The organism is Prevotella sp. HJM029 (genome assembly GCF_000599605.1).
Classification (GTDB): domain Bacteria; phylum Bacteroidota; class Bacteroidia; order Bacteroidales; family Bacteroidaceae; genus Prevotella.
On the sequence record NZ_KK082679.1, the window covers coordinates 58,592 to 116,262 of the forward strand.

The 57,671-nt window shown below is 47.8% G+C and carries 49 protein-coding genes and 1 tRNA gene (2 of these 50 running past the window's edge); 5 read left to right on the top strand and 45 right to left on the bottom strand.

The genetic code is table 11. The features are described 5' to 3' along the window. From X919_RS0114050 to X919_RS0114155, 21 genes are all read right to left on the bottom strand, one after another. Window positions 1-1,812 carry the 5' portion of an FAD-dependent oxidoreductase gene (locus tag X919_RS0114050; RefSeq protein ID WP_028900655.1) on the bottom strand. Its footprint begins 108 nt before the window's first position, so only the first 1,812 of its 1,920 coding nucleotides appear in the window; the start codon lies at window positions 1,810-1,812; its stop codon lies off the left edge, out of view. A 452-nt stretch (window positions 1,813-2,264) separates the two neighbouring features. Continuing rightward, on the bottom strand, window positions 2,265-3,848 hold the full coding sequence (locus X919_RS0114055; protein WP_028900656.1) for a RagB/SusD family nutrient uptake outer membrane protein: 1,584 nt from the start codon (window positions 3,846-3,848) through the stop codon (window positions 2,265-2,267). 17 nt (window positions 3,849-3,865) lie between these two features. Continuing rightward, window positions 3,866-7,126, bottom strand: coding sequence for a SusC/RagA family TonB-linked outer membrane protein (locus X919_RS0114060; RefSeq protein ID WP_028900657.1), 3,261 nt, complete (start codon window positions 7,124-7,126; stop codon window positions 3,866-3,868). Window positions 7,127-7,259: 133 nt separating this feature from the next. After that, window positions 7,260-8,228, bottom strand: coding sequence for a FecR domain-containing protein (locus tag X919_RS0114065; RefSeq protein WP_028900658.1), 969 nt, complete (start codon window positions 8,226-8,228; stop codon window positions 7,260-7,262). A gap of 97 nt (window positions 8,229-8,325) precedes the next feature. Then, complete coding sequence (locus X919_RS0114070) at window positions 8,326-8,898, bottom strand: RNA polymerase sigma-70 factor (RefSeq protein ID WP_051502559.1); 573 nt, start codon at window positions 8,896-8,898, stop codon at window positions 8,326-8,328. A 212-nt stretch (window positions 8,899-9,110) separates the two neighbouring features. Next, window positions 9,111-9,719: a DUF3843 family protein gene (locus tag X919_RS0114075; protein ID WP_155949745.1), complete on the bottom strand. Its 609-nt coding sequence runs from the start codon at window positions 9,717-9,719 to the stop codon at window positions 9,111-9,113. 203 nt (window positions 9,720-9,922) lie between these two features. Continuing rightward, the gene (locus tag X919_RS0114080) at window positions 9,923-10,498 is read right to left on the bottom strand and encodes a DUF3828 domain-containing protein (RefSeq protein ID WP_028900661.1); all 576 of its coding nucleotides are present in this window, start codon (window positions 10,496-10,498) and stop codon (window positions 9,923-9,925) included. Between the two features lie 96 nt (window positions 10,499-10,594). Further along, complete coding sequence (locus X919_RS0114085; protein WP_028900662.1) at window positions 10,595-11,248, bottom strand: carbohydrate-binding family 9-like protein; 654 nt, start codon at window positions 11,246-11,248, stop codon at window positions 10,595-10,597. Next, window positions 11,245-12,345, bottom strand: a complete 1,101-nt coding sequence (locus X919_RS0114090; protein ID WP_028900663.1) for a phosphotransferase enzyme family protein — start codon at window positions 12,343-12,345, stop codon at window positions 11,245-11,247. Before X919_RS0114090 ends, X919_RS0114085 begins: the two co-directional genes overlap by 4 nt. A 34-nt stretch (window positions 12,346-12,379) precedes the next feature. Next, window positions 12,380-14,548 (bottom strand): GH92 family glycosyl hydrolase, encoded by a 2,169-nt coding sequence (locus tag X919_RS0114095; RefSeq protein WP_028900664.1) that lies wholly within the window; start codon window positions 14,546-14,548, stop codon window positions 12,380-12,382. Between the two features lie 205 nt (window positions 14,549-14,753). Next, window positions 14,754-16,439, bottom strand: coding sequence for a sialidase family protein (locus tag X919_RS0114105; RefSeq protein ID WP_028900666.1), 1,686 nt, complete (start codon window positions 16,437-16,439; stop codon window positions 14,754-14,756). 7 nt (window positions 16,440-16,446) lie between these two features. Next, window positions 16,447-18,531: a glycoside hydrolase family 20 protein gene (locus X919_RS0114110; RefSeq protein WP_028900667.1), complete on the bottom strand. Its 2,085-nt coding sequence runs from the start codon at window positions 18,529-18,531 to the stop codon at window positions 16,447-16,449. A 57-nt stretch (window positions 18,532-18,588) separates the two neighbouring features. After that, complete coding sequence (locus X919_RS0114115) at window positions 18,589-20,844, bottom strand: GH92 family glycosyl hydrolase (protein WP_028900668.1); 2,256 nt, start codon at window positions 20,842-20,844, stop codon at window positions 18,589-18,591. A 165-nt stretch (window positions 20,845-21,009) separates the two neighbouring features. Then, window positions 21,010-21,990, bottom strand: a complete 981-nt coding sequence (locus tag X919_RS0114120) for a glycoside hydrolase family 130 protein (RefSeq protein WP_028900669.1) — start codon at window positions 21,988-21,990, stop codon at window positions 21,010-21,012. A gap of 66 nt (window positions 21,991-22,056) precedes the next feature. Next, window positions 22,057-22,509 (bottom strand): nucleoside deaminase, encoded by a 453-nt coding sequence (locus tag X919_RS0114125; protein WP_172642749.1) that lies wholly within the window; start codon window positions 22,507-22,509, stop codon window positions 22,057-22,059. Next, window positions 22,510-23,358: a hypothetical protein gene (locus X919_RS0114130; protein ID WP_028900671.1), complete on the bottom strand. Its 849-nt coding sequence runs from the start codon at window positions 23,356-23,358 to the stop codon at window positions 22,510-22,512. It lies immediately after the preceding gene. A gap of 15 nt (window positions 23,359-23,373) precedes the next feature. Further along, on the bottom strand, window positions 23,374-24,087 hold the full coding sequence (locus X919_RS0114135) for a hypothetical protein (protein ID WP_155949746.1): 714 nt from the start codon (window positions 24,085-24,087) through the stop codon (window positions 23,374-23,376). 49 nt (window positions 24,088-24,136) lie between these two features. Continuing rightward, entirely contained in the window at window positions 24,137-24,838 is a 702-nt protein-coding gene (locus tag X919_RS0114140) for an ABC transporter ATP-binding protein (protein WP_028900673.1), read from the bottom strand. A gap of 203 nt (window positions 24,839-25,041) precedes the next feature. Next, window positions 25,042-28,035, bottom strand: a complete 2,994-nt coding sequence (gene secDF / locus X919_RS0114145; protein ID WP_028900674.1) for a protein translocase subunit SecDF — start codon at window positions 28,033-28,035, stop codon at window positions 25,042-25,044. A 126-nt stretch (window positions 28,036-28,161) separates the two neighbouring features. Further along, window positions 28,162-29,253: an endonuclease/exonuclease/phosphatase family protein gene (locus tag X919_RS0114150; protein ID WP_028900675.1), complete on the bottom strand. Its 1,092-nt coding sequence runs from the start codon at window positions 29,251-29,253 to the stop codon at window positions 28,162-28,164. A gap of 11 nt (window positions 29,254-29,264) precedes the next feature. Then, window positions 29,265-30,227, bottom strand: a complete 963-nt coding sequence (locus X919_RS0114155; protein ID WP_028900676.1) for a rhomboid family intramembrane serine protease — start codon at window positions 30,225-30,227, stop codon at window positions 29,265-29,267. A gap of 216 nt (window positions 30,228-30,443) precedes the next feature. Between X919_RS0114155 and X919_RS0114160 the strand changes: the two genes are divergently transcribed. Continuing rightward, window positions 30,444-30,722, top strand: coding sequence for an HU family DNA-binding protein (locus X919_RS0114160; RefSeq protein ID WP_256380407.1), 279 nt, complete (start codon window positions 30,444-30,446; stop codon window positions 30,720-30,722). A gap of 256 nt (window positions 30,723-30,978) precedes the next feature. On the opposite strand, the gene X919_RS0114165 is transcribed toward X919_RS0114160, so the two are convergent. Then, window positions 30,979-31,158: a helix-turn-helix domain-containing protein gene (locus X919_RS0114165; RefSeq protein ID WP_028900677.1), complete on the bottom strand. Its 180-nt coding sequence runs from the start codon at window positions 31,156-31,158 to the stop codon at window positions 30,979-30,981. A 498-nt stretch (window positions 31,159-31,656) separates the two neighbouring features. On the opposite strand from X919_RS0114165, the gene X919_RS0114175 reads away from it, so the two are divergent. Both X919_RS0114175 and X919_RS0114180 read left to right on the top strand, forming a co-directional pair. Beyond that, complete coding sequence (locus tag X919_RS0114175) at window positions 31,657-32,814, top strand: PCMD domain-containing protein (protein ID WP_028900678.1); 1,158 nt, start codon at window positions 31,657-31,659, stop codon at window positions 32,812-32,814. Then, window positions 32,811-33,566 (top strand): porin family protein, encoded by a 756-nt coding sequence (locus X919_RS0114180; protein WP_155949747.1) that lies wholly within the window; start codon window positions 32,811-32,813, stop codon window positions 33,564-33,566. Before X919_RS0114175 ends, X919_RS0114180 begins: the two co-directional genes overlap by 4 nt. A 172-nt stretch (window positions 33,567-33,738) precedes the next feature. On the opposite strand, the gene X919_RS0114185 is transcribed toward X919_RS0114180, so the two are convergent. From X919_RS0114185 to X919_RS0114275, 18 genes are all read right to left on the bottom strand, one after another. Continuing rightward, window positions 33,739-34,740: a type I phosphomannose isomerase catalytic subunit gene (locus tag X919_RS0114185; RefSeq protein WP_028900680.1), complete on the bottom strand. Its 1,002-nt coding sequence runs from the start codon at window positions 34,738-34,740 to the stop codon at window positions 33,739-33,741. 35 nt (window positions 34,741-34,775) lie between these two features. After that, on the bottom strand, window positions 34,776-35,993 hold the full coding sequence (locus X919_RS0114190; protein WP_028900681.1) for a GDP-L-fucose synthase family protein: 1,218 nt from the start codon (window positions 35,991-35,993) through the stop codon (window positions 34,776-34,778). Window positions 35,994-36,019: 26 nt separating this feature from the next. Beyond that, the gene (locus X919_RS0114195; RefSeq protein WP_028900682.1) at window positions 36,020-36,829 is read right to left on the bottom strand and encodes a glycosyltransferase family 2 protein; all 810 of its coding nucleotides are present in this window, start codon (window positions 36,827-36,829) and stop codon (window positions 36,020-36,022) included. Window positions 36,830-36,842: 13 nt separating this feature from the next. Then, entirely contained in the window at window positions 36,843-38,054 is a 1,212-nt protein-coding gene (locus tag X919_RS0114200; protein ID WP_028900683.1) for a glycosyltransferase family 4 protein, read from the bottom strand. Between the two features lie 12 nt (window positions 38,055-38,066). Further along, entirely contained in the window at window positions 38,067-38,801 is a 735-nt protein-coding gene (locus X919_RS0114205; RefSeq protein ID WP_028900684.1) for a glycosyltransferase family 2 protein, read from the bottom strand. Further along, complete coding sequence (locus X919_RS0114210; RefSeq protein ID WP_028900685.1) at window positions 38,798-40,030, bottom strand: hypothetical protein; 1,233 nt, start codon at window positions 40,028-40,030, stop codon at window positions 38,798-38,800. The genes X919_RS0114205 and X919_RS0114210 overlap by 4 nt, the downstream gene beginning before the upstream one ends. Window positions 40,031-40,508: 478 nt before the next feature. After that, window positions 40,509-41,171: a CatB-related O-acetyltransferase gene (locus tag X919_RS0114215; RefSeq protein ID WP_028900686.1), complete on the bottom strand. Its 663-nt coding sequence runs from the start codon at window positions 41,169-41,171 to the stop codon at window positions 40,509-40,511. Window positions 41,172-41,182: 11 nt separating this feature from the next. Further along, window positions 41,183-42,340: a glycosyltransferase family protein gene (locus X919_RS0114220; RefSeq protein ID WP_028900687.1), complete on the bottom strand. Its 1,158-nt coding sequence runs from the start codon at window positions 42,338-42,340 to the stop codon at window positions 41,183-41,185. Between the two features lie 25 nt (window positions 42,341-42,365). Continuing rightward, complete coding sequence (locus tag X919_RS0114225; RefSeq protein WP_028900688.1) at window positions 42,366-43,652, bottom strand: lipopolysaccharide biosynthesis protein; 1,287 nt, start codon at window positions 43,650-43,652, stop codon at window positions 42,366-42,368. Window positions 43,653-43,727: 75 nt separating this feature from the next. After that, entirely contained in the window at window positions 43,728-44,741 is a 1,014-nt protein-coding gene (locus tag X919_RS0114230; RefSeq protein ID WP_028900689.1) for a hypothetical protein, read from the bottom strand. Then, on the bottom strand, window positions 44,738-46,018 hold the full coding sequence (locus X919_RS0114235; protein ID WP_028900690.1) for a DUF4910 domain-containing protein: 1,281 nt from the start codon (window positions 46,016-46,018) through the stop codon (window positions 44,738-44,740). Before X919_RS0114235 ends, X919_RS0114230 begins: the two co-directional genes overlap by 4 nt. Then, complete coding sequence (locus X919_RS0114240) at window positions 46,015-46,518, bottom strand: KdsC family phosphatase (protein WP_028900691.1); 504 nt, start codon at window positions 46,516-46,518, stop codon at window positions 46,015-46,017. Before X919_RS0114240 ends, X919_RS0114235 begins: the two co-directional genes overlap by 4 nt. Beyond that, window positions 46,518-47,558: an N-acetylneuraminate synthase family protein gene (locus X919_RS0114245; RefSeq protein ID WP_028900692.1), complete on the bottom strand. Its 1,041-nt coding sequence runs from the start codon at window positions 47,556-47,558 to the stop codon at window positions 46,518-46,520. Before X919_RS0114245 ends, X919_RS0114240 begins: the two co-directional genes overlap by 1 nt. A gap of 10 nt (window positions 47,559-47,568) precedes the next feature. Next, entirely contained in the window at window positions 47,569-48,315 is a 747-nt protein-coding gene (locus X919_RS0114250) for a cytidylyltransferase domain-containing protein (RefSeq protein ID WP_036918125.1), read from the bottom strand. A gap of 136 nt (window positions 48,316-48,451) precedes the next feature. Beyond that, window positions 48,452-48,955 (bottom strand): DUF6169 family protein, encoded by a 504-nt coding sequence (locus tag X919_RS0114255; protein WP_028900694.1) that lies wholly within the window; start codon window positions 48,953-48,955, stop codon window positions 48,452-48,454. Further along, the gene (locus tag X919_RS16775; protein ID WP_004381072.1) at window positions 48,952-49,107 is read right to left on the bottom strand and encodes a hypothetical protein; all 156 of its coding nucleotides are present in this window, start codon (window positions 49,105-49,107) and stop codon (window positions 48,952-48,954) included. Before X919_RS16775 ends, X919_RS0114255 begins: the two co-directional genes overlap by 4 nt. Before the next feature lie 135 nt (window positions 49,108-49,242). Further along, the gene (locus tag X919_RS0114265) at window positions 49,243-50,562 is read right to left on the bottom strand and encodes a nucleotide sugar dehydrogenase (RefSeq protein ID WP_028900695.1); all 1,320 of its coding nucleotides are present in this window, start codon (window positions 50,560-50,562) and stop codon (window positions 49,243-49,245) included. 594 nt (window positions 50,563-51,156) lie between these two features. Continuing rightward, window positions 51,157-51,402 (bottom strand): DUF5053 domain-containing protein, encoded by a 246-nt coding sequence (locus tag X919_RS0114275; RefSeq protein WP_028900696.1) that lies wholly within the window; start codon window positions 51,400-51,402, stop codon window positions 51,157-51,159. Between the two features lie 695 nt (window positions 51,403-52,097). On the opposite strand from X919_RS0114275, the gene X919_RS0114290 reads away from it, so the two are divergent. Continuing rightward, window positions 52,098-52,565, top strand: coding sequence for a hypothetical protein (locus X919_RS0114290; RefSeq protein WP_004381081.1), 468 nt, complete (start codon window positions 52,098-52,100; stop codon window positions 52,563-52,565). A gap of 139 nt (window positions 52,566-52,704) precedes the next feature. On the opposite strand, the gene X919_RS0114295 is transcribed toward X919_RS0114290, so the two are convergent. After that, window positions 52,705-52,778 (bottom strand) — tRNA-Arg (locus X919_RS0114295). A gap of 164 nt (window positions 52,779-52,942) precedes the next feature. Here X919_RS0114295 and pepT point away from each other — a divergent pair. Then, window positions 52,943-54,166 (top strand): peptidase T, encoded by a 1,224-nt coding sequence (gene pepT, locus X919_RS0114300; protein WP_028900698.1) that lies wholly within the window; start codon window positions 52,943-52,945, stop codon window positions 54,164-54,166. Window positions 54,167-54,315: 149 nt separating this feature from the next. On the opposite strand, the gene X919_RS0114305 is transcribed toward pepT, so the two are convergent. The 4 genes from X919_RS0114305 to X919_RS0114320 all read right to left on the bottom strand — a co-directional run. Next, window positions 54,316-54,819 carry a hypothetical protein gene (locus tag X919_RS0114305; RefSeq protein WP_028900699.1) on the bottom strand — a complete coding sequence of 168 codons (504 nt, stop codon included), beginning with the start codon at window positions 54,817-54,819 and terminating at the stop codon, window positions 54,316-54,318. Window positions 54,820-55,004: 185 nt separating this feature from the next. Continuing rightward, window positions 55,005-55,895 (bottom strand): carbohydrate kinase family protein, encoded by an 891-nt coding sequence (locus X919_RS0114310; RefSeq protein ID WP_028900700.1) that lies wholly within the window; start codon window positions 55,893-55,895, stop codon window positions 55,005-55,007. A 163-nt stretch (window positions 55,896-56,058) separates the two neighbouring features. Further along, window positions 56,059-57,264 carry an MFS transporter gene (locus tag X919_RS0114315; protein ID WP_028900701.1) on the bottom strand — a complete coding sequence of 402 codons (1,206 nt, stop codon included), beginning with the start codon at window positions 57,262-57,264 and terminating at the stop codon, window positions 56,059-56,061. A gap of 101 nt (window positions 57,265-57,365) precedes the next feature. Beyond that, window positions 57,366-57,671, bottom strand: partial view of a glycoside hydrolase family 32 protein gene (locus tag X919_RS0114320; protein ID WP_028900702.1) — the final stretch only. 1,425 nt of this gene lie beyond the right edge of the window; only the last 306 of its 1,731 coding nucleotides appear in the window; its start codon lies off the right edge, out of view — the gene reads right to left on this strand; it ends in the stop codon at window positions 57,366-57,368.

Sequence of the window (57,671 nt, forward strand, 5' to 3'; positions counted from 1 at the left end):
ACCTTGCAGCATCAAATGGCGCAGTTGGCCGAAAAACAACTGGTAGACCTGCCGCGGCAACGCATGGTTGGCCTTGCAAACTGCGGCAGCCATGCCCACCACTTCGCCCATCATGCCCGTGGTTCGCATCACCCTTGTCGAGCCAAGTGCCACATGTGTGACGCTAATGTTGCGCCCTGCCATGAAAAGGTTGTTGACATTGCGTGAGTAAAGGCAACGAAAAGGCACGGCATAAGGATAGATGACGCGCTGATGGGAGACGGCTTTGAAGGCCGAAAACGGGAAGATTTGCTGCTGAAGGCTGTCGGGATAGTGCAGATCGAGGCTCCAAGTGGTGGTGAAAGTGGCGTCTTCGTGGGGCATGTTGCGCATGATGTCTTGCTCGCTCAGCACATAATCGCCTAACAACCGACGCGACTCGCGCTTGCCAGCCACATAGCCTACCCATGCCAAACGCCATTTTTCGTAGCTCTTTCGCCCTTGATAAGCATGCTTGAGAAAGCTCCAATTGGCATAAATCACCGCCAAGCCATAGTCGCGAATGGCCTCGATTTCGTTGATTTTATGGCGCCAAAGCCCTGTTTCCCACGTCCATTCGCCTTTGAAAACAGGCTCACACGTGTGGCGGTTGATGCCGATTCCATAGTCGAAATGCGCGAAAGGGGCAGCGTGTTGTGCCTTTTCGGCACGCCATTGCATGGAAACGCCTAAGGTCATGCTATCGGCTTGCTGTGGCGCCAAGTCCTCATGGAAGGCCGATTGCGCCTCTCTGCCCATGCGATAGTGTGCACCTGCGAGGAACCCCACTGTGCCATCGCCTGTGCAATCGGCAAAAAGAGGTGCCGAGAAGCGCAGCCGTTGCCCTGTTTCTACCTGCTGTGCCACGACCGCTTTGATGCAATTCCCCTCGTTGTTGGTGGAAGAAGCAGGCGCCATCTCCACTCTGTCGACATGGAAATTCAGGTAAAGGCTGATGTTTTTCTCGGCTTTCACCACGGCCATCTTGCGTGCATCGGCATAGTTTTCGGCCGGCATGGCATTGCCTTCTTGCGTGGGTGCAAACTCTTTTTGCAGGTCGCCGAGCCGCGGATAAGGCTCCATGTTGATGCGACCGCCAAGATGTACGCGCACTTCCGAACTGTTGTTGCCACCCAAAATGGGACGGTTTTGCACCAAAGCCACGCGCAAACCCAAGCGAGCTGCCGCCAAAGCCGCACTCATTCCGGCCACTCCGCCACCCACAACCACAAGGTCGAAGGGCGTTGTTGAGGCTTCTTGGATGGGCGATGGATGTTGCTTTTCGCGCCAAGTGGCCAGCGTTTGGGGTGCGTGGGGTGGGGGATTGGGCGTGGTGGAAAGGTAGATGGCATCGCAACGGCCGTCAAAGCCCGTAGCATCGTGCAACGAAAGGCGGTTGATGCCCTGCTTTAATTGCGCTTTTCCGGCATATTGCCACTGCCAACTGTCGCCCGCATCGCCCACCATTTGCCCCAACTTTCGACCATTCATGCCTACGAAAAACCGGCCGGGACCACGTCCTTTGTGCCACGGTGACGTCCAGTTGTACGTGCGAACATAAACGAAATAGGTGGCCGCGGTAGACACATTGACCGGCGTTTCGGCCATCTTTACGGGTGTTCCCATGCCATGTGCTAACAAATAGGGCGAGCCCATCTGCTCAATAAACTGTGCATCGACCACCCAACCGCCTTTGTTTTGAAACCTTTCGGCCTCAACCAATAGGCTGTGGGCAGCGAGATGGAGCGCCGTTACCAGCAACATGGCCAGCGTTGTGGTGCGTTGTTTTGTCATTGTTGGTTTGTGTTTGGTGATGAAAAGTCCCATTCCGACCCTCAGAAAGGGTCGCCGCAAGAATAAAATGACCGTTCAGACCCTCTGAAAGGGTTGCCGCAAACAGAAAAATCCCATTCAGACCCTCTGAAAGGGCTGCCGCAAGAATAAAACGACCATTCAGACCCTCTGAAACGTTTGCTGCATGATGCAGGAGCCTTTTCGACCCCTCCGAACGGCTGTTGCGTGGTGCATGAGCCTTTCTGATGTGTCAAAACGACGGTTATCAACCTTCGTATGTGCCTGAGTTGCACCGAGAACATTTCGCATTTGTTTGGCCCTGCTTAGCAAAGCGAGTGGGATGTGTTGTGAAAAATGGTGCAAATTGTCCCACAAAATGATGCATATTGTAGTCGGATATACACCAAATTGCGAGACAAAATGATAGCTATTACTTCACGAGCCAACGCCTTTTAACGGCGAAGGTGTGGGTTGAGCTGTGCGTCTAAAGCTGGGTAAGGCAGATAAATGCTCTTCTCTCCTTGCCAAGTGAGGCCGTTGGGGATGAGCACTGTCTCTTGCAATGTGACGCCAGGTGCCACGGTGATGGGCGCATTGAGTTTGCGTTGGTTGAACACTTGTTCTAACCTGTTGAGGCGCATGAGGTCGTCTCGGCGCGTAACCAATGCTGGCCAATAGCCTGCAACCTCCCAACCATGCTCACGAATGCAGGCTTCTATGAAGTCGTTGCCGCTCATTCCGGCTGGCAAAGCAGCTAATCCTGCCCGCTGACGCACGCGGTTGATGCACTGATAAGCCATGGCATTGGGGCTTCCATCGGCGCGACATTGGGCTTCGGCATACCACAACAGCACCTCGGAATAGCGGATTAAGCGGTGGCGATGGCTGTTGGATGAAACGTAACCGGCAGGCTTGGTGTAGTCATAATCCACGTTGTCGGGGCCCACAGTGAAGATAGAAAACATGGGATGTTGCTCTTCTACCTGCCACCAGTCTAAGAGATCGGTCTCGCCTTGGCGTCCGTTGTTCTTCAAAATCTTGGGATTGTAGATGGCATCTTTGCGCGGTCCGGCGGGAAAATCGTTCCAAAACTTGATTTCACCCCAGCCGTCTCCCCAGCCACCTAACGACTCAAAGAGATTGCTTTTTGACATTTCGGAGTCTTCATCCCACATGAATGTGCCCGAGAAGTTGATGCCAACGACTGTTTCGTTGGTGTAGTTGTGGCTCGGTGCATACACGTGTTTGAAATCGGGTTCTAAGATATACTCATAAGTTCCTGCGTTAACGCCGTCGATAACGGCCTTGGTTAGCGTGGCAGCTTCGGCATATCGCTCGGTTTTTTGCAGTGGCCAGCCCGCCATTGCCATGTCAACAGCGGCCAAAGTGGCTTGCGCTGCCTGCTTGGTGATGAAGATGTTAGCACCGTTCATGGCGCGTGGTGCGGTGGAATAGCGTGTGGGAAGCGTGGCGATGCAGGCCTGGAGGTCGGTCACAATCTGCTGATACACCTCTTCAACCGACGCCAATGGTCTGCTATAGTCCACGTCTCCAGTCAGATTCATGGGTACAGGTCCGAAGCGTCTTACCAAGAAAAAATAGTTCACGGCACGCCAAAAGCGCGCCTGTCCGATGGCGATGTTCTTCTCTTCTGTGCTGGTTGGCGTTTTCTCTGCGGTGTTAATGATGTCGTTTGCCGCCTTGATTGCCACAAAAGAGGTGCGCCAAGTCCATGAAGCGCCATTGTTTCCGTCGCTGGGATGGAAGGCATCTACCTCGGCCACATGCTGCTTGTTGCTGCCGGGATTGGTGGTAACATCGTCGCCTTGCCATGCAATCATCATGGGATTGGTGTTGGTTTGTGTGTCACACACCTTACTATACAGGGCATTTACGGCCATGTCCAATTCCTCTTGCGACGTAAAATAGTTCTCAGGTGTGAGACGTCCTTTCGGATTTTCGGTGAGGAAATCGCTGCAAGCGGTAGTCGTTACCGCCAGCAAAAAGGAGGATAGGAGTATGATTTGAATTTTCATCATGTTGTCTTTTGAAGTTAGAAATTGATTTTTACGCCGAAAGTAAAGGTGCGAGAGAGCGGATAAGCGCCCATATCGATACCATCATTGATGTCAACATTGCCGAGCGATGTGTCCATGAATGAGGTGCCCGAGGGGTCTAATCCTTTATATCCCGTGAGCGTAAACACATTCTGACAGCTCAAAGATAACTTCACATCGGCAAAGCGAGTCTGCTGTTTGGTGAGGTTATACGACAGGGTGATGTTGTCCAAACGGAAGTAATCGGCCTTCTCCAACCATTTGGTTGAGGCACCTTGATAGTTGTTATTGGTGACATTTACGGCGGGGAACATCGGATTATCGGTCTTTCCAAACGACTGATAGTAGGCTTCTTTTAGGGTAATGAATTTCGAAGCGCCATTCATTGAAGCCGCGAAATAGCGCATGAGATTGAGGCGTTTGGCACCAAAAGCACCCGTAAAGAAGAGGTTTAAATCCCAGTTTCGCCAAGAAAGTTGGTTATTCCAACCCAAAGTGAAGGTGGGATTGGCCTTTCCACAGAATGTTCTGTCGCCCTCAGATAGCGTGCCACTGCCGTCAAGGTCGGCGTAAGTGTCGTGGCCTGTAGCATCTAATCCCGTCCATTGATACAGATAAAATGCGCCAATGGGTTGCCCAACGACGATGCGTGTCACATCGCCCATCAGGCCAATCGCAGGCGAATAGCCCTGAACGAAGGGAATATTATCCAACGAAGTAACCTTGTTTTTGAGGTAAGTGCCCGTGAAAGACGAGTTCCAATTCAAGTCTTTCTGCTTTAAAATGTGAGCATCGATGGTGAAATCAACGCCTCGGTTCACCACTTCGCAGGCGTTAACCCAATAGGTTCCGCCTCCATCATATTGCGGAAGTGTTTTCTTCAGCAGACCATCTTTGGTGGTTTTGTTGAAGTAATCGATAGAGAAGCGCAAACGATGGGCAAGTGTTGCGAAGTCGATACCGATGTTGAATTGGTGTGTTTTCTCCCAAGTGAGGTTGGGAGTTGCACGACTTGTGCCTGCCCAGAAGCCCGTATACTTGGTCGATCCGCCATAAGCATAGCCCACTTGTTTCATCAATCCCAAGGTTTCATAGGGCGAAATAGCCTGACTTCCCACTAATCCGTAGCTCACTCTGAGCTTGGAATCTTGGATGATGTCTTGCTGTTGCATGAACTTTTCGTTGCCCAATGACCAGGCTAAGGCCACAGATGGAAAGAAACCCCATTTGTTTTTGAAGAACTTTGACGACCCATCTGCGCGGAAAGTTGTCGTGAGCAAATAGCGGTTATCGTAATTATACATCAAGCGACCCACGCCAGAAAGCAACGCCCAAGCTTCGTAATCATTGTCTGATGTTTTGCTTTTAGCCAAGCCAATGTTCCACCATCCTACGCTTTCGGTCAGCAGATTGTCGCCCGAGATGTGCATCATGCGATACTTAGATTGCGTGGCTTCGAATACACCTGTAGCCGTAAGACCATGCAATCCCCATTGTCCTGCATAAGTAAGGTTGTTGGTTGATTGCAGCATCATGCGTTGTCCGTCTTGATTGGTCATGCTGCTTTGTTCGACAACGCGCTTAGAATTAAACCAATAATATTTGGCATCGTTATAGTCTATGCCGTTGGTTGTGGTGAAAGTTAAGCCTGGAAGGAGATTAAATCGCAAATCAATCCTGCCATTAAAGATGTCTTGTCGCCCCTGACCGCTATTGAGTTTGAGGCTCCCAACAGGGTTATCTGCCGTGATAGCATTATAGAAATCGTGGCTATAGTTGCCTGCATTGTCCATCACATTCGTCACAGGTGAGTAGTTTAATGCAAGCCATAGCATGTTATTTTTAGATGCACTGAAGTTCACCATGCTTCTAACATTGTGAGAAGCATTCACATCTGCGGTGATAGTGAGCCATGGAGTGATGTTCGATGTGAGGTTGAGTTTTGCTTGATAGCGTTCGTTTTTTGTACTAAGCACCGTTCCTGTTTGACTCAAATAATTGCCCGACAGGTAGTATTGTGTGTCGCGATTACCATTGGTGAGCGTCACTTTATAGTTCTGTGTGAAGCCTGTTTGCGAGATAGCTCGCTGCCAATCGGTGCCTTTTTCGCCATTTTGGAAAGCAGTTAAGTCTGCTTGACCGAATGTTCCGGGATGGGCTTCGTTATAAGCTGTGGCAAATTCGTAGGCATCCAGCAATGGATAACGCTTGGCAATGTTGCTGAAACCAAACTGAGCATCAAAGGATACTTGCTTCATATCGGCCTTTCCCGACTTCGTTGTCACTAAAACTACACCGTTAGAACCGCGCGAACCATAGATGGCTGTGGCCGAAGCATCCTTCAAAACCTGAATAGATTGGATATCTTCTGGGTCCAAACCAGTGAGTCCACTCTCGCGAACGATGCCATCAACTACGTAAAGTGGGTCGTTACTTCGGTTGATAGAGCCAGCGCCTCGAATGCGAATTTTCATCTCACCGCCTGGAATTCCGCTGTTCACCACGTGCACTCCGGCAATCCTTCCCTGCAAAGCATCGTCAACACGCGTGATGGGTTGGTCCTTAAAAGCTTTGTTATCGAGCACCGAAACCGAACCGGCTAAGTCGGCTTTCTTCACGGTTCCATAGCCCACCACCACCACTTCGTCTAAGGCTTTCACATCATCGCTGAGTGTGATGGTCATGTTTGGCGAGGCTTTGAGCTCTTGATCTTGCAGCCCTATGTAGGAGATGACGAGCGAAGTGCCTGGCGATGCGTTGAGCGTGAAGCGCCCATCGGCATCGGTAATGGTCTTGTTGGCAGTGCCTTTTTGTTGGATTGTCGCACCCACTAAGGGCTCTCCACTCGCATCTTTCACCATGCCCGACACCTGTTTCGTGGCAGTTGGCGTAGCTGTTTTTTGCGAAAACACAATGTATTTGCGGTTGGTGATGTCGTAACGCAGTGCATGTGTTTGTGCAAAATGTTCGAGGAAATAGGCGATTGTGCCAGTGGTTTGTCCAAACGAGACACTGCTCTTGGGGTCAATGTCGCTGTCTTTGTAGACAAAGAGGTAGCCACTTTGTTGCTCAATTTCGTGAAAGAATTGTGCAACAGCTAATGTTTTGTTGGATAATTTCACATTTTGTTGCTGTGCAAAGGCTGGCTGAGCAAGCAGAAATAGACCTAAGAAGGTGCAACAAATGAGTAGCCATCGTAGTGCAAAGGGCTTGCAACTACCTGTAGCTTGTTTACGATTGTAGGATAATCTGTCCATGTATCAGTTGTAAATGAGATATAGTTTGTTTGTTATTTCTTTATGTAGACGTCTGGGTTGGCATGTTCTTACATGCTGTTAACCACGGGGTTGTTTAGGTTCTATGTGCCGTTTATACCTCCTTTCTGTTCGATTACTGGATGATAATTTCATTATTTTTCTTGTTTTCACTCACTCGAAAACCATTCATACAGCTCAATACGCGTAGTATTTCTGCTGCTCCATCGCTCGTTCTAAAGCGACCTGAATAATGAGTTTGTAAGATGTTGCGATTTTTGATACTGATTTTTACACCATAATATTGTTTCAAATCTTGAATAATGGTTGCTAAAGAGGCCGATTGAAATGATAACATTCCTTGTTGCCACAGATTCATTTCTTCGTCAAAATGCAGGGCTACAAATCCCGTATCGGTAGCCATGATGCTTTCATGGGGCTGCAAAAGGACACTCTTTCGGGGTGCTTCTGTTCGAAACACACGCACACTACCCCGCAAAAGTGATACGCAGAGTGGTGTCCCGGCATAGTTTTTTACATGGAAACGCGTGCCCAATGCCTCGATATTCACGCCATTTGCTGTCACCACAAAGGGTAATTGCTTATTTTTGGCTACATCAAAGAGTGCCTCTCCCTGCAAAAACAAGTGGCGCTTGTCCACAAAAGGTGTGGCAAAACGCAGGGTTGTGTTGGCGTTTAACCACACTTTACTGCCGTCGGGGAGCGTCATTTGGCAGTGTTGCCCATAGGGGACACGCAGCGTTTGCATGCTGAGCGTGGGCTTAGTGGGGGTTGGTTTAGGCAGGAAGAACCACATGGTGAGCATGCCCATGAGCAAAACAGCAGCATAACGCCAGCTTTGTTTGGCGGCGTGTAGCCATCTTTTGCGCCGCAGTCTTGTTTTGAAGGTGCGAAGTTGTTGCTGGCCTTCCTCCACGTCGGCTTGCGATTCGTGGAGAAACAGCAGGGCACTGGTTTCCATTTGTGCCATGATAGCCTTGCGCAAAGCCTCGTCGTGCTGTGCTTCTTCCAGCAAGGTCGCCCGCTCTTGTGGCGTGAGTTTTCCTTGTAAGTAGGCGATGATTTGTTCGTTGGTGTGCGTCATTGTCTTGGTATAATACGTCTATTGAGGTAAAATCCGCTAAAAGAAGTGCAAGGAAAAATCTACTTTTAAGTTCTTTTAAGGAATAAAGCATTCTGCTTTATAGCCCTAACAGTACGAGCAGTGGTCTTATGTTTTGCAATGTTTTGCGCAGTTTGGCATAGGCAATGCCCATTTGTGTTTCAACAGAGTGGGTAGAGATGGCAAGTGTCTGAGCCACTTCTTTCTGTGACAGATGGTGGAATTTCCGCAAGATGAAAATTTCTTTGCAGCGGGGTGGAAGTTGGTTGATAGCGTTTTCAATGCGTTGTTGCAGGTGGGTTTCGTCTTGAAATTCGGTGAATGTTTGTGCTAATGCACTTTCATAGAGCCGCAGTTCTTGCCTATCTGTGAGTGTTTCGACGGATGTGCATTGCAGGGTGTGCAGTCGTTGGCGCAACACGCTGAGACAAGCATGCTTCAACGCGATGAAGAGATAGCCTATTTCGCTATGTGTTTCTTCAAAAAGAGGACACCGCTCGTAGAGTTTTAAAAACACATCTTGCACCACATCTTTGGCAGCCTCCTCATCCTTCAGGTAAAAAGTCGCAAAATGTTTAGCACGGGTGTACCACAAAACATAGAATGTATCGAAGTCAAACATGGTGGAAGCGCTTTTTAAGTGTTTCTGCATTTTGTGCTTACAAAGTTACAAAAAATAGTGGGTGTGGATGTCATTTGATAGCGATTACTTTGGTATCTTTTTGTGACGGAAAAGAAAAAGGGTGGAGATTGCGTTGCAATTTGCCGCAAATTAAGTCCTCATCTCTATGCTTTTGTAAGCGAAAATGATAGCTTTTATCACGCGTTAGGGCTGCGATGGCACAACAATCCTTTGGCGATGGCCTATGCTTCGTAGTCATTTTCTTTCAAGAAGCGAGCTAAAAAGTCCCAGTTTTCGGCCACTAATTGATGAGCAAGGGTAGCATCTCCTTCTAAATAAGGGAAACGGATGTTGGGCAACATGTTGTGTTCGAAGAGATAACGTAACAAGGGTTGTGACGCTTCATGGATGGGAAGCAGTTCGAAACGCTCCTCACAATAATTGAAAAGGTCTTTCGAAAGCTCGTAAATATAGAGATTTACGGGGTGAACAATGTGCGTAGGGTCGGCCGAGAGCGTTTTCCAAACTAAGAATTGAATGTCTTCTATGTTGGGTTCATTGATGAAATAGGTCTCTTCATTGACCTCGAAAAAGGGCAGATAGCGACCATAAAGCTGCTTATGCAGGGTGATAAAACTTTGCCAAATGCCCAATTCGCCCACAATATCTTCCATATACAGGGCAATGGTGCATGCTATTTCAACGATTTTTTCAGGCGATTTGTCGGCGATATGTCCCTCAATAATTTTTATAAGTTGGTTGGCAAACCGCGCATACGAGAGGTTGGTTGAATCGTCTTTAATGTGGGGATGCCATTTGATAAAGTCTTTTCCTACGATGGTTCTTTTCATTTTCTTGGGTTGTTTGGTGAAATCATGCTGTGCCTTTATGCCAAAGATGGTGGCGAAAGGCACTACAAAGCCACAAAAAAGATGTGGTGTTGGGGTACTGTTGGGTTCTGTTTTTGGGGTGAAAGGCTACATTCTTGCTATTCTTTTGTTGAACACGGTTGCCGTTAGGGTGGGGCTTTGAAGCGGAATCGGGTGCAAAAGGATTAAGGATTTTCGCGGATATATTGTGCTTGTGCGGCACGAATACCGCGCGGATTGGATGCGTCTATCAGGTCGTCAATGCGCCATAGTCCCTGTTCTTTCACCATTTTCAGTTCAAGGGGCACGTCTTCGCCGTTGTGAAGAATGAGCTTCACGCGTGCCGTTTGATGATTTTCGATAGAAACAACGCGCACATTGCGGAAAGAAAGGTGGGCGTAATCTTGCGCTTGTATCCAGTAACCATAGTCCCAAAGGCCTATCTCTCCGGGATGACGTGCATCAATTTGGGCCACCTTTTTGCCTTCTTCGTTCCATGCTCGCGAACAAAAACGTTGTTCAAAAGCAGCTTTGTCTGGGGCTTCTACGTTGGAATCGTTCATACTTTTGCAAAGAAAACCATAGATTTCAGTAACGCGTCGGGCGACGATGGCACTGTCGTTGGGAGCGTTTAGCCGTGTGATGGGCGCGTTTTGGATAGTCCTTTGCGGCTGCTTGGGGTGCGAACAACCCAACAAAAGACAGACCATGCCGCATGAAAGCAGTCCCAAGAATAGCGGATAAGTGCGCGGAATGTGCATGTGATGTTGCGATTTTGGAGGATAATCTGAACGGCAAAAATGAATCAAAAAGAGGGAGATGCACTCCTAAATGGTGCATCTCCCCACATTTTAATATTATAAAAAGTTGATGATTCCAAAGTCTTCGGGACGATGGAAATCGGGTTTCTCGGATTGAATGGGGCTCCATGACAGGAAATGGGGCTGCAAAGTTTTGTCGCCACACTTATAGAAATTGGCTCGCATTGTGCGTCCTGACAGCTCTGTTATGTTGTCATCGAAGAATGATGTCGTGGGGATGACGAGCGCAAGTTGCCAAGCTGTGCAGCTTTCTCGTGTAGGGAAGGGGGCCGTTCCCAACGAAGTCCACCGCTGAATGGCCTGCATCACGCTATTAGGAGCGGGCTTTCGTCCTTCTCTTCCTGCGCCATGGCAGAGCAAAGCACGACCGATGCAGTTGGTCTCTAAGTTGTAATAGCCCGTTTTGTCATCTGGACTCACGAAAAATTCGCAACATGAATCTTCCCAAACGTGGCCACCATCGGTATCAACCACAGCACGTGCATAGTCTTCTTGCACACAAAAATGCAAGAAAATGGCATGATTGTTGTGAGCCATAGCAAAGCGCACTTCGGGCTGATGAGGATAGGTTTCATGCCAATTGGCAGTGGCAATGAGCTGATAGGGTACGTGTTCGCTTTTGAACAACGCGGGAATAGCCTCGGCTTCTGCTTTGAGACAGGCTATTTCGGGCACTTGAAGTTCTTTCATTGTTTGAGGGTTTGATGGATAAATTCGGTCATCATAGGTTCTTTTTTGCGCACATCTTGATAGAGGAGCAGCTGATTTTTGGCGCGCACATAGTTGTGTTCGTCATATTTTATTTTGTAATAGGTGTCACCATTGAGATAGTCTGTCAAGAAACGTACGCATTGCATGTAGGGGAAAAGTGCTGCTGCGAAGGGCAAAAGACTTATCTCTGTAGGCGTTAGGAAGGATGAAGCGCTACTTAAATAGCCTTCGGTGAAAGCCTTAAAGATAACGTCGTTGAAGCCCACAGATGCGTAATCGTCGCTATCTTCGGCCACAAAGTTGGCTCCAGTGCGCAGAAAATCGCCGTAATCTGAGAAGACAAAGCTTGGCATAACGGTGTCTAAATCGATGACACACAGCACATTTCCTTCGGCATCAAACATCATGTTGTTCACCTTTGTGTCGCAATGACACAGGCGTTTAGGCAATTTTCCTTCACGATATAGGCGTTCTGCCTGGCACATCTCGTCGCCATCGCGCAGTAAAGTGGTGATGATGTCGTTCACTTTGCTCACTCTTTTTGCCTTATCTGCCGCAATAGCTTCCTTAAACTGCTGCAAACGCAACTCCATGTTGTGGAAGTTGGGGATGGTTTCGCCAAGGGGTTCGGCCAAATCGACCAGCATTTTCTCGAAGTCTCCGAAAGCTTTTCCGCACGAGAATGAGCTTTCTGCGTTCACTTCCTCATGGGTATAGGCATCGGGAATGAATACACTTACGCGCCAATATTGCCCTTTGGCGTCGCGATGATAGGTCTTTCCGTCGGTTGTTGCAATGAAACGTAGGCATTTTCTGTCCACATCGGTCTCGCCTTGTGCCAGCAATTTCTTGCGGATGTGTGCTGTAACGGCCTCGATGTTGTGCTGCAACAGGTCGACATCTTGAAACACTTGATGGTTGATGCGTTGCAAAATGTAATCGGGTTGCGCCGCTTCGGCTGTTGTTACTTTGAGGGTTTCGTTGATGAGCCCATTGCCAATGGGAGCTACTTTCTTAATGGTGCCCTGCAGTTGGAACACCGAAAGGATGTCGAAAATTTCTTTTTCGTCTGTCATAAATGCTATGTTTAAAATGGTTTATCATTCTGTTTTAGGGGCGATCGCTGGGCTTCACGCCGAAGTTTGAGGGCTTGTTGCCCATGAAAAATTCTAACTTTCCGCCGCGAACGATATCTTTAAAGTCGATATAGGCGCGTGAATAGGGTTTGCCATTGAGCGTAGCACGCTGAATATACATGTTTTCTGCGCTGTTGTTGTGGGCTACAATTTGGAACGTTTTGCCCTTGCCTACCTGCAAAGTAGCTTCATGAAAGAGGGGCGAACCAAACACATAGCGGCCGCCTGCAGGCTCAACTTGATAGAGACCCAAGGCAGAAAGCACATACCAAGCCGACATTTGACCCACGTCTTCGTTGCCACTTAGCCCGTCGATGTTGTCATGATACATCGTTTTCAGCACTTCACGCACGCGCGAAGCCGTCTTCCAAGGCTGGCCGGCGTAGTCATAAAGGTAGATAATGTGGTGGCTGGGCTCGTTGCCATGCGCATATTGTCCAATCAAACCAGTGATGTCTGGCGAGGCATCCTTGCCCATATCGCCTTTCACAATGAACAGGGAGTCGAGCTTATTGACAAAGGGTTTGTCGCCACCGAAGACCGAAATGAGCCCCCTAACATCATGAGGAACGAGCCAAATATATTGCCATGCTGTGCCTTCTGTGTAGTCATCAGCGCGGTGAATGACCTTAAAGGGGTCGAAAGGTTCGCGGAAATGGCCTTTAGAATCAACGCCCCGCATGAACTTTGTCTTCTTGTCGAAGTAGAAATCGCGATAGGATTGGCTGCGCTTGTGGAAACATTGGTAGTCTTTTTCATCCTTTAGTTCCTTCGCTAACTTGGCAATACTACCATCAGCCAGTGCATATTCCAAACCTTTGGCCACGGTTTCGTTGGTGGGGTCAAGGTCATAAGGCAGGTAACCATATTTCTTTAGCAGATCTAAACCGCGGTCACCATTGAGCTGGGTCTTCTTGGCTGCTTCCAAAATGGCACGCTTATCTACATCGAATCCTTTCAAAGCAATGTCTACAATCACAGGAACTCCAGGGTTGCCCACCATGCAATCGGTCTCGTTTCCCTCCAGAAACCACACCGGAAGTCGCCCCTGTTGTTGCGTAATGTGTAGCATGGTTTCGGCAATGTCGCGCTGCTTTTCGGGATGAATGAGTGTCATCAAGGGGTGTGCTGCACGATAAGTGTCCCATAGTGAGAAGGTGGTATAGGGCGTAAAGTCGCCATGATAGGTCTTGCCATCGGCACCTCTGTACTCGCCATTGACATCATTAAACACCGAAGGAGCAGTCATCGTGTGGTACAAGCTGGTGTAAAAAATGCGTTTGTCAGTGGCATTATCGGTCTCAATGGAAATCTTTCCCAACTCTTTGTTCCAGGCGGTTTGTGCCTCCGTCACCATGGCATTGAAGTTCCAGTTGGGCAATTCTTGCTGCAAATTCTTACGCGCATTGTCAATGCTCACACTCGAAATGCCCACCTTTACCATGAGGGGTTGTCCTGTGGGTTCAAAGGAAAGCACACTCAACGAGTCGCCTTCTTTGGTACAATGGGTGATGGGTTGTGAAAATTCGGCTACGAAAAACACGCGCTGGTCCTTTGCCCATCCTGTTGAAAAACGCGAGCCTACGATGGTGTTCTGCCCTTCTTGCTGCAGGGTGCAAGCCGTCATTTTGTCCCAACCCACGCCTTGTGCCAAGTCGAGCACCACTTGTTCTTGTCGGGCATCGGCCGGAAACGTGTAGCGATGAAAGGCGGTTCGTTGGGTAGCGGTGAGCTCAACACGCACACCATTGGCCAAGGTTACGGCGTAATAACCTGGCGTAGCATACTCGGCTTTGTGGGAGAATTTCACCTCGCGCACATTGCTTTTCGTCACAGGCAGCAGGGCTATGTCGCCCAAATCGCCGATGCCTGTTCCGCTAAGGTGCAACTGTCCGAAGCCGATGATGATGGAGTCGCTGTAGTGATAGCCCGAACACCAGTCCCAACCCTGCTTCTTTTGCGTGGGACCTGCTTGGATATGACCAAACGGGACATTGGCTCCGAGGAACACATGTCCGTGTCCTCCTGTGCCAATAAAGGGGTTAACATATTGTGTGTAGTCGTTTGTGGCGGGCTGAATGGCAGCCTGTGTGCCCACAACGGCTATGAGTGGGAGCATGAGTCCCAAAAACATTTGTTTCATTGTTATAATCGTTTACTGATTGATTTCTCTGTGTTATTTTTGAATCTCGCTGTGCGACCTCGGGTAAAGTGGGCTATATTGCAGAGCAAACTGTGTGATATAGCATTGCAATCTATGCGATATTGCCACACAATTTGCACCATTTTGTTCAACCATTTGCGTGGGTGTGGTTGGCCAGAGCCTGTGTGCTGTTGCCCCACATACCTCATTCCGTCAGGCAAACGGAACCCCGCTTACGAACCGTTGGCTTGACTTTAACTGCCGTTTTGCCACCCACAAAGTCTTTGAGTGAGATGGCTTGGAAGGTCATATGAGCTACACTGCTCTCATAAAGGATGCCCACCGTCTCGCGATCAATCATCGTCAGGCAGGAATAGCCCCAGCCATAGTCGTCGTCGAGCAGCACCTGGTGTGAGGCTTCCCATGTTTTTCCATCGTCGAAACTCAGCTTAATGGTGATGTTTCGGCGGTCTTTGGGGTCATTGGGATTGGAGAACAGCAAGATGTTTTTGCCCAGAATGTTGTCTTTTGCGGGCACACTGATGAGGCTTGCCATGCAGATGGGCTCTTGCAAGGCTTTGATATTTGAGGAGTGTTCCTGCCAGGTTTTTCCCCAATCGCGTGTGGTGTAAACGGCTCTTCCGCCGCCACTTTGGTTGCGCATGTTGAGCATCAGTTCGCCCGAAGGCAGCTCTGCCACCTGCGCTTCGGTGGTATTATAGCATGCTGGTGAAGAGATGGCCCATGTTTCTCCATGGTCTTTGCTATACAAAATGCCGGCATGGGGTACACGGTCTTTATCAATAAACTGCATGGCAAACACCAATGTGCCGTCTTTGCAGGTGATTCCGCGCCCTGGTCCTTGGAAGAAAAAGTACCATTCGGGTTGCTTTAGCTGGGCTGTGAGGTTGATAGGAGCCGACCATGTGCGCCCATCGTCGGTGCTTTTTGCCATCACTAGCTGTGCCGTGTGGTCTTTATCCATGCCGGGTTTAGAGCTAACCCATGCGCGTTGGTTGCCCATTCCGTGGGTCCAAGCGGCCACAACCCAACACGTGTTGTTGGTTTTGTCCACGAGAATAGCGGGGTCGCCGACACCATTTTGTGCCGCAGGAAGACCGCCATTCTCACCAAAAGCTAAGGGCAAGCGCATGGGTTCCCACGTCTTTCCGCCATCAATGCTGCGGCTAAGTCCCACGTCAATGTGCTCTTGCAGGTCGGTGCTGCTGTTGTAACGCACATCATAGACACCCAAAAGCGTGCCGTTGTTTGTCGTCACTAAGCCCGGAATGCGATAGGCTGTCACGCCATCGTCACCAGCATGGCGCACGCCTATACCCATTCTCCGTTGTATATCGCGTGCCGAAGTGTCGACGAGTGGCAGGGCTTTTCCATCGGCAATGGCCTCTGTGATGGCGGCATTTAACGTTGCTTTTAGGGGCACATCGGGTTGCATTTCGATGCTCACCCAGAAGTAATTTACACCCGGAAAGAGCGATTGTTTGGCTGGTAAGGTGAGACGATGAATGGTGGGTTGTAACTCACTTCGCAACACCACATACGATGGAATGGCACGCAAGGTTTTGCCAGGTGTGAAACCTGTGACGTAATCTACAGGGGCAAAGCGCAACTTGTTGTCATATTGTCGGGCATCAGTGCCACCATAATAGAGCTTGATGGCCTTTATTTGATTGAGCGGAAGGCTGTTGTCGAGCGTGAGTTCGATGTTGTCTAAAGTCCTGGTTTCAGTGGCTTTGAGGCGCATGAGCAGCAACACATTGTCGTGACGCTCAATCAAAATGGGCACTTGTGGCTGCTTTATATATAGGGTGTCGGCAGCTTTCGCGTGGAAAGTGCTGAGCAAGAACAGGGCAAGGATAATTTTTTTCATATGTAATTTATTTTCGATTAATCATAATTTCGTCGATGAAGAGCCAGCTATCGGGCTCATGCAATGCGGCTTTGACGTGCACATAGCGACCTTTTGCCGATCCTTTCCATTGGTAAGGGTAGATGAGATAGCCCGCAGAAGGCTGAATGTCGCAGGTTGTTTTGTTAATTTCTACGAAGTTCTTTCCATCGTTTGACACTTCAATCTGTACCGAAGAAGGGGTGTAAATCATGCTGGCAGGCTGTTGCATGAAGTTGATTTGCACGTCGTTGATAGGAGTGATTTTCTCCATATCAATGATGACATCAATGCCTTTGGGGTCGATAAAACCTTGCCATCTGCCGTTGACATAGCCCCAGTTTCCACCGCGTCCGTTGGTTAATGTGCTGTCACCTTCGGCACGATATTTTGGGGTATAGCGACTTAAATAGGTTACTTTCTTATGCAAAGCCTCGTGATTCATACCCAAGCGGAACTCCTTTCGATCACCCACTTCCTGGGTTAAATCGAAGGGATGGTAGCCTTTTTGTTGCAGAAAGTCAACGGCATGGAGCGCCCGTTTGCGGAACTTGGCATAGTTTTTATGTCCACTTGTCCAGCCCACTTCGGCCAAAGCTAATGCCCGTGGATAGAGCATATATTCCAAATGTTGTGGCGTTGGTACATATTCTGTCCACAGATTTCCCTGCAATCCCTCAAGACAGGCTTCGGTTTGTGGTGTCCGACAGCTATCAGGAAGTGGGTTATAGCTGTACGTTTTTTCCAATGTTACGTAGCCACCTTGTGCTTTTGGTTGGGTCATTGGCGCATCTTGGTAATGGTCAAAATAGCAGAATTGGCCGGGAGTCATCACTACAGGGTGGCCTTTTCGTGCAGCTTCGAGCCCAGCTTCAAAGCCTCTCCATGACATAACGGCAGCATTGGGCGCGAGCTTCCCTTCCATAATTTCATCCCATCCCATGAGTTTTCGGCCATGGGCGTTGAGGAATTGTTCCATCTTCTCCGTGAAATGACCTTGCAGTTCAGCCGTAGTCTTCAAGTCATTGGCTTGCATTTCGCGCTGACAATCGGGGCAAGTCTCCCATGTTTTGCGCCCCGCTTCGTCACCACCAATGTGGATATACGACGAAGGAAATAAGTCCATGACCTCATAGAGCACATCTTTTAAGAATTGATAGGTGCTGTCTTTGCCCACACAGAAGTCGGATTGGCCATGCACTTTGCCCTCACATGCGAGCGAAGGATAGGCCCATAGCACCTCATTGCTATGTCCAGGCATCTCGATTTCGGGTATAACGGTGATGTGACGAGCGGCAGCATAGGCTACGAGGTCGTGCACTTCATCTTGCGTATAATAACCTCCGTAGGCGCCAGGAACATCCTTTTTGCAGAAGGTTCTAATGCCTTCATTCCACCATTTGTGCCAATCTTCCATGGTTCTATAGGCCGCTTCCTCGATTAAACGGGGGTATTTCTTGATTTCTAAGCGCCATCCGCCACCATCAACCAAATGCCAATGGAACCGATCGAGCTTGTAATAGGCCATTGCATCGAGCTGCTTTTTGAGCACATCGATGGGGAAGAAGTGGCGCGAACAGTCGATCATGATGCCGCGATAGGGATATTTTGGATAGTCGGTGATGTGCACATGGGGCAGTCTTCCGTTCTCTTTGAGTTGCTGAAGCGTCTGCAATCCATAGAAAAGTCCCATCGGTGTGAGGGCTTTGATGAACACTCCACGGCGCGAAATGGTGAGCTTATAGCCCTGAAGGCGCACACTGTCGGCCGCCATACGTGCCTGTTCGGGCGTGCCGGTGCAGAATAATCGCAGCGGATAGAGATGGGTTTTGCGCACGATGCTGTTGTTACCGCGGCGCAACTGAATGCCCATGGTTTGTGAAAGATAGTTTTGTAGCTGTGTAAAGTCTTCGCCTTTGAGATTGGTTTGTGCAGCGGTGAGCTGACTAACGGCTATCGATCCTTTTCCCATCACGATGCTTTGGGGTTTGGGAATGATGTTGTGTGCGCGTGATTCGGTGAGGAAACAGGCGCCCATCAAGAGGCTAAAACAAAATTTTATCAAGGTCTTCATTTCATTAAGAATAGGTAAGTGTGGCGCCTTTCGCCCTCGGCGCCACGATGAGGATTATTATTTTAAGATGAATTTCAATGTGCCTGCCTTCACCAAGTCGCTGTGGTTGATGCGGTAGGCCGTCCAAGGTTGGCCGCCAACCTCCATCTTTTCGATGCGCACGGCTTGTGGATTGCTGCGCTGGGTCTCTATAACGAGCTTGTCTTTGCCCCATTGTTGGGCATCGAGGTGCAGCGTAATCTTGTCAAAAACGGGCGAGGTGAGCGTGTAAGCCGGTTCACCTGGGCAGTCAGGATAGAAGCCCATCATGCTGAAAAGCGCCCAAGCCGACATCGTTCCCGTGTCATCATTGCCAGGAAGTCCCTCGGGACTGTTCTTGAAATAGGTTTGCAACAGCTGATGGGTGAGCACCTGTGTGCGCCATTCCTCACCTTTAAAATAGGAGAAAAGGAATGGATAAGCGATGTTAGGCTCGTTGGTTGGGTCGTAGTTTCCGCGGTCAAACACCGACTGAAGCTGCTCGATGAAGCGCTTTTTACCGCCCATGAGCTTGGCCAACCCATAGATATCGTGGGGCACATAGAACGTATAGTTCCACGCATTGCCCTCATGAAAGCCCGGAGAAGGTTCCCAGTTGGCACCTTGTAGCGGGTTGAATGGACTATAAAACTTTCCATTGGGCAGGATGGGGCGCAACATATTGAACTCCTTACTGAAGTAATGTCGGTAGCCCATCGAGCGGTTATAGAACAGCTTTGCATCGGCTTTGTGTCCTAAAGCGGCTGCCAAGCGCGACAAAGCATTGTCGGCAATGTAATATTCCAACGCGTGCGACACCGAATTGTCGAATGAATCGCGCAGCGAAATATAGCCTTTCTCCACATATTCGTTGTTGTCGGGGCGCAGCGGATTGTTCTTTTCGTCGGTTGTGGCACCCTTTTTCATGGCCGTGTAGGCCTTGTTGATGTCGTAACCGCGCAGCCCTTTCAGCCAACAGTCCACGATAACGGGAATCGAAGGGTCGCCTTCCATCGTGTAAGTCTCGCGTCCAAAGAGCTCCCATTTGGGCAACCAGCCGCTCTCATCATACATACTGATCATCGATTTAATCATGTCGCGCTGGCGATTGGGATAGACAAGCGTCATGAATTGATGCAGGTTGCGGTAGGTGTCCCACAGCGAGAACACCGTGTAGCGGTTGCCTTCGTGCTGCGTAAGCACGCGATTGCTCTCCATAGCCGGATATTGTCCGTTGACATCTTGGAGGATGTTGGGATGGATGAGGGTGTGATAGAGTGCCGTGTAGAAAATGGTTTGCTGGTCTTTGGTGCCACCTTCGATTTCAATTCTCGACAGGTCGGCGTTCCATTTCTGCCGTGCTTCTTGCGCAATGGTGTTGAAATCTTTTCCCTTTTGCTCGGCGTTGAGATTCTCACGTGCGTTGGCTATGCTGACAAACGATACGCCCATTTGCACCTCAATCACCTCGTTGTCGGTGGTGTTGAAGTTCATATAGACGCCAATATCGTCGCCGGCCATCTCTTTTTGATAGGCCGTGTAGAGCTTATATTGTCCTCTGTCGGGGAACCATTCAGCCTGTTTGCCCGTCCGTTCGCGTTGCTTTTTCCAGTAACCGGCACTTTGTGGCACCTTGTTCACGCGCATCACGAAGTAAATGGGGAACACGGCTTGAGCGTAATAGCAAAAGGCGCCTTGCAGTTTCATGCCCTCATACTCGGTGGGGCTCACCTGTTTCACCATGGCTCCCGACTCTTTCGTGAGACCTTCGCCAAGGTTAAGCAACAAATGGCTTTCGCCTTTGGGGAACGTAAAGCGCTCGCAGGCAGTGCGAAGGGTGGCAGTTACCTCGGTTTTCACGCCGTGTTTCACCAAGAAATTGCTGTAATAGCCCGGACGAGCCACCTCGTCTTTGTAGTGACTGCCATATTCTTTATAATCGACATTGAGCTTGCCTGTGGTGGGCATCAGCAACAAAGAACCCACATCGGGGCAGCCAACGCCGCTGAGGTTGACATGGGAAAAGCCTGTGAAAAACACGTTGTGGAACTCGTAAGGCGTTGACCACCAGCGCGAATCTTTATCGCATTTGTTCTCATCGGAACCCATAACATTGAACGGAACTACCGACATCAGCCCGTTAGGACAGATGGCTCCAGGGTTGGTGGTGCCCAAATTCGACGTGCCAATGAACGGGTTGACCAAGTCGACCGGCTCTATTTTGGGTGTATGAACAGCTTGCAACGCACCGAAATGGCACGCCATGCACAAGGCAATCATGAGGTTCTTTTTCATTTTAAAAAGGGTTAGTAGGGTGATGACCTTTGTAGGTCAGTTGCAAATATACGAATATTGTGCGAGAAAAGCACGCACTTTGCCCCATAATCTGCAATAGATTGTAGGGTAAAGACATGCAAATTGTGGGGCAAAGGCTATGCTTTTACCCCGCAAGGTCGCGCCCTACTCGGCACAGTTGTTGGCTTTGATGAAGTCTACAATCTCGCGAATGTAGCCAAAAGCCACGCCTACAACGGTGTCGGCAGCTCCATAATAGACAGCCACACGCTCGCCATCGTGGAGCGCTGCACAGGGGAAAATCACGTTGGCCACGTCGCCTTGCAGCTCATAGGGGGCGTTGGGCGCGAGCAGATAGGGCTGTGTGCGATAGAGAACGCGCTCGGGATGCTCCTTATCCAAGATGGCAGCACCCATGGAATAGCGATAACCATTGCACGTGGTGATGACACCATGATAGAACAAAAGCCAGCCTTCGTCAACCAAGAAGGGCACTGGCCCGGCGCCAATCTTCGTGCATTGCCAGGCACTTTGTGGGAAAGGAGTGGGCGACATGACGCAACGATGCTCGCCCCAATACTTCATATCGGGACTGAAACTGAGGTAGATGTCGCCGAAAGGTGTGTGGCCATTGTCACTGGGACGACTCAGAAGGGCATACTTGCCATTGATTTTTTCGGGGAAGAGCACGCCATTGCGGTTGAATGGCAGGAAGGCATTCTCGCACTGATAGAACGTTTTGAAGTCGAATGTGTAGCCAAGGCCAATCGTAGGACCGTGGTAACCATTGCACCAAGTAATCCAATAACGGTCTTCAAGCCACGTCACCCGTGGGTCGTATTTGTATTCCGAGGCAATCATCTGCGTGTTGCCCGCCTCGAAAACGATGGGTTCTTCGTTGATTTTCCAATGGATGCCGTCGTCGCTGAAGCCTGCAAAGATATTCATTTGCACGGCTTTGTTGTCGCAACGGAACACCCCTGCGAAGCCGTTTTCAAACGGAACGATGGCACTATTGAAGATGCTGTTAGACGTGGGAATGTCATATCGGCCGATGATGGGGTTATGGCTATAGCGCCACATCACGTCTTTGCTGCCTTGAGGGCGCTCCTCCCAAGGGAGTTTCTGAGCTGGAATTTTTGTCATGTTCAACTGTTGTTATGTTGTTTTTATTTTTCTTTTCGTGTTTGCATGTGGATTTTTCGCGGCACATCAGCGCCGTTGTTGAAAGAATTGCTGCATGAGTTGGCGGCACGCTTCGGCCAAAACGCCTTGTGTGACGGTGGCTTTGGGGTGCAAAACGCGGGGGGCATAGAGGCGATAGCCGCGCTTCTCGTCGGGCGTTCCATAAACAATGCGCCCCATTTGTGCCCAACCTAAGGCCGCCGCACACATCGAACAGGGTTCCACTGTGACGTAGAGTGTGCAGTCGGGGAGGTATTTTCCGCCCAATGAATCGGCTGCAGCAGTGATGGCTTGCATCTCGGCATGGGCGGTAACATCGTGCAAAGTCTCGGTGAGATTGTGTGCACGGCTGATGATTTTTCCGCGACAAACCACCACAGCTCCGATAGGAACCTCGCCGGCTTCGGCTGCCTTTTGGGCTTCGAAGAGCGCTTTTTGCATAAACGCTTCATCGATTTTCTGCTGCGTTTCGTCCACCATTTATTTCAGTTTGACGCGCCCTTTCAGGCCATCCAAGGTTACAGAAGAAGGCGTATTGCCGGTACTTTCAATCATGATGTGGCCATAGCGTGAATAAGTGAATGAGCTATTGCAGCTCCCTTGAATGAGCAAGTTGTCGACAAACGAGTGGTCATCGTCAGCATAAAACGTTTGAGAATTGTTCTCTGTGTCATTCAACATCTTGATAACCATGTTGTTTATTCGGGTGCCTTGCAACTCAAATTTATTGACCCCCACATTGATTTTGGCATCGCCGATGCGGCATTGCATCAGGGTGACATCGGTATTCTGTTGCAGGGTGAGGCTCTTGGTCACCAGATGTTGTACGCCTACCATGCTCAATGCGCGCAGTGCGTTGGGCGATTGCAGCAGTTTGAGCGCTTGAGCCGTGGGCATATAGAGCCGAATGACGATGTTTTGCTCATCAGTTGAGGTCTCTATGGTGTCAGAGGTGGCTGCATTTTTGGTTGTGGCATCGGTAAGCTCGTAGTTTCCTTGCGCATGTGCTGTGGCGAAGCTTGGCGAAGGTGAGAGGGTGAGCTGTCCATTTTGCATTTTTGTTTGGAAGAGTTCACGCGGATAGTCGACGAGAATATCCGTTCGTTTGTCGTCAACGATGAGCAAAACGTTATCCAACGAGTAGTCTTCAGGGCCTTCATTGGGGGGTGCAACAAACTGGATGCCCTTCAAATCATGAAGGTTGAGCGTCTGACGGGCAGCTGTATTGAATGTGATTGTCTCAGCTTTGGTGTCATGTCCTATGCAGAATCCCCACACCATGTAGCTCAAAACGATGAGAGCAAGGATGATTTTTGTGGTTGTTTTCATTTGCGTTTCCTCCTATTATCTTCGGTTTTTAATTTCCATTTCACACAAGCGACGGTAGGATAGCCATAGGTTGGCCACCGAAAGGAAGGCTAACCAATAGAAGAAGTGAAGGCCATTTTCAATGCGTTCGAAGCCAATAAACAGCGTGAAAATGCCACCGGTGAACAGCAAAATGAGCAGGGTGATGGTGGTGAGCAGCAGCGATCGGCGCAAAAACACCACGCTGCCGAGCATGTAAGTGGTGATGAGGAAAGCGTAGAAGGCGTTGAAATAGAACCATATATCCCAATAATGGTCGGTATCAAAGCTGATATGGCCGATGCCACCCCACAGCATTGATCCCTCATAGTGGACGGTGGTCATGAGCAAGGCGTGCAGCAATTCGACGACGTTGAACACGACATGGAACATGATGATGTAGGCCACGACGAACAAACAGACGCGTGCCAGCCAGTTTTCGAACATGCTTACGGGGGTGGTGAGCACGTGGATGCGACCCGATTTGAGCTTGCCGTCGCTGAAAAATTGTGAGGCGGCCACAATCATCACAATCATATAGATGAACGATGCCCAACCACTGATGGTGGCAGCCATGCTGATTACCTGATAGGCATCGAGCACTTGGCCGTCGTTATGGCTGCAAGTGAGGAAGAAGGTAGCGAGCATCACCATGAGCAACACACCGAAAGTGATGCCCGTAGCGATATAGAATTGGCTGCGATGTTCCATCCACAGCTTTTTGAAATAGCACCAAAAACGGTGCCAAGCGAAGAAATTGTTAGTCATGATGGGCCTCCCTTCCTTTGGTTGCTTCAATGAAATAAGTTTCTAAATCGATGGTTCCGTCGATGGCTTCGTTGCGGATAATCTCGCTTCTGTCCATCAACAACACGTGGTTGAGGATGCTTTCCACGTCTTTCACCTGATGGGTGGAGATGACGATGAGCTGACTTTCGTGGCTGCCTTGGCGGATAAAGTCGCGGAATTGCTGCTTGCTCGTGATGTCAAGGCCGTTGGTTGGCTCGTCCATCAACAACACTTTGGCGTGCGTAGCCATGGCAAAGGCCATGAAAATCTTTTTGCGTTGACCGAGCGATAAGGCCGAGAGCCGCACGTCGTTTGTCATACCAAAGGTTTGCAAATAGGCATTCATGTCGTCTAAAGAAAAGCGGGGATAGAACACACTGTTGGTCTTGACATAGTCTAAAAGCGACACGTTGGGCAGTTCAAACTCATCGGGAACGAGGAAAATCTCGCACATCGTGGAGGGCTTTCTGCGCCGCACATTCACCCCATCAAGCGTGGCTTGCCCAGTTTGGGGCGCCAACAAACCGGCCATTATATATAATAAGGTGGATTTTCCCGCGCCATTCGGCCCCAACAAACCATAGATTTTGCCGGGCGAAAGCGTGAGATTGAAGTCGCTAAACACAGGCGTTGACTGCCGAGGATAGCTGTAACTGAGCTGTTGAATCTCCATTGCTATTGTGTGATAAATGTTTAAGTCTGAAAGACGTTGATTTCTTTTTGGTTGCAATAATAGCAAAAAAATGTGTGCCAAGCAAGTAAATGATGAAGTTTTTTTCACGGGTTTCGTGGGCAATAGAATACAAAAACGGCTGCTGATGTTCGCACATCAACAGCCGTATATGAAAAAACTAAAACTAATTGATTTTCTTTTGTTTACGCTTTTGCGTCAGCCATCTCTACATTTCCATCTAAAGATTGAATCTTTCTGCCCATCACCAAGTAAGCAATTGGGCTGGCAATGAAGATAGAAGAGAGTGTTCCGAAGACAACACCCGAGGTCATCGCGAACGCAAATGGCTGGATGCTCTTACCACCGAGGAACAAAATCACGAGCAACACAATCAACGTAGAGAACGAAGTGTTGATGGTTCGTGCCAGCGTTTGGTTGATAGAATCGTTGAAGAGTACCTGAATATCCTGTTTAGGATGTAGTTTCAAGTTCTCACGAATGCGGTCGAATACCACCACTTTATCGTTGATAGAGTAACCAATGACGGTCAACACGGCACCGATGAAGGTTTGGTCGACCTCCAAAGAGAATGGCAACACACCCTGAAGGAGGGAGAATAGGCCGATAACCACGAGGGCATCAAAGGCCAATGCCACGGTAGATCCCACCGAGAACGCTACGTTGCGGAAGCGCACTAAGATATAAAGGAAGATGGCAATCAGCGCAATAAGCACGCTGATGATGGCGCCATAGGTGACATCTTTGGCTACCGATGGACCCACTTTTGAACTGCTAATGATGGAACCTCCTGCGCGAACGTCAGGATTTTTGAATGCCTCTACGCTCTTTTGGCTCACCATTCCGGCTTTCTTCAAACCGTTATAGAGCAGCGTTTCGGCCTGATCGTCGATGGTAGGACTGTTGGATTCAATCTTATAGTTGGTTGAAATACGAATCGTTTTGTTGTCCGTTCCCAACGAAAGTGCATTCGATGTGCAGCCGGGGAAAATGTGATTGAGCACCTCTCTCACCTGTTCGGGCTCGGTAGGTTTCTCAAATTGCACCACATAGTTACGGCCACCTGTGAAGTCAATGCTTTGTGCTAAGCCGCGAACAAAGAAGCTTCCGATGAAGACAAGCGCCAAGATGATGGTCACACCAAAGGTGCTTTTGCTCATGGTCATGAACTTATAGTGCTTGTCTTGCATGAGGTTCTTGCTGAAAGGTGTCCAATATTTGAGGTGCTCCCAGCGTCCTTTGTTGAGCTGATGCTCGTAAACCAAGCGGGTCAAGAATACTGAAGTGAAGAACGAACAAACGATACCTATAATCCAAGTGGTGGCAAACCCCTGGATAGGTCCTGTGCCAAAGATATATAAAATGACACCCGTTATCAATGAAGTGAGGTTGGAGTCGAAGATAGCCGAGAAGGCATTGCCATATCCTTCGGCTACAGCTTGCTTCATTCCCTTGCCTAATCGCAACTCTTCTTTAATGCGCTCGTAAATCAATACGTTGGCATCTACGGCCGTACCCAATGACAATACCATACCCGCTATGCCCGACATGGTGAGCGCTGCTTGGAAAGATGTGAGGATACCCAGCGTGAAGAACACGTTAACTACCAATGCAAGGTTGGCAATCATGCCAGGAACGAAGTTGTACATCAGCACCATGTAGACAATCAACAACACGAAAGCGATGGCAAACGACTCAATACCTTGTTGGATAGATGCGGCACCAAGCGTAGGACCTACCACCTCTTCTTGCACAATTCTTGCAGGAGCTGGCATGCGACCCGACTTCAAAGTGTTGGCCAAATCCTTGGTGGTTTCAACGGTAAAGTTACCGGTTATGGCACTTGAACCACCATCAATCTCGCCGTTTACACGTGGAGCGGAGTAGACAACACCATCCAAAACGATGGCAATGGCGCGGCCAACATTGGCCTTTGTGAGGGCAGCCCAGCGGCGAGCGCCATCACTATTCATCGTCATCGATACCTCAGGCTGACCCGTAACATGGTTAAAGCCGTCCTTAGCATCGGTCACTACGTCGCCTTCTAAAGGCGCTTGGCCATTAGGAGTATTCACTTTAATGGCATAAAGACCATAGATGTTCTTAGCTGTTACGCCATCTTCAGGTGTTGCACTCCACAACAATTTCAAGTCAGCAGGCAACACTTGCTTGGCTTCTGTGCCATGAATGCACTTGTTAATAGCGGCAGTGTCGCGCACACTGGCATAACCTACGAGGGCCAAAGCATTGGCTCCAGTGGTTTGTAAGCGCGACAACAAGGGGTGTTCCTTGTGGGCTTGTTCCAATAAAGCTTTGTCTTGTGTAGCCGAACCCTTATCGGTTGCCTTGCCTAATTGCAGTTTTGCAGGCTTCTTTGCTGCAGCTTGTGGCGCTTTTTCGGCCTTTGCTTGGCTTGTAGTGTCGGCTGATTCGCCAGCTACTAAGCGGGTGTCTAACTGTTGGAGATAGGGGATAACCTCATCTGCATTGTAGGTTTCCCAGAACTCTAAGTTGGCACTTCCTTGCAACAGCTTACGCATACGCTCGGGTTCTTTGATGCCTGGCATCTCAACCATGATGCGCCCTGTCTGTCCTTCGAGCTTTTGTATGTTGGGTTGTACCACACCAAATTTGTCGATACGTGTGCGAACGACCATGAATGCATTATCGATAGCGGTCTGAACTTCCGCTCTTAGCACGCGTTCTACTTCAGAGTCCGAGCTTTGTGGGTTCACTTTACCTTGCAATTGCTGCGTTGCGAAGAGCTCGGCTAAGCGATGTCCGGGTGCGTTCTTGTGGTAATATTTCACAAAAAGCGAGATAAAGTCGCTCTGACTCTTCTCTTCTTCTGCACGCGCTTCAGCCATTGATTTGGTGAAAGCTGCATCTGTTTTGTGATCAGCCAAGGTCTCTAACACATCAGGCACCGAGACTTCGAGAATGACATTCATACCTCCTTTGAGGTCAAGTCCAAGTCCTATCTGCGTTTCTAAGCACTTTTGATAAGAGTAAATGCCCAGATATTTCACAGAATCTTTATAATCCTGTTGGGCAATAGGATCTTTTATCTTCGCTGCCTGACGGTCATAATAGGCCGTTGCAAACGAGAACGAGAGATAAAAAATGCTTGCAAGCGTCAGCAAGACGGCTGTACAAATTACAATTCCTTTGTTTTGCATTTTCTTGTTTATTATTTATTCATTGTTTTTCCGCGCATCCGTAGGCCACATCTTTTATAATATAGCCGTGCAAAAATAGTAAAAAAACCGCACTCCATAAAATTTATTGTTGTGAAATTGCTATTTTTATGGTTTCGTTACCCGTTTCATCCAGCAAATGATGGGGTAGTGGTCGGAGGTTTTAATGCGATTGTCCACCACGCAACGATAGGGTTTCCAGTCGGGCGTCACCATAATATGGTCGATGCGTACATACATGCCGGCCTTGTGATAGCTCACACCTGGCCCGTTACCGGCAGCGATATAGCAGTCGGTAAGATGTTTCCCGATGGTATGATGGGCATAGGAAATGGGGGTGTCATTGAAGTCGCCACAGAGGATAATGCTGTGGTCTAAGTGGCTGTTGACATATTTTGCTACGGCATTGGCTTGCACAGCACGCTTCGAAGAGGCCTCGCCAAGCTTGTCGATGAGCCTGTAAGAGGTGCGTTTGGCAGCGCCGCCATCCAACTTCCCCTTCATCATCGAACGAAACTCCCTTTTGTCTTCGTTCGAGAGCCCCGTCGTTTCTAAATGGTTGTTGATGACCAACACCGTGTCGCGCCCCATCTTTATATAGAAAGCCCCACTGAGATTGCCGCGCGAAGGATAGGCGATGCGCTCGTGGGAGAGGATGGGATACTTGCTATAAACCGCAATCACATCGCTCTGTGCCGAAAACTTCAGCGTGTCTTTATAGGCAAAAAGCTTGTCCAACACCGAGTCAACGCGCGCCTGCCCTATCTCGTATGTCATGGCTTCTTGCAGACAAAGCAAGTCGGGATGTTGCGCTTTGATATACTCCAAGATGGGGAATTTGCCGTTAGCATGGCGTTCCCAGCCTGCAAAGCTCCACACATTATACGACATCACCTTGAGACTTTGGGATGGAACATCTTGCGGAATATTCACCGGGCAATAGGCTCTGATGGGGCCGTAGCACACCACATAGCCCGCAAACGGCAACCAAGCCACCCGCTTTTTAGTGCAAAGCCAGAACACCAAAAATGCAAAGTTCACTACCAACACCACTGGAAACACCAAGCCGGCATTGGCCAATAGCTGGTGTTTCGTGGGATCGAAGCGGTCGGAATAGCCGATAAACAGCATCAAGAGAATGGTGCTGAGGTTGGCTCCCATAAGGAGCTGCACGGTGATGCGTTTGAGCTTTACCAGCATGGTGTGGGCGTTTATGGTCGTTTACTTTGTTCAAACAGGCGTCGTTTCTCGTCAGCCGACAAGCTGTTATAGCCGCTTTTCCTGATTTTATCTAAAATCTGGTCAATCTCTTCTTGCGCCTTTCGTTTGCGTTCGTTGTCATCCCAGTCGGCTTTTCGGTCGCCCATGGTGCCGTTTGACGGCGAGTGAGTAGACCTTCCCCAATGGTTGTTGCCGCCGTTGTTTCCCATTTTCTGTTTCAGTTGCTCAAAAAACGAATGGCCGTTGCCATAGTTTTGATAGCCTTGGGCGGAATGTTTCTGCCAATAGCGAATCATGAAAAAGCCAATCACCATGCCCCCAATGTGAGCCAAATGCGCCACGTTGTCGCCTTTCATAAACAGCGCTTGTAACAGTTCTACCACGGCATAGCCACCCACAAGATATTTGGCTTTGATGGGAAAAGGGATAGGAATGATGAACATGCGCTCGTTGGGAAAGAGCATTCCAAAACCTAAAAGCACACCAAAGATGCTACCCGAGGCGCCAACGGTGGTCCAAGTGTTGAGCGCTACACCCGCTTCCTGGGCATAGAACAACAGGTTTGACAATGCAAAATGGGGCACTTGGCTCGACATTAGGGCATAGAATTGCACCAATTGTGCCGCCTCTTGAAACAAACCAGCACCCAAACCGCACGAGAGGTAATAGAACAAAAAGCGGCGTCCACCCCATACTCGTTCCAAAATGGGGCCAAACATCCATAGACCAAACATGTTAAATAGGATGTGGGTGAAGCCAGCATGCACAAACATGTAGGTGAAGAGTTGATAGAAACGGAAATGAGGGGCCAAGAAAAAATGTAAGCCCAGCATGTCTTCTAAATCCTGAAAGTCAAATAACGGAACCAGCGTTGAAAGTGAACTGGACATGAAGAAAAACACCACTATATTGACTAATAAAAGGAATCTCGTAACGGGTGTGATACGCATCATAATGCTCTATTGTTTAAATGCTATGTAATTGCTTTTTAATAGTGCAAAATTACGAAAAATATCCCTTATTGCATGGTAAAACAAGGCTTTTCAAGTTATTTTTCAGTTTTCAGTGCATTTTTTTTGTGTTTTTGTTTGTTGAATGAAAGGAATAGCCTATATTTGCCCCCATAAACAGAGAATTTCATTAATAACATTCATTTTTTTAAACGAGAAATTATGAACAAGACAGAATTAATCGACAAGATTGCAGCAGGCGCAGGCCTCACAAAAGCAGATGCAAAGAAGGCATTGGATGCAACAACAGCAGCTATTAAAGATGCACTTGCAGCTGGTGACAAGATTCAGTTGGTAGGCTTTGGCACTTTCAGTGTAAACGAAAAGCCCGCTCGTGAAGGTATTAACCCTGCTACAAAGCAAAAGATTAAGATTGCAGCAAAGAAGGTTGCTAAGTTCAAAGCTGGTGCAGAATTGGCAGATGCGGTAAACAAATAAGCGTATACCGTTGCATTTTTAGCATAAGTGGGAGCGTTCATCCATTGGATGGACTGCTCCCTTTTGCGTTCTGATGGGTGCAGCTGTTGGTGATGTGGGTTCCTTTTTGGTTACACACCATAGTACTTCTCTGCACAAAATAATACAAGGCATGTCACCTCTTCCGAAAAAATCGACGTCGGTGTCATGCCTTTTTTAGTAAAGTGATGTTATGTTTATGAATTGAAAGCGTCTTTTTTGATGATTTGGAGCGATATTATTCGTTGACAGTCCATTTACATCTCACAGGCGAAACGATAGCACCTTCGGCCTTGAGTTGCTTCATGATTTTGTCTACTTCCTTGCGATCGAGTCCTGAAAGTTCGGCAATGCGCCCAGCATTCAGCGGTTCGCCAGCCTCTCGCATGGCTTTTAAAAGGATGTCTTTATGATTCATATTCTGCATTTTTGTTTTTATCAAGCGTTGTATCGCACTGCTTTTTCTAAGCTGTTGCAAAGATATGTTTTTTAGATGAGCATTGCAATAGTGATCATCTATATTTAACGTCTTTTATCAAAACATCGTACGCGATGATAATGAGCACGGCTTGTGGGTCTTCTCCTATTGTGTTTTCCTGCGTTTTATGCTTTCTTTGCAGATCATTTTTCGTGTATAGATGCCTTGTGTTCTGATGGATTGCAAAGCCTGTTGTGCCGTCTGGTTATGACTGGGCTATGGCGTGGGCAAGCAATGTGAGCGACTTTAGTGGGTAAAGTGGATGGTTTTTCGTACCGATGCCATAGTGATTACCACACAATCTGTGTGCTTTTGTGTGGGCATCTCGCTTTTTTTAATGGCTGCATTGGTGCAAAAACGGAGGGACATGCGGCAGTTTGTCACTTTTTTTATACCTTTGTTGGCCTAAAAATCATATTTAAAGGTATTGTATCATCTATGAATATCAATGCAAAGCTGGCCTGCATGGCGGTGGCGTGCACGTTGTTGAGCTCCTGTTTTAAGGACGAAGCGCCCAATGCTGAGGCCGATATTGAAAAAGTAAGCATAGTGGTTGATTATCCTATGCAAGTGTTCTATAATGTGACCGACGGGCTGGTTGAAGTACCTTCTGCACAAAACAATATTGTGGTGGAGACGCGACGGCAGAACACGGTGACACATTATGCACCCACATTTGTGCTCACTCCTGGTGCAACCATCACGCCTGCCAATGGTTCGGTGCACGATTTCAGTCAGGGACCTGTCACGTACACCGTGACTTCTGAGGATGGACAGAACCACCGCACCTATACTTTGCGCATACAAAACGTGGCGAGGATGGTGGGCGACACAGTGCGTTTCGATTTCGAACATGTGAAGAAAGAGACGTTTGGTGAAGGTTTTCCCGATTACGACACGTGGCAAGAAGCGCAAAATGGCAGCTTGAATACGCTGTGGGCCAGTGGCAATGGCGGTTTTGCTTTGACGGCTTATGGGCAGTCTTCATCGGTTTATCCCACGCAGTCGGTCGAAGGTTATGACGGCAAAGGCGTGCAGCTCACAACGCGAAGTACGGGCATTTTGGGTGCCATGTTTGGCAGTCCTATCGCCGCTGGTAACCTATTTTATGGCACTTTCGATACGCAAAATGCTGCCATGGCACCACTGAAAGCCACACAGTTTGGCCATCCTTTTGACCGCAAGCCGCTGCGTTTCACGGGTTATTACCAATATACGCCAGGCGAAACGGTGACCGACAAGCAAAATCATGAGCGCACCGATATCAAAGATAGCGCCGCCATTTATGCCGTGCTCTATCGCAATCATGATGCAGCCGGGCATGAAGTGGTGATTGATGGTACGAATATTAACACATCATCGGCCATCGTCGCGCGTGCTGATTTGGGCTATGTGGCACCGCAAGCGACGTGGACGGCATTTGAAGTGGCGTTCACTTATACGCGTGAGATTGATCTCGATGTGCTCGAGAACAAGGGCTATAGCTTGGCTTTGGTGTTCTCATCGAGCAAGCGGGGAGCCGATTTTATTGGCGCTGTAGGGTCGACTTTGAAGATTGACCATGTGCGTGTGATTTGTGAAAGGGAACAACAATGAAGATAAAAAGAATTTTTCTCGCGCTGTTTATCGCTTGTTTTGCGGGGGCGAGCTGTGCACAGTCAGCATGGATGGATAGTCTACAGTACAGCGCTCGTGCTGGTTTTTCTATTGGAGGTACGTCACCTGTGGGGCTTCCAGCCAGCATTCGCAAGCTCAATCGCTATCGGCTGACGCCGAGTTTCCAATTGGGTTTGGATGCCGAACGGCGCATGACACCGTTTTGGGGTGTGCTGTTGGGGCTACGATTGGAGAACAAAGGTATGGATGTGGATGCGCAAGTGAAGAACTATCACATGGCGATGGATCGTGGCGGACAGCATCTTGAGGGACAATTCACGGGCGATGTGCGCACGAAAGTGAACGAATGGATGTTCACCATCCCATTGCTGGCCACGGCACATGTGGGCAAAACACTGCGCTTAAAGGCTGGCCCTTATTTCTCATACGTGCTCTCTCGCCATTTTGATGGCTATGCTCATGACGGCTATCTGCGCGTGGGTTCGCCCACAGGTCCGCGCATTAACATCGGAAAGGATGCCGGACAGCGTGGCGATTTCGACTTCTCTGACAGCATGCGACGCACGCAATGGGGTGTGATGGCGGGTGCCGACTGGTGGTTTTCCAACCGTTTGGGTGGCTATCTCGACCTCAACTGGGGCTTAACAGGCGTGCACCATCGCAGCTTTAAAACCATCGAACAAACCCTTTATCCCATCTTTGGCACAGTGGGTGTGGCCTATCAGCTGTAAGATGGGCATAGGAATGTGCTTGTAAAGCAATGTGCTGACACGCGCTATGGCAGGATGATGTGTGGCAAAGGCATATAAAAAAGGTGCACTTCTTGGTGCACCTTTTTATAATAGGGTAGTAGGATTTTCTTTCAACCGCTTGCTACCGATGGCGATAATGGGTTAAGGAGATTTACTTCTCCAATTGTTTGCTGTCGATATAGGCATCGATAACCTTGGTTTTCTCTTCCAAAGGAATGATGTCATAGTCGGCAATGGCGGCAGGAATGAGGCAGGAATAGCCTTCGCGGAGAGTGATTTCGTCGCCCGTTTCGCGTATTTTTATTTTACAATCGCCTTCAATACAGAGTGAAATGATGAAGCTGTCATATTTCAAAAGGTTGCGATGGAAGGGCGTTTCGGTGTCGACTACGCGCACATTGAAATAGCGGGTGGCGAGCACTTCCTTGGCCTTGAGCGCCTCATGGCTGTAGGTGGTGCGATAGTTGTCATAGACATTGTAGTCTAAAGCCTCGGCAGCTAAGTCGGTATGCAGCTCGCGTGGCTTGCCATCCATGCCCAAACGGCCGTAGTCATAGATGCGAAACGTGAGGTCGCTGCTTTGCTGTATCTCGGCCAACACGATGCCTTCGCCGATGGCATGCACACGTCCGGCAGGGATATAGAACACGTCTCCGGGGTGAACACGGTGCTTAGCGAGCACGGTTGTGATGTCACCTTCGGCAATGAGGCGACGATATTCTTGCGCATTGATGGGCGTTTTGAAGCCCGCATAGAGATAGGCTCCGGGCTCAGCTGATATGACATACCACATTTCGCTTTTGCCTTTTTTGTGGAATAGGCGTGCGGCCATCTCGTCGTTGGGATGCACTTGGATGCTGAGGTTGCGCTTGGCGTCAATAAATTTCACAAGCAAGGGCAACTGGTTGTCGTAAGCTTTGGCCACGCCTTTGCCCAACACTGCGGCAGGTTGTTGCGCGATGTAGGTGGCCAGATCCATGCCTTTGGCCTCGCCATTGGCAATGACTGACACCGATTGGGGCACACAACTCACCTCCCAAGACTCGCCTACGGGCTGCTCATGGGCAGGTAATTGTTTCCACTTCGTTAGTTTCTTTCCGCCCCAAACCACTTCATGGAGGTTGGGTTCGAATAATAAAGGATAGAGTTTCATACGATATGATGCTATTTGTTAATTCTTTTCATCGGTTAAAACGGTTGTTCCAAACTGCGTTTATACCATTGATAGAGGCGCGAGATGCCCTCGTCGATGTCCACTTTGTGGTGCCATCCTAAGCGATGTAGCTTCTCCACGTCGATGAGTTTGCGGGGTGTTCCGTTGGGTTTCGAGGCATCCCAAACGATGGTTCCAGTGAAATCGACCGCCTTTGCCACCTTCGTTGCGAGGTCTTTAATCGTGAGTTCCTTGCCCGATCCGACGTTGATGTGGCAGTTTCTAATCTCACCTAAGGCGGGAATTGCGCCGCCACGACCTTCGGAATTGTTGCGGTCTACGGCACCATCGACCTTTGAACCATAGAACACCGATGAGTATTTCTCGATGCCGATGATGTCTTTGAAGTCGACATGCAGCAGCACATGTACGCTGGCATCGGCCATATCTTCGCTCCAAAGGAACTCTCTAAGCGGACTTCCATCGCCCCAAAGCGTCACTTTGTTGTCTTCAATGCCATAGAAAGCCAATGCTTTCAAGATGCGTTCCTGCGGGTTGTTGCCATCCACATTGCCCTCACCAATGATGCTTCTCAGCGCATCTGTGGGGTTAATGGGGCGCTTGTTCATGTCGGTTTTGATGGCCTCCCAATCGCCATTGTGAATGAGTTTGGCCAAATAAATCTTGCGCATCATGGCCGGCATCACGTGACTATTCTCCAAATGGAAGTTGTCATTGGGACCATAAAGATTGGTGGGCATCACGGCAATATAGTTGGTTCCGTATTGCAAATTGTAGCTCTCGCACATCTTTAGTCCCGCGATTTTCGCGATGGCATATTCCTCATTGGTGTATTCTAACGGCGAGGTGAGCAGCGCATCTTCCTTCATTGGCTGTGGCGCTGCTTTGGGATAGATGCACGTTGAGCCCAAGAATAGCAGTTTTTTCACGCCATGGAGATAGGCATTCTCGATCACATTGCATTGCATTTTCATGTTTTGCATGATGAAATCAGCGCGATAAATGCTGTTGGCCATGATGCCTCCGACGAATGCTGCGGCCAAAACAACGGCATCAGGTCGCTCACTATCGAAGAAGTTCCGCACCGCTATCTGGTCGGTTAAATCCAACTCTCGGTGACTTCTCCCCACCAAATTGCGATAACCCCGTTGCTCTAAATTGCGCCAAATGGCCGAACCCACGAGCCCTTTGTGCCCCGCAATGTATATTTTACTGTCTTTGTTGAGTGTCATAATGATGCTGTTATTTATAAAATGATTTATTGTTTATTGATTTCTTTCATAACCATTTGGTTCCATTTTGTGCGTTCTTTGTCCACCAACCACCCCCATTTATTGAAGTAACGGATGGCACTTTGGATATGAATTTTGAGCAGTCTGCGATTCTTATACGATGCCCTTTGGTGATTGTGCACAATGGTTATCGCTGGCCAAAAGAGTGTTTTGGCCTTTCGATGCACCCTCCTGGTGAGGTCAATATCTTCCATATACATGAAAAAGCGTTCGTCAAAGCCACCCACTTCTTGCAATATGGAGTTGCGAAAAAACATGAAACAGCCCATGTGAAACGGCACATTGAGCGGTTTGTCATGCTTCCAATCTCTTAAAAGGAATTGGTTATTCTGCTTTTGAAACCATGTTTTAGGCAGGAATCGCCGTAAGATTTGTATTGCAGGTGTGGGTAACAACCGCACAACATGTTGCAATTGTCCATCGGGATAAATGGTGTTGGGAATCAATTGTCCCACATCGAGATGCTCATTCATATAGCTTTCGATGGCGTTAATGCTATCGGGCGTAAAATAAACATCACTGTTGAGCACCAAATGATAGGTGGCATGGCGTGCAATGGACTTTGCAATGGCGATGTTATGTGCGGCACCATAACCGATGTTGTCTTGCGGGACATATTCAACTTTGGGCTGCGTTGCGCAGAATGTTCGAATATAATCTTCCTGCGAATTGTCAATGATGAAGATGCATTCAATGTGCGAAGATGTGAGCGATTGCAAGCATTTTTGAAGCTCTTCTATTGCGGTGTGGAAGGTAACGATAGATACTGTTATCATAAGGAACAGGTGTTTATAGCGTGTTGAAGATGCGTTCTACGTTTGAAAGGTAGGTTGCCATCGAGAAATCGGGCAACTGTTGTGTTGCCATTCGTGCGGCCCATGTGGCTATTTCGGTTTGATTGAATTGTTCAACGGCTGCCTTTAAGCCATCATAATCGCCCATTTTATAGGTCAATCCATTGCCATGTGGCTGAATTAATTCAGTTGCACCACAACCTAAAGGCACAATGCACGGCACCCCAATCGACAGCATTTCGGCCACGCTCAGCCCAAAAGTCTCGTTCACTTTTGACGGAAAGATGAGGCATTTGGCTTGTTTTAAATAGGTCATCTTGTCTTTTCCATTCACCCAACCCGCAAAGGTGATGTTAGGATATTGGTGTTTTAAGTCCTCAAGCAAATAGCCATCGCCCAAGACAATACCCTTTAATTGCAGTTCGGTCACCACTTTACAAAAGTCATGGATGCCCTTTTCTTCAGACAATCGCCCAACATACAGGAAAGCATCGTTGTGCGTTATATCAATCTTTTCATTTGTGATAATCTCTATAGGGTTATAGAGCACGCCGCTTTTCGTGGCAAACTGCGTTACATAGGGGCGCAATTTTTCTTTGCATAACTTCGAAACAGCGTAGGCATGGATATATTTTTTCGCACGATGTAGGCAATGGTTTAACACGCTTTGGCGCACACATCGATAGAGCTTATAGGCGTAATTGCGCGAATCACAATGGGTTAACACGCAGCGAGTGGACATGGCTTTGCAGGTGCAACATGCATTCTTTTGGTAGTTAAAGAACCCACCATTGGGGCAAGCCGTGAAGTAATCGTGCAAGGTCAGAATGGTTTTGAACTGCCGTTTTCTAAAGGTTGAGAAGATAGCTGCCGACAAAGTCTTTACATAACCATGCACCATCACCACGGTGTCTTGTGGACTATATTGCGCTAAACATTTGAGACTCTCGCGATAGGCCTTGCTGTTCCAAATGTTTCTACATGCAGAAGCCATTTTATTTTTATCGGAAAGGGCATCGGCTTGATTGAGGAAAACCACCTCAATGCCGTGTGCTTCGAGCTTCGAGTCAATGGGACCTGTGGCGCAAAAGAACACCACATGATAGCCTTTCTGCGCCAACGCAAGAGCGCTATCGAATGCGATTTTGCCCGCACCCCCATAAATATGTCCATAATCATTATAGACAATGATATTTTTTACTTGCATGATGGCGTAACGTTAGTGCATCAATCGGTTGCGGGTAATCGCTCCTATGCCTTTACAAAAATAGAAAAGGTTGAGCGGAAGTGACAGGGAATGGTGTAGCTTGCGCACTTGAAAGGCCTGCCAAACGGCTTGATAAGTGGTGCTTGCGCCGCCATCTTGCATGCAAAGGACGGTCTCATTGACAAACAAACTCTTGAGCTTCTTTCGTAAAAGAAATTCATAATCGGCGCAGATGGAGTAGTGTAAGCTAAACAATCCCACCTCGTGAAAGAGCTTTTTGTTGTGAAGTGATGCTCCATGGGCTATCAGCATTTGTTTGCGAAAATCGTCCCATTGATAGGGTTCTCCAATGGTTTTGAGCACTTTCCCCGACGCATCTACCAATAGTTCCTTGGCGCAAATGAGGTCGTAAGCTGCACAATCTTGTTGTTGAAGCAAGTTAAGATAGTCTGATAACGCGTTGCCTACGAGATAATCATCGGCGCCAATAAACATCACCCAATCGCCTTTGGCGTGGGTAATGCCCTTGTTCCAGGCATCATAAATACCTTTGTCGGGCTCGGAGCTGCTATAATCGATGGTGTCTTGATAGGCGTTGATGATGTCGAGGGTATTATCTTTCGACCCGCCATCTATCACAAGGAGCTCAATCTCGTTGGTCTTTTCTTCGCGAATGCTTTGCAAACAGCGTGCAAGCGTTTTGCCTGCGTTGTAAGTTGCAATGATAATTGAAATCTTAGGGCTCATTTCTTTTCGTTTCTTAGTCGTAATCGTTGTGTTATTTTGGCTTCTTTATAGGAGAAATAATAAAGCATATTGTAAAAAATCATCCCATAAACAAAGTAGTTCCCTCCACGGATAAAGGTGCCCAACAGATAGAAGAGCACGCAGGTGTTAATCATAGATTGCTTGCTCCTGCATTTGAATAGGAACACGATATACACGAGGAGTCCGAGAATTCCCGTCTCCGATAGCAAGCGATTGAACAGCGAATAGCCATCCTCATCGTTGAGTCCATAGAGTGGTCTGTTGGATTGATACACCGCATGGTAGTTGAGTTTGTGCGTACCTAAGCCTGTTCCAGTCCATCGCAGCGGTGCATGTGTGGCCACATAGGTATTGGCTAAGAGGGCATACGACGAGTTATTCAAACTCTCTATGACATAAATGTTGTTCAAACTCGACAAGGCTGTGGCTGTTTGTTGAAACCTAAGCATGATGCCACTAAATCCTTTTTCAGAATCGCTTTGCTTTGTTGTTGAAACAAAGAAGATGACGATTCCTATGGCACAAGCACCAATCATCTTGAACAAAATGCCTTTGTTCACCCGTCGGTAGAACCATTTGAACAGGCAAATGGCAGCTGTAATGAATGCAATGGTCGATAAGGAGCATGCTAAACTCGTGAAGATGAGCACCAATTGCCACCGTTTGAAAAGATGGAATTTATCTTTATAGAGGATGATATAGGCGATAAACGGGCTTAGAATGGTGCCATAATAACCGCCTTCGGCTAAGGTGCTATGCACACGAATGATGTGTGATGCCACCTCGGTATTGGTTTTTGCCCACAAAGTGAACGAGAAAATGTCGATATGTGTGGCAGCATAGGCACAAAGTTCGATGAAACCGAGCAGACCAACCACCTTGGCTACCTTCAAATAGACGATGAATAGCCCCTCGATATGGGCCTTTTGCTGTGACAAAAGACTATAGTAAATCAGGATGTAGAGGGTGAGTAGCCCATATTGTTGCAAGCCCTTGCTCATGGGATAGCCCAAGATGGTGGTTGCCACCACGACAGAATAGGCAAAGAACAGCGTTAAATAAACCAGCACATGGGGCGCTCTCACCAGCGAATGGCGAATGAGATAAAGCAGCGTTAGCAGCAAAACGCCAAGTTCTATGGAGCTATAGCAGAAGGTGCTAAAAACCACAATATAGAGCCAGTTGGCTTTGATTTTACGTAATAACATCGTTGGTCTCGCTGTCTTCTTATGCGTTAGTTGTTGAGACTATGCCTTTAAAGACTTGCATGACCTTGTGTCTCAGTTGGAAAAAGCGTATGAATTGATACATAAAAGCTATTCTATTTGCAGGCAATTTGCACGATAAAGCGTGATAATTACGTATGAATTACTTCACCCTGCGGTGTGGCCTTTGCGGCATGATGTTCTGCTTGGGTTCACAACTTTGTCACTTTTTCTCCGTTAGTGACTAAGATAAGTGATAAAGTTAGTTCCATCAAGCCCTTTATTTCTGCTACTTTTGCTCCTAACTTTGTCACTTTTTCTCTATCAGTGACTAAGAAAAGTGACTAAGTTAATTCTGCTAACAACCTTGTTTTCAGCGCTTTTGAATAACTTAGTCACTCGAGTGACTAAGTTAAAGTGACTAAGTTAAAATCGAATGTATGTGCAAGAACGATTGTTATGCGATGAATCGTGTAATCTTTTATGCTTTGTTGTAATAGGCTTTGAGCTTATTGATGTCGCAAAGCAGTGACCAATGCGCTCTAAACCAGGCAATAGGATTGTTCCACCATTGCACCTTGAGTAGCCATTTTATCGTTGCTTCGTCATAGCGGTAGCCGATGATTTTAGCCGGAACACCGCCCACGATGGCATAGGGTGGAACATCTTTCGTGACAACGGCGTGGGCAAGCACTACCGCTCCGTCGGCAATGTGAATGCCACCATTGATGAATACTCCCTCGCAAATCCATACATCGTTACCGATTTCACAACCAAAACGTTTGTCATCATCGGTTGTTCGCAATTCGTTAAACATTTGTCGGGTAGCGAAAGTGGCTCCGTTTTGCTTGCGAAGTGAGAAAAAACAGGGCGAAGTAGTGGCGAAAGGTGCTTGGAAAGGATGGATGCCGTGGTTGCAAATCACGTGGTTTGAGATGGAACAAAAGCGGCCTATTTGGGCCGTTAGGCTCGAATGATGGCCAATATACGAACCATAGCCGAGGATTCCGCCAAAGGAACTGTGGCTATAAATTTTGTTCATGCCTTCGAATTGAGCCTGTAAAGCAATGTCGCAACCCTGTTCAAGCTGAAGTTTCCCGCGCCATTTCAGACGGAGAACCCATCGTTTGAGAAACTGTTTCATCCAGCAATGCATCATTTTATGAGTTTTTTACACCATCGTTTGCACACCATCATGACGAGATTGGCGATGCCAACGGACTTCAATAAGGATAGTATCTTGAGCCGATAACTGTATTGCAGCAACGTAATGGGGTTTATCGCTTTCGGCTTTCGGCCTTTGGTGTGCGTGTCGTAAAGGTAGATTTCTTGCCCTTTCTCTTGCAGTATGATGTTCGTTTCCATCGGATGATAGCGCAAACCAAAGCTGTTGACGACCTTAAAAGGAAGCGACCGGGTGGTTAGAAGATAGCGCTTGACATGCTGGAGTTTGCGTTTCCCCCAGAAATCTACCGTCAAATCGTCTTCTGAAAGCTGGAGATAGTGGGCTAAAAAAGTGGGTGAGAAGAAACCATCATATTTCACTATGCCCTCATCAAGCGCAGGCAATCGGTAGGCTTTTTGAGGCAAAACCTGCAGCGAACTGGCAAAAATATTGGCCTCTTCTTGCCCAACATGTGTGCCTGCATCATTGTTATTGGAGGACAATGCTTGGTAGGGATAGACGAAATATTTATTTTCTTCGATGCAATAGCGCGTGTGATATTTCAGCCAAGAGCTCTTGGGCCAGTCGTTAAGTGCCTGTGGAAGGTAATCGAGTTGAAATTCATCGTGATGCGTTTCATACCAGGTCATGAAGGTTTGCCATTGCCTTTTCAGCCAAATTTGTCCCCACGATTGTGCACAATTCATAAAATAAACATCGGCATCTGTCTGCAAAGGTGTGAACGGAAGACCATTCTGATAGTCCACAGGGAAGTTGTATAGGCTGATACCCGCTATTCTTTCATCATCCTGATACTGGGCAATGGTTTGGCAAGCATATTGATAATAATAGGGCGAAACGGTGATGTCGTCTTCTAAAACAATGAGCGCGTCATAATCATTCAGCAGTTTTCCCACCTCCAAGACGTGTGCTCGGAGCCCTAAATTGTGTGGATGCTTGATGGCTTTGAGTGTTCCATGTGGCCAATGGTAGGCCTCAACGAAGTCTTCAATGGCCGTTGTTTCGCTCTTGTCAATACTGATGATGAGTGGAATGGGGGCATCATAATGTGCCGCTTCCAACGATTTCAGCACGCGTTTTAAGGGTGCTATGCGATTATAACAGATGACGCAGATGGCTAAAGACATGCTGTTTGATGAGTTTTTATGAATGTTACTGCACAGAAAGTGGCAGATTTTGTTGCAAAATCCGGCGTGCATAGTGTCTCACGAGCACTAAGATGACGGCTTGAACTAGCACGTAGATGATGGCCGTTAAATAGAGCGAATATTGCGTAAGCAGCAGAGATAGCGTGAGATGCAGCAGGGATGAGCCAAAGGTGATATACATCAGTTGCTTTGTTTCTTTATAAAAAAACATGTAGTTGCAATAGAGAAAATAGAAACATTGCAAGAGCCCGTAGCCACAAAGAATAAGAAAATAGGGGATGGCTGGCGTGTATTTGGGCAATGCCAGATAGCAAATGGGGACAATGCATAGCACATAAGCCGCACTTGCTGCAATATAAACGAGGGCAATCGTCTTGGTTTGCCGGCGCAACGCCATGTGCTTCTCTACATTTGAAGTTGTTTTGTTGCCCAAAATCTGATAGAGTGTTACGGAATTGGTGGCATTGAATGCCGACCCAATCATGACAATCACAGTGACCAAACTGATGGCAAAGCTGAAAATTCCCACTTCGTATGTGGTGTAATGATAATTGATGATGTAGCGGTCTAAACCTTGTTTTATCCATATTGTAGCCAAATGTGGAATCATTGGAAGACCGAAAAGGACTATTGTTTTATAGCGCTTCCAGGAGAAATCGACGCTGAAGAGCTGAGCATGGTAGAATGAAAAGAAAGCTAATAGTCCCAAAATGGTGATACTAACCCATTGTGCATTGATGCGCCCAAGCCATCCTTGTTTGAGTAGAAGAACGAAAACCATCGTGAGAACAAAGTTTAAAAGGGCGTTAGCCATGCTCCAAATGCCATAGCTTTTCAGCCGTTCTTGAATGCGAAGGTAGTCTTGATGGATGTTGAAAAGAATGTTGCCAAAGGAGATGATCAGTGCATAAAAGAGCAATGGACGTGTCGTTTCTAATGCCTTTACCATGTTGTCGGTGAGCAAGGTTGCTACCAATGCGAGTACCAGGAGCGACAGAATATGGATGAAAAAGATGGCGGTGAAGTCCTTTTTGAATACGGAATAGGTCTCGCGAAAGTAGGAAATCGACACATATCCATAGGTGGAAAGGCCGATGAAATAGCCCATAAAGGTGGCAATCGTACTGAAAATGCTGAGCTTTCCGTAATCGGCGGGCAAGATATAGCCTGCTACTAAGATGAGAATGAGGAAGTTACAGCCTTGTCCAAAGAATGAAAAAAGTGAGTAGAGCGAGCCATTAATCAGCGTTTTATTACTTGCAAAGCGGTTTAAAATCGAAGGGAGAAACATGAAATATAGGTCAAATAGTTCTCAGAGAACTGAAAAATTTACATTGAGTTGATAGTGTTATACGGCAGAACTTACCTATTTCTCTTCGGCATAGATGGTTTTGATGCCATGATGTTCGTAGTAATCGGTGACAACTTCAATTTGTTTGATGAAGTCGTTGGAGGCTTCTACGTTGAAAACCACGTTCTCAATGCGGGTCTGTGGAAACAACAATTTGATGTTATAGAGCGCTGTTGAGGTGTAGCCCAACACGTAAAAGGGCTGGTAACCGAGGTTAGCGAGGAAGAGCTCCACCGTTACTTTGGGGCGCACATATTGCACGTTGTACTTTTCGCAGAGTGTTTTGGGCAAGTCGTGGGTGTCTCTTCCGTGGGGAATATAGTAGACGGTGTGGCGGTCTCCATATTGTTCTTGCAACGCCTTGAAAGTGGTTTCTAAGTTGTGCATCACCCCATCGAGTGGTAAATTGCCCGGTTCGCAAAAGCGATCGTAGTTGGTTCCGATGAAAAAGACGTTGCGCAAGTCGCCATGATTCTGCTGATGGGCCACCTGTTGGAAATCGTTTTGCCGAATATGGAAGGCAGGATTGGGAATATCTCCATAGACGGTGTAGATGTTGTTGTGGTTGTTAATGCCCCGCACTTTGCATGCCCATGCGAATAAAGATTGGAATAACTGCACCCGTTTCTCTACTTCGGGCTGATGTCCTTTCAGCAGAAAGATGTTGTCGTTGCCATCATCTAAATAGACCATGCAGCCACCATTGCTCACTTTCGACAGGCCAATGAAGTATTGAGAGATGTTGCGTGCATCGCCAATAAACAATCTTTTGTATCTCGAGAAGTGGGGTAAGAGGAACTGTAAGCGGTCTGTTTTCGTTAATTTCTCGACATTTACGACCTCATAAGCAATGCCTTGCTGTTGGAAAAGCGTAAAGAGTTGCTCATTACGAATATCTTCTATGAGTGCTAAGTAGAAGCGATAGTCGGTGATTTCAAATGCTTTGATGGCATTAAATGCACAAAGCGCTTGAAAAGGGGAGGTGACAACGAAGATAGATGGCGTTGACTGTTGAAAGGGTTGCGTCATGATTTTCGTTCAATAATGTGGTGTTCCAACAGGCGATTGCGTGCTGCAAGAAAGCTCTCAAGGTCAATATTTGACTTCTGAATGATGTCGAAAAGGGTGTGTTTGCCGTCCGAATAGTTAAGCAACCACATCATGGCCTTCAGCTCATCCGACTTGTTTCCCACGGCACTCAACGTGGGATAGAGCCCTCGTTTGCCTAATTGCACTTCGCAATAGGGCATGAGATTGACGAACGTTTCGTTGTTCTCGAGGGTGTCGATGATGCGTTCAAGCAGGTCGGCTGAGCCCAAAATGGCATCAAAGGAGATGAAAGATTTGTCGTCTTTTGACGTGTGATATTCTTTGTATTGCTCATACATCGTTCGCGTGATGGAGCAGAAAGGAAGGTTGATGCCGGGCGAACAGTATTGTCGTTCGTCGCTTCCGCCCGAAGGAAAGAAGTCGATGAGTGTGCCTTTTTTTTGCTGAATGTAATAGCTTGCGATGCGGTCGATGTCGGAATCGCCTATTCGTGACTTCTTCAACGAGAAGTTTCCGCGGTCGCCTACGCAGGTAAGAACGATGCCTGCGCGTGTGTTTTGCTGCATCTCCCGATAGTGTTCAGAGAGATACCAAATGCTTCCGATGGTCTCGGGCATGAGCAAAAACTTATAGGTGTAGCGCAGATGCTTGCGCTTTAGGCGTTGATAGAGTTCCAAAAGCAGCAGCGGTCCCGACAATTCATTGTTGGCCATGGAGGGATGACAGATGTAAGAGGTGAGATAAACGCACTTCTCGGAGTCGCCCTTTAAGGTGGCCTCGCCCACGGTCATGCTGCCTTTCTCGTCTAAACGGCTGTCGATGAACACCTCATACTGGGCGTCTTTGTCGAGCTTGTCGAATTGATTTTGCGACAGACAAAAGCCCCATCGCCGTGCATAATAGGATGTGCGATAGGGAATAGCGTCGGGGAAATCGGGCAAAGTGTAGAGGTGATTGCGCAACGATTCGAATGACATTGTCTCGTGAATTGGTATAGAATAGCCCAAAAGATGCAGGTTATTGTCTTTGAAATCGATAGCTTTTTCTCCTTTATCGTTTTTAATCCATGCCTCGGTTACGTTCCATTCGGGAGGAATAGTCCAATCAAAGCAGGTGGTTCCGCTGGGGATTTCGCGCATAGTGAAGGGCATATAGCGATTCAAAATGGCGAAAGACTGACGGTTACCTTCGCCCGAAAGACTTCGGTTTAAGGGCCAAAGCTCGTCGAAAATAGCTTCTAATTCGGTTGTATTCATGTCAATGGCAATTCACGATTTGCATTCATAATGATGCGTTCAACAAACTCTCGGAAGACACCTTCGCCTCCTTTTTTCTCTAAATCAATGCTGCTATAGGGGCGGATATAGGCCGAAGCGCTACTCGGAACGCCCGTGATTCCCCCGGCATCGCGCACGGCTTTAAGCACAGACAGGTCGCCTAAATCATCGCCGATATAAGCGATTTCGGCAAGGGTGATATGAAGTTCGTGGCAAATCTCGTGCACCACTTTCAATTTGTCGCTGATGCCTTGATAGAGAAAATCCACCTTTAGTTTCTTGGCTCTGCGTGCAACAATCTCGGTATCTTCGCCAGTGATGATGCCAACGGGGATGGAAAGGCGGTGAGAAAACAGCACGCCCGCACTGTCGGCAGTGTTGAATCGTTTCCATTCATTGCCCGTCTGGTCGTAGTACATGCCGCCATCGGTCCACACACCATCAATATCTGTGAGGATAATTTTGGGGAGCTTTGTCATCAATCCAAATACTTAGGATAAATAATTTCGTTTTTGGGAACGGCCGTTTTGAGCGTCTTTCCGATGAGTTGCGTGCGTTCTGCCCATTTAAAACCATCGCCGGGGCTAAGCATGTGAATGTCATCTTCGGTGATGATGTGTCCCACTTCCAAATCTTTATTCGATGCAATGGAGCGTTCAAGTTTCACCTTTGAGGCGGCAACACTGCGGTCGATATAAAGGTCTTCTGTGCCCATCCAATGCTCGGCCAAGCGGATATCGCGCACCATCCTGCGCACACCATCGGGGCCAAGTGAGCCTTTTTGGTCGGTACCTTTCATGCCACGATCGATGGTTATGTGCTTCTCGATAATCTTTGCGCCCATCCCTACGGCCACAATCGGTGCGGCAATGCCTATCGTGTGGTCGCTAAAACCAATGGTATATTGCCCGTAATGCTTTTGCAAATAGCGGATAGTGAGCAGATTAAGATTATCGGGCTCGGTGGGATATTGCGACACACAATGCAGAATGGCAATGTTGTCGTGGTATTTTGTGATGACGGCTAATGCCTCATCCAATTCTTTTTTGCCCGCCATGCCCGTTGAAAGAATGATTGGTATATGCGTTTCGGCCAAGGCTTCTAATAGTGGCAGGTTGGTTAAATCGCGGCTGGCCACCTTTAATCTGTCGGGTGTGAAGAGGCGAAGCATCGACAAACAGCCTTTGGCACATAGCGTTTCGACGAAGTCTAACCCTAAAGATTTGGCATATTTGTACACCTCAAAGTGTGCTTCATCGCTGAGTTCTAAGAACTTTCTGTGCGCTCCGTAGGTCTTTCCAAACGAGTTTGGGTTGTCATACGGGCGGTTCATTTGCGATGAAGAGAGCTCTTCTGATAGGTCTCTCTTGGTTAGTTTCACTGCATTGATGGGCTGAATGTCAATGCCGAAATCATCTTCTTTGATGGGACGTGCCACTAACTCGGTGAGCAACTTGGCGATGTCGACCGACCCATTGTGGTTTTGTCCAATCTCACCTATTATATATGTCGATTCCATATCGTTGCGTTTATTTGCTGTTTTGCTTGATTTGTGCCTCCATTTCTTGGTAGAGCGCAGGGTGATGGTCTAAGAAATTGATGACCTCCTCAATGGAAGGATAGGGGTTTTTGCTGCAAAGTGCACCATAAACCTGTTGTGCTATCTCGAAATCAGACGGCGTGTCGGTGGTTAATCTCACGTGCGTATGGGCCGCCAAAATAGCAGGCCCATCAATCCATTCGATAGAAAAATCGTCGGGATGGCTGTAAATATAGTTGGTGACATGCTCGTGATAAAGGGGCTCTTGCGTAGCTTCTTTCACTCGTTCCAAGGCTTTGCGCGTCACATATTCTGTCCAAAAGCCATAGTGTGTCTTGATGGATGGGGTGCCATTGATGTTGAAGCTCATGTAATCGCAATTGCTCTGCTGCGCCTTCTCCACTAATTCTTTGATGGAATGAAGCTCTAAAAAGGGATTGTCAGAGCAGATGCGAATGAGTCGTTCTGTATCAAAAACGTGGGCAGCGTCGATGAATCGTTGCAACACATCGTTCTCTTCACCCCGGAAACACTGCACGTTCTCTTGCTTGGCTAAGCGTTCAATGGCGTCGTTTTGTGGAGCTTTCGAGGTGGCAATGACGATGTTTGTGCCATCAACTTGCCTGAGCTTGTCAAGCAACAGTTGCAGAATACACTTGTTTTGATAAAAAGGCAAGAGAATTTTGTTGGGCAATCGTGTCGAACCAACACGCGCCTGAATCATAAATGTAATCATAAGTGTTGCTTTAAGTGAATCGTATTTTTATTTAATTGTTTCCTCCTTCTAATCTCTTCTGAACAAATCGCGGGTATAAACCTTCGTTTTTACGTCGTCTAACGCGCTGTCGTAGCGGTTGGCAATGATGGCGTTGTCATTCAGGTTTCTGCCCAAGAAGCCCAATGGTTGCACTGAATTCTTGTAGTACTTTTACCAAGTGGGGATGATCATTGCGAATAATGATTGTGGCATAGTTGATGATACCGTCTTCATCGACAATAGAAGAGGATAGGCAGGTGAACTGCGTTTTTCTTTGAAAGGTAGAGAACCATCTTTCAAAGAGTCTGTTTCGCATAGACTGTTTCTCATCACCTGTTTCACAAATATAGAGCATGACAGCATTGTTAGCCCTAAAAAATTCTTCTACAATAGCCAGAACAGTTTCTTTTACGGAAGGGTCATTGGGCGACTTTCTGTTGTTGATGTTCGCTATAACAAGCTGATATGCACCTTCTTTTATGAGCGCATCATCATAAAGGAAGCTCACAGAATAGTGTATATCATGCTTGGTGAAAAACTCAAAAGCCATTCCATCAGCCATAGGAACGACCGTATAGGGGGCTGTTTTGTTGATATTTTCAATCAACAAGCTATTCATAACACTTCGAAATGACAGTCTTTTTGCCCCGTACGTTGCTCGTATTCGGCCTTCATCCGTGCTTCTAAAGCCTGAAGGTAGGCCTGTTTTTTATGTTTAGCAGCCATGAAACGAGCCATGGCCTCTTCTTTTTTGCGTTCTGTTTTTTCCATATTGCTATCCTCCATTATTATAAGGTGCAAATATAATCCTTTATTTTGAGCATCACAAGCGATTGGAAAGGAAAGATTTGCATTCGTTATCAAAGGGCAAGGTGGGATGTGAAGAAGGGCGTTCTGCCTCTCTTTCTAATCTCTTCTGAACAAATCTCGGGTGTAAACCTTCGTTTTTACGTCGTCTAACGCGCTGTCGTAGCGGTTGGCAATGATGGCGTTGGCTTGGGATTTGAATTGCGAGAGGTCGTTGACGACGCGGCTTCCGAAGAAGGTTGTGCCATCGTCGAGGGTGGGTTCGTAGATGATTACGCGGGCACCTTTGGCTTTGATGCGCTTCATGATGCCCTGGATGGAGCTTTGACGGAAGTTGTCTGAGTGGCTTTTCATCGTCAGACGGTAGACGCCAATGATGACTTCTCGCTCGTCGTGGGGCGCATAATTGGTCTCTTCGCTGTAGTTATAGTAGCCCGCGCGCTTGAGCACTTGATCGGCAATGAAGTCCTTTCGGGTGCGGTTGCTTTCGACAATGGCCTGAATTAAGTTCTCGGGCACGTCCTGATAGTTGGCCAACAGCTGCTTCGTGTCTTTGGGAAGGCAGTAGCCTCCGTAGCCAAATGAGGGGTTGTTGTAGTGATTTCCGATGCGAGGGTCTAAGCAAACGCCGTTGATAATGGCTTGAGTGTCAAGGCCTTTTACTTCGGCATAGGTGTCTAATTCGTTGAAATAAGACACGCGAAGTGCCAAATAGGTGTTGGCAAAGAGCTTCACAGCCTCGGCCTCTTTCATGCCCATGAAGAGGGTGGGGATGTCGGTTTTGAGGGCACCTTCCTGCAACAGACGGGCAAAAACCTCGGCCTGTCGGCGCATGTTGTCGGGACTTGTCACCTTTTTGATGGCCTCATTCTCAGCCGTTTCGCCGGGGATGAGCTTGGGATAGCCCACGATGATGCGTGTGGGGTAGAGGTTATCGTAGAGGGCTTTGCTCTCTCTGAGGAACTCGGGTGCAAACAACAGGTTGAATTGCGCTGCGCCTTGCTGTGCATATTTCACATACAACTGGCGCGTATAGCCCACGGGAATGGTGGATTTGACCACCATCGTGGCCGACGGATTGACGCTGAGCACCTTGTCGATGACCTCTTCTACGTGGGTGGTGTCGAAATAGTTTTTTGCCGGATCGTAGTTCGTTGGTGTGGCAATCACCACAAAGTCGGCATCTTTGTAGGCCATGTCGGCATCCAATGTGGCCGTCAGTCGCAGAGGTTTCTCGCGCAGATACTGCTCGATGTAATCGTCTTGAATGGGCGACTGGCGATGGTTGATGAGGTCGATCTTTTCGGGAACGACGTCAACGGCCATCACTTCGTGGTGCTGTGCCAGCAGGGTGGCCATGCTGAGGCCCACATATCCGGTGCCGGCGACAGCAATTTTCAGGTCTTTAAAATCTTTCATTGCTTGATGTTAAGATGGTGGAAATGCGTGTGTTGCGCCGTAAGTGGACATACTTCTGCCTCCTTCCGACGTGTGTAAACATCGGAAGCGGCCTATAATCCATGCGCAACCCCACCGCTTTGAAGTAAATTTCGCCCTGTGTTGAGGGACAATGCGTGCATCGACGTGGTGCCGTTTGCCAGTGAAACGTGCGCTGCGGTTTGTTCTTTACGCGTCAAAAGTGAGCATCATGCATTGTCAATGCTTATTTCCTTACAGTTTGGTTTGTAGCATTTCCGTTCTGCATGTGCAAATGTATAAAAAATAAACGAGAAACAAAGGCTTTTATATTGAAAATAAAAGGGATAGGGGAGGAGGAACACTTCATGGGTAGATGGCGAACAGGGGACGGCCTATCTGCGTGAATGGCATACTGCTGTGTGAGGCTTATTCACACGGGGTTCTCAGCTTAGTATTGTTCGCTCCCTGATGGTGAATTGTTTTTACAATGTTTGGCTTTCTATTTTAAGCGCTGTTTTCGATGGTGTAGCAGTGGAAATGCCCCATCACAAAGTGTGTACAGTGGCGTTCCATGCGCGATGATCAGACTACACATCAGAGCCTATCTGCCGCTTGCCTGATGCGTTCTGCAATGTCTTGGAGCGAGCTTTTCAGCCGTTCGCGGTCAACATCGCTAAAGTCATCGGGGACACCATTGTTTGTTCCGCTGAATTTGTGGTAGAGCCATGAGCGCGATTTGCCGAAATAGTTTTTGGCTAAATAGGCCCAATTGACCTCCTCATAGACATCGGCCAACACCTGGCGGGTTGTCGTTTTCTGCTGTTTTACATTTTCTTCCATATCGTTTCCTGTTGTGTTCCCTGCGTGGGGAACAGTGGTTTGTGTCTGCCCATATGTTTATAACCCTCGCGATGATGCAAGCTCACGAGCGTTCTTCCATCCTGTGGATCAGCATGCTGTCGGTATTCGGTGCTTATATCCACTCCGTTGCAGTGCCAAAGCGTGGCATCGTCCCGGTTGGTGGGGTATTGCAAAAGTAATACTCTTTTGCGTATTGTGCAAATAAACGAAGCTTAAAATCACCCGAAGATAGTGGTTTGACCTTTTTAAGTGGTTCTTTTTGTGTGTGCGGAAGGCGATGTGCTGTCCCTATTCAGGGCCGCTCGGATATCGCTATCCTCGCGTTGCGGAGGCAAAGGCGGCGCATTTTGTTGGTAATGTGGACTGCTTTTGCCAGAGATTGCTGCTGTTTTGCAAGGTAATTGCGTGCAAATCTCTGCCCTGGGGTAAAGGTTACAAATGGTGAATTTTAGTGCTTTTTATCTCTGGCTACCGCGATTGGTGCGGCAGGGTACTGCTCATTTAGTGCTTTTGATGTTGTTTCGTTCGTTTATTTTCTTTATTTTTGCAACATGAAGATGCTTTCCCGAATGGCTATCAATGCTTCATGATGGCGTTTTTGTGTGTGAGAAGCGATGGGAATAAGGGCAATGCCTTCTGCTTTTTACCTGTATAGCCCATAAAACGAATAAAATATGAAGCCAACAAAAGAGAACACCCTCTACCTCACTATCAAACAAGTGTATTTTGATGCGATTGTAGCAGGGCTGAAGAAAGAGGAGTATCGCGAGATTAAAAACACCACCTATAAGAAATATCTGGAGGTGGATGAGGAGGGATGGCCTTTATATCACTCGGGATTGATTGATGCAGAGAACCCTTTGCTCGGCGATCTTTGCATTTGGAACAATGGTGTCTATCCCTATGTTGCCAATCAAAAGTGGGAATATCTCTCGCTTGCTGTTGGCTATGCGAAAGCGCGTGACACGGCCATTGTTGAGATTGAGGACATCACTTTTGAGCCCTTGACAGACAAGGAGGGACATTTCGCGCGTTTTTCGGTGAGCGATGATGATGAGGCTAAGCTGGATGCGAATGGCGAATACTGCTTTTGGCTTGCCGTGTTCCATCTTGGGAAGGTTGTCGAAGTGCATAGAAAGTAAAAGTTTTTGGTAGCCTTTCGAGCTGCTTTCAGTAGGTGGTGGCAACTCTTTTGGCTGCGTGTGGCGCATATTCCTGTTAATATTCAGACAAAAAAGCGAGCATTTCATATGCGAAATGCCCGCCTATCCCGAGATGAAGTGACCCCGTTGGGATTCAAACCCAAGACCTTCAGAACCGGAATCTGACGCTCTATTCAGCTAAGCTACGGAGCCAAAGTCGTGCAAATTTACGAATAATAATTGGGTATTGCAAATGTTATTGGCTCATTTATTTTGCAAATAGCCCGATTTGTCGTATCTTTGCCTATGCCCTTTGCGGTGGAAAAAGGACGCAGAGTGGTGGAAAACGAAATTTAATGGAATGAAGATAAAAGCAAATGGAACTTGCAGAAAGATTTATGAATTACACCAAGTTTGACACACAGTCGAACGAGGAATCGGAAAGTGTGCCCTCCACGGCGAAGCAATTAGACTTTGCCCGCTACCTGAAGAAAGAGCTCGAGAACGAGGGTTTGAGCGATGTTGAGATGGACGAGATGGGCTATATCTACGCCACCTTGAAGGGAAACACCAAGAAAAAGGTGCCCACCATCGGTTTTATTTCGCATTATGACACGAGTCCTGATGCCAGTGGCAAGGACGTGAAGGCGCGCATCATTCGGAATTATGACGGCAACGACATCACGCTCTCGCCCGGAAAGGTCTCCACGGTGGCCAAATTTCCCGAGCTGAAGGCGCATGTTGGCGAAGACATTATCGTCACCGATGGCACCACTTTGTTGGGTGCCGACGACAAAGCCGGCATTGCCGAGATTGTGCAGGCCATGTGTTTCTTGCGCGACCACGACGAGATCAAGCATGGTGATATTCGCGTTGGTTTCAATCCCGACGAGGAAATTGGGCGCGGTGCCCACCATTTCGATGTCGAAAAGTTTGGTTGTGTCTGGGCTTACACGATGGATGGCGGCGATTTAGGCGACTTGGAATATGAGAATTTCAATGCGGCCGGTGCCAAAGTCACCATCAAAGGTGTGAGCGTTCACACGGGCTATGCCAAAGGGAAGATGGTGAATGCCAGTCGTTTGGCGTGCGAATTTAACAGCATGATACCCGATACCGACATCCCCGAAGCCACTGAAGGCTATGAGGGTTTCTATCATTTGTTGGGCATAGAGAGCCGCACCGAGGAGGCGAAACTCAACTATATCATTCGTGATCACGACCGCGAGAAGTTCGAAGACCGCAAGGATTTCATGGAGCGTTGCGTCGAAAAGATGAACGAGAAATATGGCGAAGGCACCGTTTCCATCGCTATTCACGACCAATATTACAACATGAAGGAGAAAATCGACCCCAACATGCATGTCATAGATATTGTGCTTCGTGCCATGCAAGAGAATGGGGTGGCACCCAAGGTGGAGCCTATTCGTGGCGGAACCGACGGCGCACAGCTCAGCTTCAAGGGGCTTCCTTGCCCGAATATCTTTGCCGGTGGCGTGAATTTCCATGGTCCTCACGAGTTTGTGTCGATTCAAGTGATGCAGAAAGCCGTCGATGTGATTGTGAAAATCTGCGAGATTACGGGTAATTTCGAAGATTAATCGCGTCGGGCAACCGGCTTCGTCGGGGTGACATGGCGTCGCTCCTGCCCGCCGTTTGCTGCCCGGTTAGCTGATGATAAAACAAAGGCTTATGTCCATTTCGATGGACATAAGCTTTTATTGTTGTGGTGGATGGTGCGTGCTGCAGCCTACTTTCCCGCTTTCTTAAGCGCAGCTTTCAACACTTTTCCGCAGACTTTCCCTGCACTTTCGGCACCCTGTTTGATGAGGTTGAGCCTCGTTCCCCACACGCCGCCGCGCGTTTTCAGTGCGTCGATGCGTGCTATTTCGTGTTGTTGCGCGTCTAACAGCAACGCATCGCAGAGGTAATCGCCCTTTGTGCTCACACTGTTGACCACCACTTTCAGGGTGTAAGGTGCGTCGGGAAAATGTCCAATGGTCAGCCCATCGCCCAATGTGCGGTTGGCATCATTCGTGAAAATGCCCACCACCTCGGGCTTATCCTTCTGCCAATCGGTCTCATAAGCGCTAAAATCTGCCTCCGACATGCCGTGAATATTCATAAACACCATATCGAAATTCACGCGACTTTCTCCCTTTAGTGGGGCAAAAGAGCCTTGCACACGGCCTTGTGCTGCCATGTTGAGCACGCCCATCAGAGCGAATGAAAGTAAAAATAAAATCCGTTTCATCTTGTATATTTAAAAGTTTTGCATTGCTATTGGGCAACCAGCTTGACGTATCGAAAGTCATTTTGGATTTGCCGGAGGAAAATGCCATCAGGAGTTATGGCTCCGCCTTTGATTTAGATGCCACAAAATTATCATTTTAATTTCATTCTAAGCCTTGTTTTATGCTGTTTTTGCTTATCTTTTATTTACTTTTCCCTCAGCTGCCTGGTGAACTTCTCGGGGAGTTGAGGCATCGCTCCATTCTGTGTGCAAACATAGGCACTTACTTCAACAGCAAGTTTATGTGCCTGTTTGATCGATTTTCCTGCCAGAATTGCAGAACAGAAAGTGCTCGTAAAACTGTCTCCGGCGCCCACAGTGTCGGCAACTTCAACAGATGGAGTCTCTTGGAAAGACTTTGTTGCCGGTGCGAAGACATAGCTTCCATTAACGCCACAGGTGAGAACAAGCATCTTTAGATTGTATTTTCCTAAAATGAGCCAGCATTTGTTTTCGATATCCAGGCCGGAATAGCCGAAGAGTCGCCCCAGCGTGATGAGCTCTTCATCATTGATTTTTAGGATGTCGCAGGATGCAATGGCATCTTGAATGATTTCTTTTGTATAGAAATTCTGACGCAGATTAATGTCGAAAATTTTCAAACAATCCTTTGGTGTGGCCTCAAGAAAGCGGTGAATGGTGGTTCTGGACACACTGTTGCGCTGTGCTAACGAACCAAAGCATACTGCACGAGCGTTCTTTGCCACGGTTTCAATCTCGCTGTTGAAGGGAATATTATCCCAGGCCACATTTTCCTTAATGTCGTAAGTGGGTACCCCCTCATCATCAAGTGTCACCTGTACGGTCCCTGTGGGGTAATCGACAAGTGGCATGATATAGTTGAGTCCTTTCTCGTTGAGTTGTTTTCGTGTTTCATCTCCTAAGATGTCATTGCCTAAAGCGCTGATAGCCATGGCATCGAAACCAAACTGATGGACGTGATAAGCAAAGTTGGCGGGGGCTCCACCAAGTTTTGAACCGTCGGGTAAGCAATCCCATAATGCTTCACCAAGACCTACTATAAATCTTTCTTGCATAAGTTAAAAATAGGAGCCTCGCCGCCGCTTTCTCTCCATGGAGCAGCAAGTGGGCCGTCGAGGCTGGTTGAATGATTTTTGTTTATATCTTCTTTATACTGTAACCGTTTGTTCTTTTGCGTCATTTCCTCTATCAAGAGTGAGGCCTTGTTTTGCAGTCATGCTACTTCTCGCTCTCAGAAGACGGGACAGGGATGAGACTTTTAATATAGGTGAACAGGTAGATGACGCCTATTGCCATGACGAGGATGGCTCCGGATTGTCCCATGCGCACGCTTGCAAAGCCCATAATTAATGGGAAAATGGTGCCACCAAAGAGCCCCATAATCATGAGTCCGCTCACTTCATTCTTCTTTGTGGGAACGCCTTGCAGTGCTTGGGCGAAAACCATTGAGAACACATTAGAGTTTCCATAGCCCACCAGTGCAATCGAAGTATAGAGCATCCATTCTGACGTTCCGAAATAAAGCCCCACCATACTCAATGCCATCATTGAAACACTGATGATGAAGAATGTGCGTGTTTTCAAAAAACGCAAGATGATGCTTCCCGTAAGGCAGCCCAATGTGCGGAAAAGAAAATAAAAGCTGGTTGACTGTATGGCATCATTCAACGGGAGATGAAGTTTTTCTTGCAGAATTTTAGGTGCAGTAGTGTTTACACCAACATCAATACCCACATGGCACATGATGCCCATGAAGCTCAACAAGACAATTGGAATGCCCAAGAGTTTGAAGCAAGCGATGTATTCATCCATCACATTACGGGCGGGGAGCTGATTTTCAACGATAACCGTTTCTTCCTCAATGGGCGTGCCCAGAAGCAACAAGGTTGCTATAATGCCCACTACCATATAGATAGGGAAAAGGACACGCCATCCTAAACCAAAGTTAGGCAGTGTTGCTGTAGCGCCCCAAGCAGCGAGATAAGGCACTAAGAACGATGCAATGGCCTTGATGAATTGGCCGAAAGTGAGGGTGCTGGCGAGGTTCCCGCCTTTAATTACGGTTGAAACCAGCGGGTTGAGTGAGGTTTGCATGAGTGCATTACCAATACCAAGCAGTGAAAAGGCAATCAACATCAAAACATAACTTTCACCGAAGAGGGGCAGAAGTAAGGATATAAAAGTAATAGCGAGTGATAACAACACTGTCTTTTTGCGTCCAATCTTATTCATCAGCACCCCTGTAGGCACAGAGAAAATGAGGAACCAAAAGAAAACAAGGGACGGGAATATATTAGCTTGCACGTCGTTTAATCCCAAATCAGACTTTACATAGTTAGATGCTGTGCCCACAAGATCGACGAAGCCCATCGCAAAGAAGCAAAGCATCACGGGGATAATCGTTAGTTTGTTGTTTTTTTCCATATTGAGAATTGATTTTTGTTTTTGATTGACTGATTGTTGTTAAATTGGAATGGACAGAAGGAAAAATCGTTCTTTTACGGAGAACGATTTTTCTTTTCACTTTATTTTAAAGTATAGATAGTTGTCTTTGCACCTCCCTTTACGACAAGGTTGTTATAGGGTTGTGTTGGGAACACGAGATTGGTCATGGCCATTTTCCCTGCAGCGTCGAAAGCCTCAATGCTACATTTATCGATGAAGAGGCGCAACTGTGTGATTGTCCCGTATGTGGGGGCTATGCTTACGGTCTTAAACATGTTGCTGAAATCCGTCATTCCACTTTGTGTGCGGTCCATGCTAAACGTGCGGTTCTTAGGGTTGTAGGTCATCACAACACGCTCGTTCTTATCGTTACTGAGTGTGATGAC

Excerpts from the sequence above, each read along its gene's own strand:
- X919_RS0114055 (WP_028900656.1), bottom strand. The coding sequence starts at position 3,848 with ATGAAAATTCAAATCATACTCCTATCCTCCTTTTTGCTGGCGGTAACG.
- X919_RS0114060 (WP_028900657.1), bottom strand. The coding sequence starts at position 7,126 with ATGGACAGATTATCCTACAATCGTAAACAAGCTACAGGTAGTTGCAAG.
- X919_RS0114065 (WP_028900658.1), bottom strand. The coding sequence starts at position 8,228 with ATGACGCACACCAACGAACAAATCATCGCCTACTTACAAGGAAAACTC.
- X919_RS0114070 (WP_051502559.1), bottom strand. The coding sequence starts at position 8,898 with ATGCAGAAACACTTAAAAAGCGCTTCCACCATGTTTGACTTCGATACA.
- X919_RS0114075 (WP_155949745.1), bottom strand. The coding sequence starts at position 9,719 with ATGAAAAGAACCATCGTAGGAAAAGACTTTATCAAATGGCATCCCCAC.
- X919_RS0114080 (WP_028900661.1), bottom strand. The coding sequence starts at position 10,498 with ATGCACATTCCGCGCACTTATCCGCTATTCTTGGGACTGCTTTCATGC.
- X919_RS0114085 (WP_028900662.1), bottom strand. The coding sequence starts at position 11,248 with ATGAAAGAACTTCAAGTGCCCGAAATAGCCTGTCTCAAAGCAGAAGCC.
- X919_RS0114090 (WP_028900663.1), bottom strand. The coding sequence starts at position 12,345 with ATGACAGACGAAAAAGAAATTTTCGACATCCTTTCGGTGTTCCAACTG.
- X919_RS0114095 (WP_028900664.1), bottom strand. The coding sequence starts at position 14,548 with ATGAAACAAATGTTTTTGGGACTCATGCTCCCACTCATAGCCGTTGTG.
- X919_RS0114105 (WP_028900666.1), bottom strand. The coding sequence starts at position 16,439 with ATGAAAAAAATTATCCTTGCCCTGTTCTTGCTCAGCACTTTCCACGCG.
- X919_RS0114110 (WP_028900667.1), bottom strand. The coding sequence starts at position 18,531 with ATGAAGACCTTGATAAAATTTTGTTTTAGCCTCTTGATGGGCGCCTGT.
- X919_RS0114115 (WP_028900668.1), bottom strand. The coding sequence starts at position 20,844 with ATGAAAAAGAACCTCATGATTGCCTTGTGCATGGCGTGCCATTTCGGT.
- X919_RS0114120 (WP_028900669.1), bottom strand. The coding sequence starts at position 21,990 with ATGACAAAAATTCCAGCTCAGAAACTCCCTTGGGAGGAGCGCCCTCAA.
- X919_RS0114125 (WP_172642749.1), bottom strand. The coding sequence starts at position 22,509 with ATGGTGGACGAAACGCAGCAGAAAATCGATGAAGCGTTTATGCAAAAA.
- X919_RS0114130 (WP_028900671.1), bottom strand. The coding sequence starts at position 23,358 with ATGAAAACAACCACAAAAATCATCCTTGCTCTCATCGTTTTGAGCTAC.
- X919_RS0114135 (WP_155949746.1), bottom strand. The coding sequence starts at position 24,087 with ATGGAACATCGCAGCCAATTCTATATCGCTACGGGCATCACTTTCGGT.
- X919_RS0114140 (WP_028900673.1), bottom strand. The coding sequence starts at position 24,838 with ATGGAGATTCAACAGCTCAGTTACAGCTATCCTCGGCAGTCAACGCCT.
- secDF (WP_028900674.1), bottom strand. The coding sequence starts at position 28,035 with ATGCAAAACAAAGGAATTGTAATTTGTACAGCCGTCTTGCTGACGCTT.
- X919_RS0114150 (WP_028900675.1), bottom strand. The coding sequence starts at position 29,253 with ATGCTGGTAAAGCTCAAACGCATCACCGTGCAGCTCCTTATGGGAGCC.
- X919_RS0114155 (WP_028900676.1), bottom strand. The coding sequence starts at position 30,227 with ATGATGCGTATCACACCCGTTACGAGATTCCTTTTATTAGTCAATATA.
- X919_RS0114165 (WP_028900677.1), bottom strand. The coding sequence starts at position 31,158 with ATGAATCATAAAGACATCCTTTTAAAAGCCATGCGAGAGGCTGGCGAA.
- X919_RS0114175 (WP_028900678.1), top strand. The coding sequence starts at position 31,657 with ATGAATATCAATGCAAAGCTGGCCTGCATGGCGGTGGCGTGCACGTTG.
- X919_RS0114180 (WP_155949747.1), top strand. The coding sequence starts at position 32,811 with ATGAAGATAAAAAGAATTTTTCTCGCGCTGTTTATCGCTTGTTTTGCG.
- X919_RS0114185 (WP_028900680.1), bottom strand. The coding sequence starts at position 34,740 with ATGAAACTCTATCCTTTATTATTCGAACCCAACCTCCATGAAGTGGTT.
- X919_RS0114190 (WP_028900681.1), bottom strand. The coding sequence starts at position 35,993 with ATGACACTCAACAAAGACAGTAAAATATACATTGCGGGGCACAAAGGG.
- X919_RS0114195 (WP_028900682.1), bottom strand. The coding sequence starts at position 36,829 with ATGATAACAGTATCTATCGTTACCTTCCACACCGCAATAGAAGAGCTT.
- X919_RS0114200 (WP_028900683.1), bottom strand. The coding sequence starts at position 38,054 with ATGCAAGTAAAAAATATCATTGTCTATAATGATTATGGACATATTTAT.
- X919_RS0114205 (WP_028900684.1), bottom strand. The coding sequence starts at position 38,801 with ATGAGCCCTAAGATTTCAATTATCATTGCAACTTACAACGCAGGCAAA.
- X919_RS0114210 (WP_028900685.1), bottom strand. The coding sequence starts at position 40,030 with ATGTTATTACGTAAAATCAAAGCCAACTGGCTCTATATTGTGGTTTTT.
- X919_RS0114215 (WP_028900686.1), bottom strand. The coding sequence starts at position 41,171 with ATGAAACAGTTTCTCAAACGATGGGTTCTCCGTCTGAAATGGCGCGGG.
- X919_RS0114220 (WP_028900687.1), bottom strand. The coding sequence starts at position 42,340 with ATGTCTTTAGCCATCTGCGTCATCTGTTATAATCGCATAGCACCCTTA.
- X919_RS0114225 (WP_028900688.1), bottom strand. The coding sequence starts at position 43,652 with ATGTTTCTCCCTTCGATTTTAAACCGCTTTGCAAGTAATAAAACGCTG.
- X919_RS0114230 (WP_028900689.1), bottom strand. The coding sequence starts at position 44,741 with ATGACGCAACCCTTTCAACAGTCAACGCCATCTATCTTCGTTGTCACC.
- X919_RS0114235 (WP_028900690.1), bottom strand. The coding sequence starts at position 46,018 with ATGAATACAACCGAATTAGAAGCTATTTTCGACGAGCTTTGGCCCTTA.
- X919_RS0114240 (WP_028900691.1), bottom strand. The coding sequence starts at position 46,518 with ATGACAAAGCTCCCCAAAATTATCCTCACAGATATTGATGGTGTGTGG.
- X919_RS0114245 (WP_028900692.1), bottom strand. The coding sequence starts at position 47,558 with ATGGAATCGACATATATAATAGGTGAGATTGGACAAAACCACAATGGG.
- X919_RS0114250 (WP_036918125.1), bottom strand. The coding sequence starts at position 48,315 with ATGATTACATTTATGATTCAGGCGCGTGTTGGTTCGACACGATTGCCC.
- X919_RS0114255 (WP_028900694.1), bottom strand. The coding sequence starts at position 48,955 with ATGAATAGCTTGTTGATTGAAAATATCAACAAAACAGCCCCCTATACG.
- X919_RS16775 (WP_004381072.1), bottom strand. The coding sequence starts at position 49,107 with ATGGAAAAAACAGAACGCAAAAAAGAAGAGGCCATGGCTCGTTTCATG.
- X919_RS0114265 (WP_028900695.1), bottom strand. The coding sequence starts at position 50,562 with ATGAAAGATTTTAAAGACCTGAAAATTGCTGTCGCCGGCACCGGATAT.
- X919_RS0114275 (WP_028900696.1), bottom strand. The coding sequence starts at position 51,402 with ATGGAAGAAAATGTAAAACAGCAGAAAACGACAACCCGCCAGGTGTTG.
- X919_RS0114290 (WP_004381081.1), top strand. The coding sequence starts at position 52,098 with ATGAAGCCAACAAAAGAGAACACCCTCTACCTCACTATCAAACAAGTG.
- pepT (WP_028900698.1), top strand. The coding sequence starts at position 52,943 with ATGGAACTTGCAGAAAGATTTATGAATTACACCAAGTTTGACACACAG.
- X919_RS0114305 (WP_028900699.1), bottom strand. The coding sequence starts at position 54,819 with ATGAAACGGATTTTATTTTTACTTTCATTCGCTCTGATGGGCGTGCTC.
- X919_RS0114310 (WP_028900700.1), bottom strand. The coding sequence starts at position 55,895 with ATGCAAGAAAGATTTATAGTAGGTCTTGGTGAAGCATTATGGGATTGC.
- X919_RS0114315 (WP_028900701.1), bottom strand. The coding sequence starts at position 57,264 with ATGGAAAAAAACAACAAACTAACGATTATCCCCGTGATGCTTTGCTTC.